The 44,174-nt window shown below is 32.6% G+C and carries 37 protein-coding genes; 5 read left to right on the top strand and 32 right to left on the bottom strand.

All coding sequences use genetic code 11. The features are described 5' to 3' along the window. Window positions 1–1,710: HYR domain-containing protein (locus tag RMO53_RS06475; protein WP_310379120.1), on the top strand; the 1,710-nt coding region annotated here is incomplete at its 5' end. A gap of 459 nt (window positions 1,711–2,169) precedes the next feature. Here the strand turns inward: RMO53_RS06475 and RMO53_RS06470 are convergent. The 6 genes from RMO53_RS06470 to RMO53_RS06445 form a co-directional block, all read right to left on the bottom strand. Continuing rightward, entirely contained in the window at window positions 2,170–3,495 is a 1,326-nt protein-coding gene (locus RMO53_RS06470; RefSeq protein ID WP_310379119.1) for an ammonium transporter, read from the bottom strand. Between the two features lie 169 nt (window positions 3,496–3,664). Further along, window positions 3,665–4,693 (bottom strand): aminotransferase class I/II-fold pyridoxal phosphate-dependent enzyme, encoded by a 1,029-nt coding sequence (locus tag RMO53_RS06465; RefSeq protein WP_310379118.1) that lies wholly within the window; start codon window positions 4,691–4,693, stop codon window positions 3,665–3,667. Between the two features lie 3 nt (window positions 4,694–4,696). Continuing rightward, window positions 4,697–5,710, bottom strand: a complete 1,014-nt coding sequence (locus RMO53_RS06460; RefSeq protein ID WP_310379117.1) for a dipeptide epimerase — start codon at window positions 5,708–5,710, stop codon at window positions 4,697–4,699. 7 nt (window positions 5,711–5,717) lie between these two features. Then, complete coding sequence (locus tag RMO53_RS06455; protein WP_310379116.1) at window positions 5,718–7,019, bottom strand: amidohydrolase family protein; 1,302 nt, start codon at window positions 7,017–7,019, stop codon at window positions 5,718–5,720. Between the two features lie 146 nt (window positions 7,020–7,165). Further along, window positions 7,166–8,467, bottom strand: coding sequence for an amidohydrolase family protein (locus RMO53_RS06450; protein ID WP_310379115.1), 1,302 nt, complete (start codon window positions 8,465–8,467; stop codon window positions 7,166–7,168). 2 nt (window positions 8,468–8,469) lie between these two features. Next, complete coding sequence (locus tag RMO53_RS06445; RefSeq protein ID WP_310379113.1) at window positions 8,470–11,466, bottom strand: amidohydrolase family protein; 2,997 nt, start codon at window positions 11,464–11,466, stop codon at window positions 8,470–8,472. A 199-nt stretch (window positions 11,467–11,665) separates the two neighbouring features. On the opposite strand from RMO53_RS06445, the gene RMO53_RS06440 reads away from it, so the two are divergent. Continuing rightward, window positions 11,666–12,655: a Gfo/Idh/MocA family oxidoreductase gene (locus tag RMO53_RS06440; RefSeq protein ID WP_310379111.1), complete on the top strand. Its 990-nt coding sequence runs from the start codon at window positions 11,666–11,668 to the stop codon at window positions 12,653–12,655. Between the two features lie 240 nt (window positions 12,656–12,895). Beyond that, a complete protein-coding gene (locus RMO53_RS06435) occupies window positions 12,896–14,431 on the top strand; it encodes a YifB family Mg chelatase-like AAA ATPase (protein ID WP_310379109.1) in 1,536 nt (511 codons plus the stop codon). Window positions 14,432–14,578: 147 nt separating this feature from the next. Here RMO53_RS06435 and RMO53_RS06430 read toward each other — a convergent pair whose 3' ends face one another. From RMO53_RS06430 to RMO53_RS06345, 18 genes are all read right to left on the bottom strand, one after another. Beyond that, the gene (locus tag RMO53_RS06430) at window positions 14,579–15,868 is read right to left on the bottom strand and encodes a DEAD/DEAH box helicase (RefSeq protein ID WP_310379108.1); all 1,290 of its coding nucleotides are present in this window, start codon (window positions 15,866–15,868) and stop codon (window positions 14,579–14,581) included. 231 nt (window positions 15,869–16,099) lie between these two features. Beyond that, the gene (locus RMO53_RS06425) at window positions 16,100–17,860 is read right to left on the bottom strand and encodes a hypothetical protein (protein ID WP_310379107.1); all 1,761 of its coding nucleotides are present in this window, start codon (window positions 17,858–17,860) and stop codon (window positions 16,100–16,102) included. Window positions 17,861–18,087: 227 nt separating this feature from the next. Next, window positions 18,088–19,470, bottom strand: coding sequence for an alginate export family protein (locus tag RMO53_RS06420; RefSeq protein ID WP_310379106.1), 1,383 nt, complete (start codon window positions 19,468–19,470; stop codon window positions 18,088–18,090). After that, window positions 19,467–20,240, bottom strand: a complete 774-nt coding sequence (locus RMO53_RS06415; protein ID WP_310379103.1) for a hypothetical protein — start codon at window positions 20,238–20,240, stop codon at window positions 19,467–19,469. The genes RMO53_RS06420 and RMO53_RS06415 overlap by 4 nt, the downstream gene beginning before the upstream one ends. Window positions 20,241–20,308: 68 nt before the next feature. Next, the gene (locus RMO53_RS06410; protein WP_310379102.1) at window positions 20,309–21,538 is read right to left on the bottom strand and encodes a hypothetical protein; all 1,230 of its coding nucleotides are present in this window, start codon (window positions 21,536–21,538) and stop codon (window positions 20,309–20,311) included. Window positions 21,539–21,606: 68 nt separating this feature from the next. Beyond that, window positions 21,607–22,185 (bottom strand): Crp/Fnr family transcriptional regulator, encoded by a 579-nt coding sequence (locus RMO53_RS06405; RefSeq protein WP_310379100.1) that lies wholly within the window; start codon window positions 22,183–22,185, stop codon window positions 21,607–21,609. A gap of 517 nt (window positions 22,186–22,702) precedes the next feature. Next, window positions 22,703–23,026, bottom strand: coding sequence for a type II toxin-antitoxin system PemK/MazF family toxin (locus RMO53_RS06400; protein WP_310379098.1), 324 nt, complete (start codon window positions 23,024–23,026; stop codon window positions 22,703–22,705). Next, the gene (locus tag RMO53_RS06395) at window positions 23,017–23,262 is read right to left on the bottom strand and encodes an AbrB/MazE/SpoVT family DNA-binding domain-containing protein (protein ID WP_310379096.1); all 246 of its coding nucleotides are present in this window, start codon (window positions 23,260–23,262) and stop codon (window positions 23,017–23,019) included. The genes RMO53_RS06400 and RMO53_RS06395 overlap by 10 nt, the downstream gene beginning before the upstream one ends. A gap of 230 nt (window positions 23,263–23,492) precedes the next feature. Then, window positions 23,493–24,179 carry a hypothetical protein gene (locus tag RMO53_RS06390; RefSeq protein ID WP_310379093.1) on the bottom strand — a complete coding sequence of 229 codons (687 nt, stop codon included), beginning with the start codon at window positions 24,177–24,179 and terminating at the stop codon, window positions 23,493–23,495. Window positions 24,180–24,517: 338 nt separating this feature from the next. Continuing rightward, the gene (locus tag RMO53_RS06385; RefSeq protein WP_310379091.1) at window positions 24,518–24,787 is read right to left on the bottom strand and encodes a hypothetical protein; all 270 of its coding nucleotides are present in this window, start codon (window positions 24,785–24,787) and stop codon (window positions 24,518–24,520) included. Window positions 24,788–24,860: 73 nt separating this feature from the next. Next, entirely contained in the window at window positions 24,861–25,721 is an 861-nt protein-coding gene (locus RMO53_RS06380; RefSeq protein WP_310379089.1) for a neutral zinc metallopeptidase, read from the bottom strand. Window positions 25,722–25,751: 30 nt separating this feature from the next. Beyond that, entirely contained in the window at window positions 25,752–29,447 is a 3,696-nt protein-coding gene (locus tag RMO53_RS06375; RefSeq protein WP_310379088.1) for a PAS domain-containing protein, read from the bottom strand. Between the two features lie 74 nt (window positions 29,448–29,521). Beyond that, complete coding sequence (locus RMO53_RS06370; protein WP_310379087.1) at window positions 29,522–30,301, bottom strand: hypothetical protein; 780 nt, start codon at window positions 30,299–30,301, stop codon at window positions 29,522–29,524. A 58-nt stretch (window positions 30,302–30,359) separates the two neighbouring features. Next, on the bottom strand, window positions 30,360–31,688 hold the full coding sequence (locus RMO53_RS06365; protein WP_310379085.1) for an aldehyde dehydrogenase: 1,329 nt from the start codon (window positions 31,686–31,688) through the stop codon (window positions 30,360–30,362). A 31-nt stretch (window positions 31,689–31,719) separates the two neighbouring features. Beyond that, window positions 31,720–32,421 (bottom strand): RluA family pseudouridine synthase, encoded by a 702-nt coding sequence (locus RMO53_RS06360; protein ID WP_310379083.1) that lies wholly within the window; start codon window positions 32,419–32,421, stop codon window positions 31,720–31,722. Further along, window positions 32,421–32,915 (bottom strand): GNAT family N-acetyltransferase, encoded by a 495-nt coding sequence (locus tag RMO53_RS06355; protein WP_310379081.1) that lies wholly within the window; start codon window positions 32,913–32,915, stop codon window positions 32,421–32,423. Before RMO53_RS06355 ends, RMO53_RS06360 begins: the two co-directional genes overlap by 1 nt. A 4-nt stretch (window positions 32,916–32,919) precedes the next feature. Further along, window positions 32,920–33,738 (bottom strand): 3-methyl-2-oxobutanoate hydroxymethyltransferase, encoded by an 819-nt coding sequence (gene panB / locus RMO53_RS06350; RefSeq protein ID WP_310379080.1) that lies wholly within the window; start codon window positions 33,736–33,738, stop codon window positions 32,920–32,922. Window positions 33,739–33,917: 179 nt separating this feature from the next. Then, entirely contained in the window at window positions 33,918–36,386 is a 2,469-nt protein-coding gene (locus tag RMO53_RS06345) for a glycoside hydrolase family 3 C-terminal domain-containing protein (protein ID WP_310379078.1), read from the bottom strand. A gap of 160 nt (window positions 36,387–36,546) precedes the next feature. Between RMO53_RS06345 and RMO53_RS06340 the strand changes: the two genes are divergently transcribed. Further along, window positions 36,547–37,293 (top strand): NrtR DNA-binding winged helix domain-containing protein, encoded by a 747-nt coding sequence (locus tag RMO53_RS06340; protein WP_310379076.1) that lies wholly within the window; start codon window positions 36,547–36,549, stop codon window positions 37,291–37,293. A gap of 2 nt (window positions 37,294–37,295) precedes the next feature. On the opposite strand, the gene RMO53_RS06335 is transcribed toward RMO53_RS06340, so the two are convergent. The 4 genes from RMO53_RS06335 to RMO53_RS06320 all read right to left on the bottom strand — a co-directional run bounded on the left by RMO53_RS06335 (window position 37,296) and on the right by RMO53_RS06320 (window position 41,495). Next, window positions 37,296–37,667 (bottom strand): DUF2809 domain-containing protein, encoded by a 372-nt coding sequence (locus RMO53_RS06335; protein ID WP_310379075.1) that lies wholly within the window; start codon window positions 37,665–37,667, stop codon window positions 37,296–37,298. A 5-nt stretch (window positions 37,668–37,672) separates the two neighbouring features. Continuing rightward, window positions 37,673–39,100: an L-serine ammonia-lyase gene (locus tag RMO53_RS06330; protein ID WP_310379073.1), complete on the bottom strand. Its 1,428-nt coding sequence runs from the start codon at window positions 39,098–39,100 to the stop codon at window positions 37,673–37,675. A 135-nt stretch (window positions 39,101–39,235) separates the two neighbouring features. Then, window positions 39,236–40,009 carry a sulfite exporter TauE/SafE family protein gene (locus tag RMO53_RS06325; RefSeq protein WP_310379070.1) on the bottom strand — a complete coding sequence of 258 codons (774 nt, stop codon included), beginning with the start codon at window positions 40,007–40,009 and terminating at the stop codon, window positions 39,236–39,238. A 232-nt stretch (window positions 40,010–40,241) separates the two neighbouring features. Next, on the bottom strand, window positions 40,242–41,495 hold the full coding sequence (locus tag RMO53_RS06320; RefSeq protein ID WP_310379068.1) for an MFS transporter: 1,254 nt from the start codon (window positions 41,493–41,495) through the stop codon (window positions 40,242–40,244). A gap of 242 nt (window positions 41,496–41,737) precedes the next feature. On the opposite strand from RMO53_RS06320, the gene yaaA reads away from it, so the two are divergent. Further along, window positions 41,738–42,496 (top strand): peroxide stress protein YaaA, encoded by a 759-nt coding sequence (gene yaaA, locus RMO53_RS06315; RefSeq protein ID WP_310379067.1) that lies wholly within the window; start codon window positions 41,738–41,740, stop codon window positions 42,494–42,496. 116 nt (window positions 42,497–42,612) lie between these two features. On the opposite strand, the gene RMO53_RS06310 is transcribed toward yaaA, so the two are convergent. The 4 genes from RMO53_RS06310 to RMO53_RS06295 form a co-directional block, all read right to left on the bottom strand. Continuing rightward, window positions 42,613–42,912, bottom strand: coding sequence for a type II toxin-antitoxin system RelE/ParE family toxin (locus RMO53_RS06310; RefSeq protein ID WP_310379065.1), 300 nt, complete (start codon window positions 42,910–42,912; stop codon window positions 42,613–42,615). Continuing rightward, on the bottom strand, window positions 42,905–43,153 hold the full coding sequence (locus tag RMO53_RS06305; RefSeq protein WP_310379063.1) for a type II toxin-antitoxin system ParD family antitoxin: 249 nt from the start codon (window positions 43,151–43,153) through the stop codon (window positions 42,905–42,907). Before RMO53_RS06305 ends, RMO53_RS06310 begins: the two co-directional genes overlap by 8 nt. 313 nt (window positions 43,154–43,466) lie before the next feature. Beyond that, window positions 43,467–43,724: a Txe/YoeB family addiction module toxin gene (locus tag RMO53_RS06300; RefSeq protein WP_310379061.1), complete on the bottom strand. Its 258-nt coding sequence runs from the start codon at window positions 43,722–43,724 to the stop codon at window positions 43,467–43,469. Between the two features lies 1 nt (window position 43,725). After that, complete coding sequence (locus RMO53_RS06295; protein WP_310379059.1) at window positions 43,726–43,980, bottom strand: type II toxin-antitoxin system Phd/YefM family antitoxin; 255 nt, start codon at window positions 43,978–43,980, stop codon at window positions 43,726–43,728. Window positions 43,981–44,174 lie beyond the last annotated feature (194 nt).

Genomic DNA, 44,174 nt, shown 5'->3' with positions numbered 1-44,174 from the left:
CCAGCAGCTGCAACACCATCAGCAATTGATAATTGTGATGGAAATCCTTCGATTGCATTAGTTGAAACCAGTACTCAAACCGTATCAGGTTTAGGACATTATAACTATACTATTACAAGAATTTGGACAGCTACAGATGTTACAGCAAACACTAGTAGTGGAACACAAGTAATCACCGTAAGTGATACAACAGCACCAGTTGCCGATGCTTCTAGTTTAGCATCAGCTACAGGACAATGTACAGCCACAATAGATTCTGCACCAACAGCTACCGACAATTGTAACGGAACTATCGTGGGAACAACAACTAATCCTTTAACAAGAAGTTCACAAGGTACATCTACTGTAACTTGGACATTTACCGATGTTGTAGGAAACTCCAGCACACAAACCCAAGATATAGTTGTAATTGATACAACAGCACCAGTTGCTAACATTACTTCATTACCAACAGTTACAGGTGAATGTTCAGCATCAGTAACAGCTCCAACCGCTACTGACAATTGCGCAGGTGTGATTTCAGCTACAACTGCGAATCCAACTACTTATACTGCACAAGGAACTTATACAGTTACTTGGACTTATAATGACGGTAATGGAAATACAAGTTCTCAAAATCAGACAGTAATTGTAAAAGACATAACAGTTCCTACGATTGTTTGCCCTTCAAACATTGTGTTATCAGCATGTCAATCAACAGCAACTTGGGCAACACCAACAGGTAGCGACAATTGTTCAGGATTTTCAGTTATGCGAACAGGACCAGCTTCTGGTTCGACCTTTGCAAATGGTACTACAACTACAATTACTTACACTGTTACAGATGTAGGTGGAAATACAGCGAGTTGTTCTTTTACAGTAACAAGACAAGCTGCACTAGCTTTAGCAGTTACAAATAGCAACCCACAATTGTATTATGGATACACATTAGATCAATCAACAACTATCAAAGGAACACCTTCTGGAGGAGTTGGACCTTATAAAGTAGTCATTACGATGAACAGAGTTCTTGCTTGCAATGTACTCAATAGTGCTGGTGATGAAACTTGGACAGCAAGTGCTGGAGGTTCTTCAACTGGTAACACTTGTCCAGGATCTGGACCTGGTACAACACCAGTATCAACACATTTAACGGTGCCGGTTGGTGGTTTTTATTCCGTTACTTCAATTTTGTTAGCCAATGCTACATTTACAGTAACAGTTACTGACGCTAATGGTTGTGTGGTTTCTGGAACTACAAATGTGTATTCAGAAGACGCACGTTGTTTTGCAGGAAACTCAGCTATAGTTAAAGTTAAAATTTGTCATAAAACAGGAAATAGCAAAGATCCATGTCACGAATTGTGTGTTTCAGAATCCGCAGTAGCGGCGCATATTGCACATGGCGATTATATTGGAGCTTGTTTGGCAAATTGTACTGATCCAGTAGTTCATACAAAACATATTGAGGTTGAAGAAGCTGCTAAAGTATTTAAAGTTATAGGATATCCTAATCCTTCTAAAAATCAATTTACGGTTGAAGTGTTAAGTGATAGCAACGATAAAGTGGAAGTGGCTGTTTATGACATGTTGGCCAGATTGATAAGAAGATTTGAAAGTGATAGCAAGTCATCACCAATTCGATTTGGAGAGGATTTACCATCAGGAGAATACTTAACCGTTGTTAAACAAGGAGAAAATATAAAAGTACTCAACTTGATAAAACAATAAATAGACTTTGAGTTTTAATAGAAAACCCCATTCGTTTAATTGAATGGGGTTTTTGCTTTGATAATTATACGAATAATTACATTCTATATAATGAGCTTAATATTCTATTTGAATCTAAAGATTGCAACTTAAATGAATTAGAAATATATAAGTATAAACCCGTTGGGTGTAATTCAATTTATAATTTTTAAACACAGAATCTATGTGTTTAAATTTTTATATTTTTTAATAATTGAGTTTTCTATTAATTACATCCAAAGTATAAGTATAATTCTTTTTTGTCATAAAAGAAGTCATGATTTGATAATAGTTCTCGACTGCGCTCGAACTGACCATATGACTTTTTTATATGTCAAATGGTATTATCCGATTTCTATATTATGAATTCATTAATTATTGTATAAAAAAGCACTCTAAAAACCAATTTTTAGAGTGCTTAAATATTTTATTATTAATGGGTTATAGGAATTCTCCGTGTTGAGAAATGTCTAAACCTAACTCTTCTTTTTCTTCACTTACTCTTAATGGTGTAATTTTATTAACAATAAAGAATAAAGCATATGAAGCAGAAAATGCAAATATTGATACTAGCACTAATGCTTTTAATTGAATTAAAAACAAAGTAGCATCACCAAAGATTAAACCTTGATTATCGCCTACAATTGCATTCACAGATTTTGAAGCAAATACACCAGTTAAAAGCATACCTACCATACCGCCAACACCGTGACAAGCAAATACGTCAAGAGCATCGTCGATTTTTCCTTTAGGAAAACTGCTTACAACAAGATTACTTACAATACTTGCGATAAAACCAATAGCAAGTGCATGTGGTATACTTACAAATCCAGCAGCAGGTGTAATCGCTACCAATCCTACGACAGCTCCAATACAAGCTCCCATTGCCGATAGTTTGTGTCCAAGTATTTTATCCAAAAACACCCATCCCATTGCGGCGGCAGCAGCAGCTACAGTAGTTGTTCCTAATGCTTGAGCTGCAAGTCCACTCGCTCCAACTGCAGAACCTGCATTGAAACCAAACCATCCGAACCATAATAATCCAGTTCCTAATAATACATAAGTAATACGTGCAGGATTTGATTTTTCTGATTTTCTTTTTCCTAAAAACATAGCTCCTGCTAATGCAGCCCAACCTGCGCTCATGTGAACAACAGTTCCTCCAGCAAAATCTAAAACTCCTGCTTTAAAGAAATATCCATCGGGATGCCAAGTCATGTGACATAATGGAGCGTAAACAAATATGATGAATAATACCATAAATAATAAGTAAGCCCAGAAACGAACACGTTCTGCGAAAGCACCTGTAATTAAGGCTGGTGTAATTATTGCAAATTTCGCTTGAAATAAAGCAAATAAAATAAACGGAATTGTTGGCGCTAATTCCCAAGCTGTACTTGAATTTACACCTTGAAAAAATAAGTTTGCCGACGGATCACCAATGAATCCTCCTATTGAAGGTCCAAAACACAATCCAAATCCAACAACAACCCACAGTACAGTTACAATTACCATAGCCATAAAGCTTTGTAATACAGTACTAATTACATTCTTTTTGCCGACCATTCCGCCATAAAAAAATCCAAGCCCAGGAGTCATTAATAATACAAGTCCAGTCGCAACTAGCATCCAAGCTGAATCTCCTGTATCTAATTTTAATGGAACAACATGTTCTCCCAATACAGTTGATTCTGGAAATAAATAAATTGAAAAAATGGATAATACTAGAATTGTGATCAATATCACACTTAAAATAATCTTTCGCATAGTTTTAGTTTTTAGTTTTAAATTTCGATAAAAGTATAAAATCATTTTAAATACATAAAAAATTTAGGGTGTAAAGTAAAATTTTTATCAAATTTGTATTTTACACCCTAAATTTTTATGGGTATGTGATAAAACTAAACTAAAATTTACAATTAATTAATGCTCTTTTTTAAAAATTGGAATTCAAAAGCCATATTAATTTTTTTAAATCGTCATTTGTATGATTGGCAGTTATTACAATACGGTTGAGTTTGCCCGATGCAGTAGGATATTTGAAACTGGTAGTTATTATTTTATTTTCAAATAGTTTTTTTGAAAATACTTCATTGTCAAAATAGATTACTGGATAATCTGGGTTAAAGGTAAATCCATCTCTGTCGATAAAATGCTTATTTAAATAATCTAAGTTGTGCTGTAATTTCTTTTTTTGCAATTGATACAATTCTTGTGCGTTGATTAAGGTTTCCAGAAATGCAGGATTCATACCGGAAGCACCTATAAAAGTTGATTCACTTTTAATTGCATTTATAAAGTTAAGATCGCCTGCAATAATACCTCCCGAAATCCCAAAAGCTTTTCCTAATGAAGCAGTAACAATTATTTTGCGAATATTTTGAATGTTTATAGTTGAAAGTATTCCTGCTCCATTTTCACCCATAATACCTATACTATGAGACTCATCGATAACAAGTGTGATTGCAACTTTATTAGGAATTTGAAGTAAAACATTTAAATTTATAGGCTGAACTTGCAATGCTGAAATTGAATCTGCGACTACCGCAATTGCAGAAATATCTGGATTGAATATTTTAGCATTTATCTTTCCGTCAACTATAATGGGTAGGCTAGAGGCACACATCAACGCGGGATGCGTATCTGGAAAATGAAAAATAGCATCAGTTGCTTTAGAAAGATGTTCTAATACAAATTTTCCAGCAAGCATTCCAGACGATACCGCTACTGCGGATTGGGTTCCAATTTTTTTTGCCAATAATTTTTCGGCAGTTTCGTAAATAGAAAGTGTAACATTAGCGTTGCGAGAACTTCCATAGTTTGTTCCCCATTTTTTAATACTTTCAAATAATATATTTTGAAATTCTTTATTTGTTGTTATTCCCAAATAATTTGTACCACCAAAATATAAATATTCAACACCATCAATGAGTATAATTCTATCTGGAAAATTTTCAACAGTCATCACTTATGAGTTTAGCGTAACTCCAGTTCCATTTAATTTCGAATAGCTTATTATTCCGTTATTAATTGTTACACCGGTTGCAATATCTCTGGATAATAGTAATGCACCATCCATGTCCACAAAATCAAGTTCTGGTAGTAAATGTGCAATCGCTGATATTCCAACAGTAGATTCGGTCATGCAACCTACCATGGTTTTCATCCCTAATTTTTTTGCTTGTGCAATCATTCTTCGAGCTGATGTTAGTCCACCACATTTCACCAATTTTACATTTACACCATGAAAATGATTGTGGCATTTAGCAACATCTTCTTCGATAATGCAACTTTCATCGGCAATAATAGGCAAAACCGATTGTTTAAAAACTGCTGCATGACCTTCCCAATTATCCGCTTTTAAGGGTTGTTCTAAAAATTCAACATCAAGTTTTTTTAGTTCAATTGCATTATTTATGGTTTCAGAAACAGTCCAACCACAATTGGCATCAATTCTAAAAACGGCATTGGTATGTTTACGTAACTCGGTTATAATAGCAATATCTTGATTTGTACCCAATTTGATTTTATATATTGGCCACGGCATTTCTTTCATTTTTGAAACCATTTTATCGATGGTATCAATACCAATAGTATAATCGGTTTTTGGGTTTTTAATAGTATTATAACCCCAAAATTCATACAGTTTTTTACCTTTTTTGCGTGCATACAAATCATTATAAGCCATGTCTAATGCGCAAAGTGCAAACATATCGTTGCCTAATAATTTATGAGCATTGTGCCAAAAAACTTCTGGAGTTTCGTTTGTAATACTTTCTATATAAGGTATAATAGTTTCCAAATTATTTTTCATGGTCTCCACCGTAACTTTATAATATGGATTTGAAGTTGCTTCACCATAACCAGAATAACCATCACTTTGCAATTCAATAATTAGAGTGGGTTGTACCTTATACGATTCTCTTGAGATCGTAAAAGTATGTTTCAACTCAAGGTCAAACGTTCTAATTATAATTTTCATTGAATATTTATTTTTGATTAAACTTTGCTTTGTATTTTGCAAAAAGCTTAGTTTGATGGTTGTCTAAATTTAGTATTCTACCTTGAATAAAAGCCTGACTTATTTTGTTAGTTCTCATGTCCAAAGCATCGCCTTCGGAAATAAATAAAGTGGCATCTTTACCTTGTTCTAGTGTGCCGCATTGACTATCAATTCCTAATATTTTTGCCGTATTTGAAGTAATCAATTGTAGTGCTTGTTCTTTATCTAATCCATATGCTGCACAGGTTCCAGCTTGAAAAGGAAGGTTTATGGTATTCATTCGTTCTTTATCTCCACTGTTTTCTAAACCCACAAGTATGCCTTTTTCCGTTAGTAGTTTTGCCATTTTATAGGGTAAATTTACATCTTCATCATTGTATTCGGGCATGTCATGCACTCTTTTTAATAAAACACTAATGTTATTTTTTTGTAATAAATCAATTGTTTTGTAGGCTTCATAACCACCAACAATTACGACTTTTTTAACTCCAAAATTATTTGATAAATGTACAGCATCGACTATTTGTTTTTCGTTATTGGCATGAATATATAAAGTTTGACTTCCATCAAAAAGTCCTTTCATGGCATCAAAAATTAAATTTTTTTTAATTGGAGCATCTGCTAAATACGCTTTTGAATTTGCAAAGAAAAGTGAGATTTTGTCAATTTGATTGAGGTATTCTTTATTTACATTTAGATAACCTGGTTCAAATTTAGAGCCAGTTCTTCGATAAATACGAGGAAAGTCCATGTGAATTCCATCATTTTCTTTAATCAATGCATCTTGCCAGTTCCAAGCATCAAGTTGAACTATTGATGAAGTTCCAGATATTGTTCCGTCACGAGGTGTGATTTGGGCTAGTAATACTCCGCTAATTGGCATAGTTTCAACTACTTTAGAATCTGCCATGTAAGCAATAATACTTCTAATATGTGGATTCATTTCACCTATTTCACTTTCATCGTCAGAGGCTTTTACGGCGTCAACTTCGACTAATCCAAGAGTAGAATTTGGAGCAATAAATCCTGGATATACATGTTTTCCGCTGGCATCAATCGTAATGTCAAACTTGTTTTTGGTGACATCGATTGAGTTGGCCTGAGTTACTATTGTAATTTTTCCATCTCTAAAACCAATGGCACTTTTTTCAATCACTTTTCCGTTGCCTAAATGAGCTACAGCATTTAGAATCAAAATTGATTTTGCCTGTTTATTTCCGGGAATGTGTTGAGCGATCGTGATTGAAGAAACGAAAAATGTTAATAATAGAATGTAAATGTTTTTCATTTGAAATTGGAATAATATTATTAATTGTAAAAAAGAGCCTAACTAACCTGTGAAATTATATGTAATGTATAAAAAACAAAGCATGTCAGTAAATTTTGACATGCTCTGTATAATTTAAAAAATCAATTTTTCAGCCTGTCAAAATTTTATTTTTGATTGTATTTCTCCTTGTATTTTGTATTGAGTTTAGTTTGGTGTGTTTCCAAACTTATAGCTCTTCCTTGAATGAAAGCATGAGTCAATTTATTTGTTCTCATATCCAAAGCATCACCTTCAGAAATGAATAGTGTTGCATCTTTACCTTGTTCTAACGTACCACATTGACTATCAATTCCTAATATTTTTGCTGTATTTGAAGTAATCAATTGCAATGCTTGTTCTTTGTCTAGACCAAACGCGGCACAAGTTCCAGCTAGAAAGGGTAAATTTCTGGTTTGCATACGTTCCATGTCACCGCTATTTTCTAATCCTACAAGAATGCCTTTATCGATTAATATTTTTGCCATTTTATAAGGTAAATTAACATCTTGATCGTCGCTTTGGGGCATATTATGAACTCGTTTTAATAATACACTGATGTTGTTTTTTTGCAATAAATCAGCAGTTTTATAAGCCTCAAATCCACCAACAATTACTATTTTTTTAACTCCATTTGCTTTGCTGAAATTTACAGCATCAATAATTTGTTTTTCCTCATTAGCATGAATAAATAATGTTTGTGTACCATTAAAAATTCCTTTCATGGATTCAAGAATTAAATTTCTCTCATTTGATGGAGTAGTAGTGTAAGCATTTGCATTTGCAAAAAACGAACTCAACTCATCCACTTGTTTTTGATATTGCTTATTTGCTTCAAGTCCTCCTGGTTCTGCCCACCAACCTGTTCTTGTTATGGTAGATGGAAAGTTAATGTGAATTCCGTCATTTTCTTTTATTACTGCATCTTGCCAATGCCAAGCATCGAGTTGAACTATTGATGAAGTTCCAGATATCTTTCCACCACGTGGTGTGATTTGAGCCATCAAAATTCCATTTGGACGAACGGCTTCAATTACTTTTGAATCGGCTGTGTAGGCTATTATACTTCTAACATGTGGATTCATTTCTCCAATTTCACCCTCATCATCAGAGGCTTTTACTGCATCAATTTCAACTAATCCTAAACTAGAATTTGGCATTATAAAACCAGGGTAAATATGTTTTCCAGTAGCATCAATAGTACTGTCAAAAGCACCATTAGCAAGTTTAATTAATCTTGCATCTGCCACTAATGTTATTTTACCATCTTTGAAACCTATTGCGCTATTTTCTATTACTTTTCCGTTGCCTAAATGCGCTGTAGCATTTAGAATTAGGATAGATTGAGTTTGCTTATTTGCGGGTATTTGTTGTGCATTAGTATTTATAGTTAAACTAAAAATTACTAATAATATAAATATATTTCTCATTTTTATTGTTCTAAAGTATCACAGTGATATTCTTTTTTCTCTTTTTTCTTTGGCTCTTGAGTACTCATTCCTTTGTTTTTTTCTTGAAGCATTTGTCCAATCAATTCACTTCTTTCTTTAGTAACAGCAGCTCTTTGCAACTCATCTTTTTGAATATCAAAATAAACAACACCTTCTATTAGTGTTTTTTCAACTTTTGCATAAATAGAAAGGGGATTGTTGTTCCACAGCACTATGTCTGCATCTTTTCCTACTTTGATGCTTCCTACTTTGTCATCGATATGTAATAATTTTGCAGGATTTAAAGTAACAAATTTCCAAGCTTCTTCTTCTGATATATTTCCGTATTTCACTGCTTTTGCTGCTTCTTGATTTAATCTTCTTGACATTTCGGCATCATCAGAATTATAAGCAACTACAACTCCTTGATTGTGCATAATTGCTCCATTGTAAGGAATTGCATCATTTACTTCAAATTTATATGCCCACCAATCTGAAAATGTAGAGGCACCAACACCATGTTCTTTCATTTTGTCGGCTACTTTATAACCTTCTAAAATGTGGGTGTAAGTGTTTACTCTAAAATTAAATTTTTCGGCAACATTCATTAACATCAAAATTTCAGATTGTACATAAGAATGACACGTAATAAAACGCTCTTTATTCAAAATTTCAAGTAATGTTTGCATTTCTAAATCTATTCTTGGTGCTTTATTTTTGTCTTTTTTAGCATTCGAATTATACGCTTTCCAAACCGTTTCGTATTCTTTGGCACGTTGAAAATAATCAGTAAATACTTGCTCAACTCCCATTCTTGATTGTGGAAAACGTATTGGGTTTATATTTCCCCAATTGGATTGTTTTACATTTTCACCCAATGCAAATTTTATGAATTTGGGCTGATTTTTGTACAACATTTCTTCTGGAGCTTGTCCCCATTTCCATTTTACTATGGCTGATCGACCACCAATTGGGTTTGCCGAACCGTGTAATAATTGTGAAGTGGTAACTCCGCCGGCCAAATCTCTGTAAATATTAATGTCTTCGGAATTGACAACATCTTCAATTGTAACTTCGGCACTCGAGTTGTGACCGCCTTCATTCACACCATTAGATATGGCAATATGTGAATGTTCATCAATAATTCCGCTGGTTAAGTGTTTTCCTTTTGCATCAACTAGTGCAGCTGTTGGATCTGAAAGGTTTTTTCCAATCGCGGCAACCTTACCGTTTTTGACTAAAACGTCAGTTTCTTCAAGGATTCCCTCTTTTTCATTGGTCCAAACCGTTGCGTTTTTAAACAATAAAGTTTGTTGTGCTGGTTTTTGATTGTTTCCAAAAGCAATATTTGGATACGTTACCGGCATTACTGAATTTGGTTTTTCTGCCTTTGCACTGTCTTTCACAATAATAAATGGCGAAGTTTTTATAGCTGACCATTTTACTTCATTTCCGTTTGCTAATACAGCTTTACCGCTAATATTTTGTGAATTTTCAATAAATGCATTTAGTCTTGTGAAACTAACATTAATGGTGTCTTTAGATTTAACCAATGCGGTTATCCAATTGTTAGCAATGGTAATTTTTGAATTTACTTTTTTTGCATTAGCAGTTGTAATTTCTGATTTTAGGTCTGCTATTTCACCTATAATTTTCCATTTATAGTTGTCTGAATCAATGGTTAAATCATAGTTTCCACGAATATCAATTGCAGACATATCATTGACTACAAATTTGTTTCCTTGAACCCAGTTTTCGTACAATACTGTTTTTTCCTCAAATATTTCACCTGATGTGATTACAAAATTGGCATAACTTCCTGCTTTTAAACTTCCAATTTCGTTCTCTTTTCCTAATATCGAAGCAGGAATAGTCGTTAGTGATTCTAATGCTTTGGTTTTATCAAATCCAAATTTTATAGCTTTCAAAAGATTAGCTCTAAAGTCTTCTACTTTTTTTAATTTATCAGTAGTTAAAGCAAAAACCACATTGTTAGCCGATAAAACCTTTAAGTTTGTTGGCGCTTGATTCCAAAAACGCATATCGCTCAAATCAATTTGATCTGCTAAAAAGGAATTAGAAACATCATACGCTTCGGGAAAATTTATTGGAATAATGAATTTTGAATTGGTGTTTTTGATTTCCTCAATTCTTTCGAACTCATTTCCAGCACCTTTAATTACATAATTTAATCCAAATTCTTTTCCAATTTTTGATGCTCTTAAACTGTTTAATTTGTCTTCGGCTGTAAATATTTGAACTAATTTTTCATTATTGATTAAAGCTTCTAATGATAAATCTTTGGTTTTTGAGTTTCCATTTTTATACCAGTTCATATCTAAATAGGTTTGACGAAGCAAAGCCATCATTCCCATTAATGAACTTGGATAAGACTGATTTGTAGTGGCACTTCTGGTAAAACCAAAGTGATTGGAAATTTTATTAGATATTAATCGAGCTGATTTATCATTATTATTTAATGCGACTAAAACTCCAGTTCCACGTGCAATACCATCCTGAACGTGAGTTCCCACAACACCAAAACCTGCTTTTAAAAAATCATCGGCTCTGGTTTGATCGTAATTAAAATTTTGATACCCGTTAACTTCTGAACGAATGTTTTCATTCCAATAAAAACCTACTCGCTTGGTGTCGTATAGTTGCCCTCTTTCTCCAGTGCCACTATTTTTAGGTTTGTCAATACCAAAACTGGTGTAAATGTCAATAAACGAGGGGTAAACTGATTTTCCTTCCAAGTTAATTGTGGTACAATTTTTGGGCAAAGAAATGGTATTTCCAACATTTATTACTTTTCCGTTTTGAATCAGTAATGTCCCTTTTTCTATTATTTGAGTTGGGGTTACATAAATTTTTGCATTGGTAAAAGCAGTAAAATTGTTGATTTTGTTTTGAACACTTTCATTGTTAGGAAAATATTCTTGGGCGTTAATTTTTGGCATAAAAATCACCAAAAGCAGTAAGAGAAAAATTCTTTTCATAGTGGATTAATTATTTTTTTTAAAAGTATTGATAATATAACACTTTCGTATTGTATTGTTGAATTTTAACATTTTTTTTTGAACTTTTAAGTGAATAAAAGTGAATTAATTTGTAACTAAATTTTTAATCTGTCTAGTAATGAATTGTTTTCTATATTTATAAATAATATGTTTAGAAATTCATTTCATTAAATAATTTATGATTCGAAGTAAAAAAATCAGATGGGGAATTATTGGTTTAGGCAACATTGCGCATCAATTTGCTCAAGATTTAGCACTTGTAGAGGATGCAGTCTTAACTGCTGTTGCCTCTAGAAATCTCGAAAAAGCAGAAATTTTTTCAAACAGCAATAATTGTACAAAATTTTACGGTAGTTATGATGCTATTTTTAAAGATGATTCCGTAGACATAATTTACATTGCCACACCACATGATTCTCACGCTGAGTTGACTATAAAAGCCTTGCAAAATAATAAACATGTACTTTGCGAAAAACCATTGGCACTAAATTATAAGGATGCTTTGCAAATGATTGAAGCTTCAAAGCAAAATAATAAGTTTTTTATGGAAGCTTTTTGGACCCGATTCAATCCATCGCTGCAAGAAGCGTTGCATAAAATTAAAAATGGTGAAATAGGTGAAGTCAAATACATTAATGCCGATTTTGCTTTTGCTCTAGAAAATTTAGAGGGAAACCGTATGACCGACCTAAAATTGGGTGGAGGAACTCTTATGGATATTGGCGTTTATCCGTTGTTTTTAGTTTATTTAATATTAGGAATTCCAATCGAAGTTGCAGCCAAAGCCAATTTTCATAATTCTGGTGCCGATTTGCAAACTGCTATTATTTTGCAATACGACAATGCACAAGCCCTATTGCATTCTAGTTTTATGTCTTCCTCAAATATGAGAGCAACTATAAGCGGAACCAAAGGCAGGATTAATCTAAATTCAAAATGGTTTAAGGCACAATCCTATACATTGGTAGTAAATGATAAAAAATCAAAACACAAATTGCCAACAAAAGGAAAAGGATATACCTATGAAATCGATGAATGTCATAAATGCATCAACGAAGGTAAAGTGGAGAGCAGTCTGTGGTCACACCAAAATAGTTTGGATTTAATCAAAATAGTTGATGAAGTAAAAAACCAAATAGGGTTGGAGTTCCCGTCTGATAAAGGGTAATATTATGGTCTATAAAATAGAAGTAAATTTTGAAGCCACCGATTAGAATGATTTTCATAGATTTTTAACACCAACATTTTTAGAAAATCTTTTTAATCATTATATTCTGTGGCAAAACAGTTAGAATTTAAGAAGCTTTTTATACTAAAGCCAAGAAAATCTGGCTATTTAACAAGATGATTACTATTTTAATTTCTTTGATGTTACTTTTTGTTTTACTTTTAAACAAAACTATTTTATATGCTAGTTAAAGTTTTTGGAAGCGCTGTTTTTGGAGTCGAAGCCACCACGATTACCGTCGAAGTAAATATTGATAAAGGAATTGGGTACCACTTAGTTGGTTTGCCTGACAACGCCATAAAAGAAAGTAGTTATCGCATTGCGGCAGCTCTCAAAAATAATGGCTATTCTATGCCTGGCAAAAAAATTACGATCAATATGGCTCCAGCCGATTTGCGAAAAGAAGGTTCGGCTTATGATTTAACTTTGGCGATTGGTATTCTAGTGGCTTCCGCCCAAATTAAAGCCGACGAAATCGACAAGTACATTATAATGGGAGAATTGTCTCTCGATGGTGGTTTGCAACCCATTCGTGGAGCTTTGCCTATTGCTATAAAAGCCAAAGAAGAAGGTTTTAAAGGTTTTTTTCTTCCAATGCAAAACGTGAAAGAAGCTGCAATTGTAGCTGGTTTAGACGTTTATGGAGTTGAAAATATTCAGGAAGTAATTGATTTTCTGGAAGGGAAAGGAACATTAGAACCCACAGTTATCGATACTAGAGCTGAATTTTATAAAACATTAGATTTTCCAGAATTCGACTTTAGTGATGTTAAAGGACAGGAATCTATAAAAAGATGTATGGAAATTGCCGCTGCTGGCGGACACAACATTATTCTCATTGGTCCGCCAGGAGCAGGAAAAACGATGCTTGCAAAACGGTTACCCAGTATTTTACCGCCAATGACTTTGCGAGAAGCACTCGAAACTACTAAAATTCATAGTGTTGCTGGGAAATTAAAAGAAGCAGGATTAATGAATCAACGACCGTTTCGAAGTCCGCATCATACGATTTCGAATGTGGCACTTGTTGGAGGAGGAAGTTATCCGCAACCAGGCGAAATTTCGATGGCGCATAATGGTGTTTTGTTTCTGGACGAATTACCAGAATTCAAACGTGATGTACTCGAAGTCATGCGCCAACCGCTGGAGGATCGAGAAGTAACGATTTCCAGAGCCAAGTTTACAGTGACGTATCCGTCATCGTTTATGTTGGTGGCGAGTATGAACCCAAGTCCGAGTGGTTTTTTTAATGATCCTGATTCTCCTCAAACTTCTTCGCCACACGAAATGCAACGCTATTTGAGCAAAATTTCTGGACCTTTATTGGACAGGATAGATATTCATATCGAAGTTACCCCAGTTCCTTTCGAAAAACTCTCCGAAGACCAAAAAGCGGAAAGCAGTGTCGAAATTCGCAAACGCGTAACTGCAGCGCGTGAAATCCAGACCGAACGTTTTGTGCAAATGGAAAATATTCATTACAATGCCCAAATGAATACCAAACACATAAGGGAATATTGTGCGCTTGATGATGTTTCGAAGCAATTGTTGAAAACCGCAATGGAACGCCTGAATCTTTCGGCTAGAGCTTACGACAGAATCCTAAAAGTAGCCCGAACAATAGCAGATTTAGAAGCCGCTCCAAAAGTTATTTCCTCGCATATTGCTGAAGCGATTCAGTATAGAAGTTTGGATCGTGATGGTTGGTTGGGGTAGTTTCAGACTATCTCCTTCGCAATCCCGAATACTCGGGATTGCGAAGCGTGTTTCTTAAAAAACAAAAATATTTTGCTTCAAAAAAAATAAAACTCTCGTGTTTAGTTCTAGAGTTGTCAACTTTTAAAAAGTTGACAACTCTTTGATTTATCTATTAGAACGTCTGTCATTATTTTGTTGGGGACGTCTTGGGCCAAAGCTATTGTTAATGCTACGGTTTGTAGTATCTGTTTTGGGTTGTCGAGGTGTTGAATTGCGTTGCACTCTTCCTTGACCTTGTTTTATTGGTTCCGTTGAAGCATTAGGATCTGGCTCAAAACCTTTTATGTTTTCTTTTGGCAATTTCAAACCTACCAATTTTTCTATATCGCGCAAGAAAACAGTTTCATCTGGACTAAAGAGCGAAATGGCTTCTCCACTTGCTCCTGCACGGCCTGTTCTACCAATTCGGTGTACGTAATCTTCGGGAATATTAGGCAATTCAAAATTAACAACGTGTGGTAATAATGGAATATCTAATCCCCGAGCTGCAATATCTGTGGCGACCAAAGCGGTTAGGCTTCCGTTTTTGAAACTGGCTAAGGCTTTTGTTCGTGCGCCTTGCCCTTTATTTCCGTGAATGGCTGCTGCTTTGATGCCAGCACTAATCATACTTTCGGTTAGTTTGTTGGCACCTTGCTTGGTTCTGGTAAAAACTAAAATCTGTTTCCAGTTGCCTTCCGTAATTAGTTTGATGATCAATTCGGTTTTTTTCTCTTTGGCACAAGGATAAACTTTTTGGATAATGGCCTCAACAGTAGTGTTTTCGGGTGTAGCTTCGACCTGAACGGGATGGTGTAAAATGCCCATTGCCAATGTTTTGATATCTCTTGAAAAAGTGGCAGAGAACATTAAATTTTGTCTTTTTGATGGTAATACTTTTAGGATACGTTCAATATCACGCAAAAAACCCATATCTAACATTCGGTCTGCTTCATCCAAAACCAAAATCTCCACTTTTGAAAGTGTTACCAAACCTTGATTTTGCAAATCGATTAATCGGCCAGGAGTTGCCACTAAAATATCAATACCTTGACGCAATTGCGCCACTTGTGGATTTTGGTTTACGCCACCAAAAATTACGGCGCTACGTATATCTATAAACTCACTATATTCTTTTATATTGGCTAATATTTGAGCTGCTAGTTCCCGTGTTGGCGTTAATATTAAGGCACGAATGGGTCTTTGACTTAGGTGTTTTCCTTGCGATAATATTTGCAATATGGGTAAAGTGAAACCTGCTGTTTTCCCTGTTCCTGTTTGGGCAGATGCTAACACGTCTTTACCTTCTAAAATGGGTGGAATTGCTTTTTTTTGTATTGGAGATGGTGTTGAATATCCTTTTTTACTGATGGCTTTTAATAAAGCATCCGATAATCCTAGTGAGTTGAATGACATAAATGGTGTTTTTGAAGTACACAAATAGTTGTACTTCTTTAATTTGGCGCAAATGTACTGCTAATTTTATGGATAGAGTGTTTGACTTTGATTAAATAAAATGTTTTACCAATTGTTATTAAATTTCAAATCTGACATCAATTACTAACTTAACTCTTTACAATTTGCTCCTAAATAATATTAAAAATGATAAACAATTAATGAAGATTAGTTACTAACAAAATGCATTATTTAATTTTTTGTTTTTAATTTTAATTTTTCAACAAGTTCGCCAATGCTTCCTGTTTTGGTATTTTTGAACGCTAAATCTGTATATAAAGTAGCACAAGTGGCACTGGATTCTTTCAATTTTCGCCATTCTTTCCATAATTCATCATACCGAGAAAGTGCTGAATTTACTATGGCATCATTCATAGTTCCAGAAACGGTTGCATTAGTATCTTCAATCATTAATATCCACATTTGTTCAATTAATTCGTATTTTATTCTGCCATAAGTACTTGATACTCTTATTGCTTCTTGAGTTACAGTATCACTAACTGTCAACTGATTTGATAGCGCTTCTATTTGTCTCCAAATTGCAGATGCTTCTGTTTTTTCGGCAAGGACTTTATGCTGTTTTTTCTCTTTTACGATTTGATTTAACACATTTTTGTTATCTGCTACAGAGAAAAAATCATCTCTCGACCACCATTTATTATTTATTGTAAAACTATTGCATTGTCCTTTTCTTACTCCTTCGATACTTAATAATGCAAGCTGGCGGAAAATATCAGCTTGCATTCCTGTTAAATTATATTTTGCTGCAAATTCATAAAAAATTTCTTCTTCGGAACGTTTTGGGTTTTGAGCCCAACGAGATACTACATAAGTGTTTAAATCGGTCCATATTTCGTTAGTGGTAAATGGTCCTTGCCAACCGCCGCCATTTGACCATGTATTTACACCACAAAGCAAATTGGAATTTATAATATCTTTTACACCACGAGGATTTGATGGGTTATTTAAATTTCCTGTAAAACGACCCTCTTTAATTTCAAATTTTGTTTCTGGCCAACCGTTTATTACGCCAAAGGCAGAATAATAAGGATGTGCTCCTTTTCCGTAAGCCTCCATACGTGACTGAGATTCTATAATTTGACGGTGTTTTCCGATGCCTATTGTGGGATTGAAAGGAGTCATTCGCAAAAAATCATCTTGTTGGTATTTGATAGAGAAAATTAAATTTTGATGTGGCTCGATAGCATTGGTTACTGATAAATAGTATTCAGGATTGGTATGAAAATTATAACCAAAATCCCAAGTTCTGTAAAATAGTTTTTTGTTTCGTTTTACACATATTTCCTCACGTAAAATATTGATAAAAAGTATATGATCATTGATTCCTTCCCGTCCTTTCCTAATTGGACTACCACCTTTATGAAAAGGAGTATCGAACAAATAAGTTTCACCAAAACGGAGTACTATACCATTTAATTGAGGAAACCTATCAAATATACCAGCAATTTGTGCACGCAATAATCGCTGAGTTGTTTTTCGTTGAATATCAGGTATCATTGACTCTCCTTTTCCACCTATTACTGAGCTTCCTCCTTTTTCAAATCTTTTTATTGAGTCTCCGTACTTTTCCCAAATTGCATTAGGAAAAACAATAAAATCGGTAAAAGGATATACATCGATACCTTCTTTTCTGAAGTCAGCAAGTTTTATATCCACTTGTGCAGCTTTTGTTACTATCCATTTGTTGGCTTCACTATTTTTAGGTATTATTCCTTTTTCAAAATTGTTATAATTAATTAGACAATTGATATACCAGTGTGGCGTAGTAGCTGTAAACCCTTCTGATTTAAGAAATTTTGGGTCGTTATATTTGGTGTCATATGGTTTTTCGCCTGGATTATTATGAACCATATCCATGATAAACTCTAATGATTGTCCTTGTAACATAAACGGAAAACAAATCACAAGAATTAATAAATAATTTCTTTTCATTTTTTTAAAATTATATTTTTGTGTTATCGATTTTAATAGGACAAATTTATGAATCTAGAGGTTACAATTATAATATTAAAAAATCTATTAAACCTTTATTTGTTAAATTTAATTAAAAAAATACGGTTTTGAAATAGAGATAAGTTTTCTGAATTTTTTTTTAAACTTTTAGTACTTATAAAAATCAGAATAATTCAATTTATTTTAAATGTAATTTTCATACACCTTTATAACCCTAACCAAAGTGTCATTCCGTTATAAAAAGTATTGTTAGAATCGCCTGTTTCTTTTACAAAATCGCCAGCTACAAAATAGAAAGTTTCGTTAGTGAGTTTTAAATATCTATTGATTTCATATTCTAGTTTTATTCCGCTTTGCCAACCAATCCAAAGTGTTTTACTATTGTTTGAAGTTCGTATTAAGGCTTTTGAGCCCGCATATAAACCATCGTTTAGTTGTGCTCGCCAATAAAAATCTGTTTCGGCGGTTGCACTAAATTTTTCTGTAAATTTAAATTTTAGCGATGGATGTATATCAAATATATTCATTGCCGCTACTTGTGTTATTAAACCAAAATAGGCTGGATTGTTAAAATAGGGATTGAATGTGCCTAATTTATTGTCGCCTAGATTTTTATCACCCGAAATATAATCTAATTTTAAACCAAAATCAGGTTTAAATTTTGATTTGATTAAGTTGTAATGCCAATCTCCTTCTATAGAAAATGCACTTATGGTTTTTGTGCCAAATGCACCAAATTGGTAATTGAATTCCGTATTGTATTTAAAATTTTTTCCTATGTTTCCAAATCGTCTAAAACCTATTGTATGCCTTGTTTCAGGGTTTATTCCATCGTTGTATTTTACTAATTTTGCATCAAATCCAATATAATACACGGAAGTATTTCCTAAATTTTTTTTAGTGTTTACCGTCAATTCTAAACCCCAAGTATAAGGAGCATCGTTTGATTTATTATCAAAAAAACCAACAGGAACTTTTACTTCTCTGCCATAAAATAAATTCGTATTGTAGCCTTTTCCATCAATCATAATCCTAGCCATATCAAAACTTCTACGGCTGTTAGGACCATCTCTAAATGCCATTAAACGACCCGAACCCAATATTAATTCTTGCCTTCCGGCTCTTATTTTTAAGGTTGATTTATTAATAAAAATTATAAATTCTGTGAAGGCTTGGTGCAAATCTAATTTATCAGATTGGACATAAACTGGTTTGGCAAGTGATACCAAACCGTGTGTTAATTGTCCAAAAACACGGATATGTTTGCCCAAATGCAAATCAGTGTGAAACATGATTCTTTGAGAATAAAAATTTTCATCATCAGTTTTATTTTCATTCCAGTTTTTGTTTTTGGTAAGTTCCCAACGAGGTCTATATTCTCCACCCAAGCTCAAATAAATATATTTTTCTTTGTTGATAGGTATCGCTTTTAATTGAGTGAAAAATGAAGCATTTCGAAGCGTGTCGTTTTTAATCAAAATCATATAATTTTCATCTGCTCTTAATGATTTTATAGATGGTAATTCTTGTGCTTTTATATAAAATGAAAAGGATATAAGGTTGAATATAAGGAGTGTTTTTTTTATCATTCTATTTTAAAATTTATTTTTAATACCTTATTTTCTTGATTTAAATCTAACGGGCTATGGTCAAAAATTTGATTCATTGAATTAGCGACAATGTCTTCTAAATGCGGATGTATAATAATTGTATAATTGCCTTTTCGCCAATTCATATTTGGCTTAAAAACCCATTTTTGTTCTTTATTTTTTAATGAAATTTCGCCATGGATTTCTTTTTTATTATGTACTATCTTGATATAGGTTTGTGCCGAAATATGGTCAATTTTATCGTTTAAATTAATGGTAATAGTCTCTTTGGTTTTACTTTTGGGTAACAATAAATTCCAAGTTTTGATATCTGGAGCAAGATTATCTTCTTTTACGGCTATAAATGTTTTGGTAAAACTTTTTTTTAATTTTTTGTCATTAAAATCGAGCAGTAAACTATCAATTGTTAAGGTGTATTTTTTGCCAATATCAAAAGCTCTGCCCATTTTATTATTAGCATAAAGGCCAAGTTTTACTCTGCCTGGATCTATAATTAATGTTATTTTTGTACGGTCTTTGTTCCATAATTCATATTGATTTTCAAAGAAAACACCAGTACTATTCTCTCCTTCTTCGTTTGTTAATTGTATGTGTTTTAAAATATCCATTTCTTGTATGGGAGCAGAAAATTGAATATAAAACCGAAGAATATTTACAGGAATTGAGTCTGAAGTGGGATAAATTGCAGTAACATGTGGGTTTTGTGAAAAAACCTTTATTGAAAAAATAAGTACTATAACTATTTTCATCATCAATAATATAAACTCTCCTGAACACAATTTTTAGGGTAAAGGAGAGTGTAAGAAAAAAAATATTCCTATTGTTTTATGAATTTAGTTTTACCCAAGTCTTGAATCATCATATTTTGAAATCCCTTCATTTGTAATTGTTGTCCTTCATATTTATAACCGGGTTGGTCGTATTCTGATACAAATTCATCTAATCTCAAATACATATTCTTTAAGAACGATATCAACTCTAAGCTTCCTGTTTCATCATTTCTTCTTAGTGTGGCAATATGATAATCGTCTTGGTCGTCCATTTGCAAAAGTCCAGTCATAGGCAAATTATTTATAGGTGTTCCAGCATGCTCTACCATGCCTACATAATTTATGCTATTTTCCGAAATGCTTTTAGCAATTTCAGTACTATTAATAAACTGTGCAGTACGGTTTCTATTAGATAAAATAATGCCCTCATAAGGTTTTTTATCAAAACCTTCGGATTGAAATTTGATAATGTCCACTGGAGTATTGCCATATCCTAATTCGGCAATGGTTTTGCCTATAATATGGGCACCATCTATAATTTCTTTTACAGGAATTAATACCAAAGGCGTACAAGTATAAGCAGCCAAAATGTACTCTTCGTTGTTTAAGGTTACAAATTGCAAAGTTTGAATAGGAGCTCTGGTTTCGTTTTGACCGTGTACAGCATGAAATATTTCAACTGAAGAAGTCGTTACTTTTGCATTTGTAAAAGGATATTCTACAATTCGTAGAGCTGATGAAAATTCAGCATTACTCATTCCGCTGATATATACTTTGCCGTTGTGAAAATCAATATCAGTAAAGGTCATGGATCTTAAGGAAGTTTTATCCCAAATTTTTAAATCGCTAGTTGGTGCATCACTGATTGTTGTTTCTGAATGTTTTGTAGTAGCTAAATTAAAATTTCGGATTTTACCTTCTTGATTTACTATAATGATTCTAGAAACATATCCAGCTTTTGTTTTAGTATCAAAAGCAATATAGGCTTCCTTTGAGTTTGGATTAATGGCCATATCTCTAATGATAAAATCCATCAAACCCACTTTTGTAAAAGCAGCAATTTTGCTACTTAAATCATGGATGTTGTATGCTTTTTGGGCTTCGGGATTAGTGTCTAAAGCTACAGTATATGCATACAATGTAGCTGATTTACTGTCACCAACAAATAAAGTTTTGGCATCGCCAAATTTTATGACAGTAACAGATTGTGGAGTAGTGGCAAATGCCAAACTAGTTGTAAGCAGTAAGCCTGCTATTGCTATAGATTTGATTTTCATAGTTTTATAATTTTAAATTATTACTATACAAAGTTAGTTTAGCGTAACCTATCAACCAATGACCTAGATTAAGAGTTTGTGTTTTTTTTCATTCGACTAAAAAACTCTGGTGTTACACCAAGATAAAGAGCAATTTGTTTTTGGGGTAATAAATGTTTTATTGTTACATATTTTTTGTTGAAAATGGCATATCGTTCGTTTGCCGACAATCCCATGCCTTCCATTACTCTATTTTGAGTTTCTACATAAGCGTTTTCTGCTAAAATGCGAAAGATTCGTTCAAATTTTGGTATTTTGAGGTATAAATTATTCAAATCCGATTTGGAGATTTGAATCACTTCTGTATTTTCTATTGCTTGTATAAAAAGGACTCCAGGTTTTTGTGAAATGATGCTGTATAAATCACCTATCCAATAATCGTGTGAAGCAAAATTGAGAATATGCTCAAACCCATTTTTATCAATATTAAAAATCCTGCAACATCCTGAATTGATAAAGGTTATTTGTTTACAAATTGTACCTTCTTGCGTGATGTATTGTTTATTTTTATATGTTTTTTCTTTTAATAAAGATACAAAATAGGTTTCTTCTTCTTTTGTAAGTTTGATGTGTTTGGAAACATTTTGCAAAATGAGTTTTGTGTTCATATTGGTTTAATGTGTTAATTTTAAGAAGTATACATACGATTTATTAACTGTATAAGGTTTTAGAAAGGTAGTAAAGATATCTGAAAATTTGCGTTTTTATTAAGCCAATTGCACCAACAATAGTAGCAAGTGTTTGCGATAATTTTTTTAGATATTTATATTTTTATAAACTTCTTTCCCAATTGTTACGCTCATTTTAAGTATAGCTGTAAAGTCGGAAATTTTATTACGTTCTCTTTTTTCATTTTTATTTATTTTTTTCAATGTTTTTAATATCTCTAATGTTTATTATCATTGAAAATAGTAACAGTATACTTGTTATAATTCCCCAATAACTTTCGTTTTTCAAATTGCTAAAATCTAAGTTATAAATATCAATTAGTAATAGAATTGATATTACAATTAATAGTAGGTATGCTAATTTTAATTTATTCATTTTTTTTCTTTTGGTTCTTATTCAGTCAAAGACTGATGAATGCATCCGCAAAGTCGGAGCCTTTGCGAGGCGGAGTACATTTTAGTCTACAAATGTTTCTTTAATTATTTCTTTACACATTTTTATTTCTTTTAAATTCAATTTTCCAAAAACTTTTACAATTCTTGATTTATCAATTGTTCTTATTTGGTCAATAATAATCATTCCACTTCTTCCGTCATTTTTAACTGCAACTCTTGTAGGATATTCTTTAGTATTTGTTGTCATTGGACAAATAACAATTGTTTTGAGGTATTTATTCATTTCGTTTGGCGAAACAATAACACAAAGGCTAGTTTTCTGAATTTCACTTCCCAAAGTTGGATCAAGATTTACTAAAATTATAGAATATTGTATTAATTCCATTCATCAAAATTTTCTTCATTAAACACGTCATTCATCAATAATTCATCATCGTTTTCAGAATTCATTTTCTTAAATGCAATTTCCCAATTTTTCCTCGGAGTTTCTATTGGTTTTAAAATAATTTGTCCCGTTTCTAATATCAGTTCAACTTTGTCTTTAATGTTATATTTTTCCAAAATTGTTTTACTCAATCGTAAACCTTTTGAATTCCCTATTTTGATTATTGCAGTTTCCATAAATTTAAAGTTTTAAATGTTATTACAAAGTAAATACATATTTTTTAAGTATGAAAATTTTAATTGATTATTTTTTGTTGTATTACTGCTGTTAACGGTTTTGGCTTGTAGCAGCTACGAATGAACTAGGACTAAACTTTCAAACGCAAACTAAAAATTAAATTTATGACCAAGTTTCCAAGTACAAAGCAATCTCGCAATTACGACTAAACTGCTTTTGCCAGATAGCATTATTTTAATTTTAATACTAGATTGCCGTTTTCTATATTTTTGGCATTTTCAGGTGGTGATTGCCAGTTTTCAGTATTTATTACAAATTTAAATTCGTTGTAATCTTTTAATTTTGATTTTGAAAGTTTAAGTTCGTAATAATCGCCTTTTGTATTAGTCATTTTGTAATCCAAGTCTTTTGGATTCCAACCATTAAAACTTCCTGCTATTGTAATTATTTCAATTTCGTTTTTATTTACGCTTTTTGGTAACACAAACTCAAAAATAACATTTTCCTTTTCTATTCTGTAACCATATCTAACCAGCTTTAATCCTTTTTTTACATCTTCTACTTTTGTGAATTTAAAAGTTTTAAGAAATTTTATATCTTTATTTGGCGCATATCCTGATTTTAATAAAAATGATCTTGCCTTTTCATCAGTACTTACATCCATTTCGATGATCTCTTTAATTGCAAGTTTTTTATCAATTGAATTATCATAATACGCTTTGCATATTTTGTAACCAATAAAGTAACCTAAGTCTTTCATTTGCGTTCCGTTCAAACTTCTACCTTTTTTACCATAAAGCCAATCAAAAAATTTTCCTTTCTCATTTGATTTAATAAACCTTTTGAATTCTGTCCAAATATCTTTTTCATTTTTATATCCAAAATCTATGTAACCATTAGGAAATGTCTCGCTCAATTTTTTTTGATTTATTATTTCGGCAATAAAATCGCAAGCTCCTTCATTCAGGCAATGGGCTAATAATGCGTTATTTGACCTGTTTTGAAGCGTATGAACAAATTCGTGAATACAACATAAACACCCCAATCTGATTTTTCATTTGCGTATAATTCACTACCTACAAAAACATTATTGTCAACTGGTCGTCCTCCAAACATACCTAGACCTACAAAGAAGTATACATTTCCATCTTTGAAATTTGGATATAGTTCTTTAAAATACTTAAACTTTGAATCTAAAATACTTGCTTGTGAAGGAAGGCTTGACAGATAAGGTCTTAGCCTTATCAGGTTTTCTTATGCATTTTGCATTAAGTCTGCCCAATCTTTGGCTGTTGCTTTTTTACCGCCATCTACAGAATTGTCTTTTGCATACTTTATTCCCAAACTACCATTGTCTAAATTTAGTTTTTGAACAAATTCTATCTGTTTTTGTTTGTCATTTGTTGCTTGAACGCTATCGAAAGCTTGAAAAAAATTTTCAATATCTTTTGTGTAAATAGTTGTTTGCCCTACTGATTTTGTTGTTGCAATAAGGGATAAAATAATTAAAAATTTTAGTTTCATTTTTCTTTTTTTTCTCTGAATGCTCTGTTTTTAGGGGTTTTTTATGCTTTCTGCCAACTTGTTGCTATAATTCCTAGTCCACTTCCGAGAATGTATCTCCTTTATTAATATCTCCTGATTTAAAACCACGATTGAACCAATACATTCTTTGCTCAGATGTTCCGTGCGTGAAGGAATCGGGTACGACTTGTCCTTGCATTTTTTTCTGGATGGCATCATCTCCAACTGCATTAGCTGCACTCAAAGCTTCTTCGATATCGCCTGGTTCTAGCATGGCGTTTTTGTTTTCATTGTAATGTGTCCAAAGTCCGGCATAAAAATCAGCTTGTAATTCTAGCGCTACAGATAGTTTATTCCCTTCGGTTTCACTACGGTTTTCTTGCAGTTGACGTACCTTTGCCGATGTACCTAAAATGGTTTGAATGTGATGACCATATTCGTGTGCTAGAACATAAGCTATGGCAAAATCTCCGCCTTCGGCTCCAAATTTTGTTCTTAATTCTTCGAAGAAAGTCATGTCCATATAGATTACTTTATCTCCGGGACAATAAAACGGACCAGACGCTGAACTTGCACCACCACAAGCGGTTTGAACTTGCCCGCTGAACAAAACTAGTTTTGGAGCTTCGAAAGTAAGGTTGTTTTCTTCAAAGATTTTTGTCCAGATATCTTCGTTATCAGCAAGTAGGGTTTTGACAAATTCTCCTTCTTGTTCTTCCTCTGGAGTTAAAGCTCTAGACTCGGTTTGTGTGGTTTGCTGCTGATTGAATTGTTCTAAAATAGGTGTCAACATTTGTGCATTTTCGCCACCAAAAGTGTTTAATAATAGGATAACGATTCCTAAAACTCCACCACCCAAAACTGCTTTTCCACCTCCAGACATTCCGCGGCGGTCTTCCATGTTGTCACTTTGACGTCTTCCTATCCATTTCATAATTTTATTTTTTTAGATTTAATTTAAATTTTAATGAGTCCACTTTAGAATTACTTCTTCAATGACACCATTTATTATGGGTTTTGAAACATAGTCATTCATTCCGGCTTTTATGCATTTATCTCTTTCCTCTTTTTCGGTTCCTGCGGTTATAGCTATTATCGGAATATTTTCTCCTAATTGTAGTTTCCGTATTGCTTTTGTGGCTTCGTATCCATTCATTATTGGCATTTGAATGTCTATAAATATAATATCTGGATTTATGCTTTCGAACTGTAAAACGGCTTCTTGACCGTTTAAAATTTCAAAAATTGTTGCGTTCATAAAAACCTTTTTTATTATGGTTTTCAATAATAACATATTGATTTTGTTATCCTCAACAATCATTACCGTTATTTTTTTTGCGCTGTTGTTTGTTTTTGAGACGCTAATTTCATGGTCAGAACTTGTATTATTTGGTCTGATTTCTTTGATATTTAGATTACTCGTTTTTATATCTAAATCAAAATAAAACGTACTTCCAATATTTAATTTACTTTTGAGTTGCAATTTGCTTCCCATGAGTCCTAATAATTGGTTCGAAATGGTTAGTCCTAAACCAGTTCCTCCAAATTTTCGGGTTGTAGAACTGTCTTCTTGTGAAAATGCCTTAAAAATTTTCTTCTGATTTTTTTCGAGAATTCCAATACCAGTATCAATTACTTCAAAACGAATCGCGGTTTCTGATTCATTTATAATATTGATTACAGAAACATTTAATTTTATAGTTCCTTTCTCGGTAAATTTTACTGCATTTGATAACAGGTTAATCAAAATTTGTTTGAAACGTACAAAATCGGTCCAAATAAATTGGGGTACATCTTTATCTATGATAAGTTGTAGATTGATGTTTTTTTGTTTGGTTTCGTAAATAATTAAATCTATGATTGGATTTAATGCTTCTTTGATTTCAAATTTCTCAATATACAAATCGAGTTTTCCTGCCTCTATTTTCGAAAAATCTAAGATGTCATTGATTAATTCGAGTAATGAATGTGCTGATTGATTTACGGTTGTTATGTATTTTTTCTGTTCGTTTTCAAGATCTGTTTTCATTAGAATGTCGCTAAACCCAATGATGCCATTAAGTGGTGTTCTAATCTCGTGGCTCATATTTGCAAGAAATTCAGATTTTGCTTTGTTTGCAGCTTCGGCAACTTCTTTTTCTTTAATGGCTTTTTCGTTTTCTATTTTTTGAGTAATATCAAAATAAATTCCACCTATATAATCTATTTGGTTGTCTTTCATGATGACATTACCAAATTCTTCTACCCAAATATATTCGCCGTTTTTTCTTCTCAATCTGTAGGTAGAATGTATTGCATTGCCATTAATCAAATTGTTTTTTTGGACTTTTATTATTTCATCTTTTTCATCAGGATGAATTAATGTTAAATAGGACAGTTTATTTTCGAGAAAATCTTCTTTAGGATATCCTGTTAAGTTTTCGATTTCATCATTTAAGAAAATTTTAGTGGAACCTTCATCAAATTTAGAGAGGTATACAACTCCAGGAATTGTGTTCGCTAGTAATCTAAACTTTTCTTCGCTTTCCTGAATTATAGTTTCGTTAATGTTTCTTTCTACTGATGATGATACAATTTTAGCTAATGATTTTAGGATTCTAATTTCATCCATTGACCACTCACGTTCTGAGGTTGTGTCGCTAAAGGTTAAAAATCCAAACAAGTCATTTTTCACGAACAGGGGTAAAAATAACACGGATTTAATTCCTAAATCGCTAAGGAATTTTCTAATAGTTTGATCTTCGATTTTTGAAACAACTGAACAATAAAATTTGTTTAATTGTCCACTTTCATATATGAACGGAAAATCTTCTGGTGTGAGGTTTAGTAGTTTTTCTTCAATTTCTACAAAACCATTTTCTGATGCAAGCCATCTGTATTTTTGGTGAAATTTTTTTGTTTGTGGTTCTTTTTCAAAAAAAGCTAGTCTATCAATATTAATGACATTACCAATTTCGCCTAAAATACTTTTAAAAATATCATCTGTATTTTTATGGAGCGAAAACTTCTCCATATTTTGGGTGATTACAGCAAGCATATCGCTTTTATAGGCTAATTTTTTTTCGGCATCTATTCTCATTTCGTTTTCTAATGCGATTGAAATTAAATCACCAATTGAGCGAGCAAAACTTGCATCTTCATTGTCCCAATGCACAGCGTTATTTAGGGATTCTAAACTAATAACTCCAGCTAATTCACCGTTTAAAAAAACAGGAGTGTCTAATAATGATACAATGTTATATTCTTGATAATAGTCACGACATGAAAAATTAATTATTGGGTCGTTAAAGACATCACTTGTAAGGACTTGATTTCCTTTGCTAATAGATGAAAAATAGAGTTCACACTCTGTTTTTTTAATACTGTATTTCTTGTCGTATTTTTTGGTTTGTTCGTTGTATTGTTTTTCACAATTCAATGAATCTTGATCATAACTCCAGTAGCTTACTTTGTTAATATAGATACTGTTAGTTACTGCTTTTGTTATATTTTCTAATTTTGTATTAAAGTCATCTTGGTTGGAGTAACTTTTTGAAGTAAAATAATTTAAAATCGCGGTGTATTTATTTATTTTTTCAATTCTATTTTGTTTGTCAATTTCAATATTTTGAATTGCGGTTATGTCTTGACCAATTCCAAGAAAAAGATCATCAGAGAATTTTTTATCTTTCCATTGGATGTATTTAAAATCTCCATTTTTACATTTTAATTTTCTAATATGAAAATTATCTTCTTCATAATTTTTATGATAACTTCCTTTATTAAATTGAAAATCGTCTGTGAGTTTCCAAAATTCAAATCCCAAAACTTCCTCTGGTGTATAGCCTAAAATATCGCTAACGGTATTGCTACAAAAAGTAACCTTGCCTTTTCGATTTGTTGTAATTGTTAGAAAATTTCCTTTATTTACAATTTCGTTTGCGAATCTAAATTTATCTTCGGAAATTATAATTTTTGAATGCCTCATATAATGAAGCATCATGCTCATTAAATAAGTATAGACATAAATTATAAATGCATTTGTTTTTATGTTACCATCAATAAATAGGATAATAAATAAAATGAATACAAATACTGAAAACATCCAGTATTGTTTAATGGTCCTGAAAACGGTAGGTGCAAAAAAGATTGCAAAAAGCATTTCAATATTTGTAATGAGTTCAAAAGGAAAATGGATTAGTTTATGTAATTCAAAAAAGAAAATTAGGAAATAAGTTGAGATAAACATTTTTCTAAAATACTTTTGAATAGTACTATTTTTAGATCCTAAATAATAGATAATTATTAAAAATATCCCAATACATAGACATTCGATAAATTCAGAAATCAACCGAATTTTAAAGATTTCTAAAATCAATTCTTTTATGGGAAAAGCTATTGCAATAAAAAGTAAATAGACATTATACTGCCTTGCATTATTTTTATCTCTAAAATATTTCGAAATATTGTCGTCTTTGAAATTGGCGTATTTCTGGTCTATATCGATTACTATATTTATTATTATAACCACAACAATCAATATGAACCACCATCTAAAATAAAATGGGGTTTCATAATTAAAAGCGTTCGAGTTTCTCGTTACGATTTGTGCGGTTTGACTATTTGCTATAAAAGTAATTAGAAGCACACAAAGAGTTAATATCTTATTTTTAAGGCGCATGTAATTAATTTAAATGTTCAATAAGTAAAAATAGTAAAATGAATTCTGTAAAAAAATTAAATAATTTTTTTGCACTATGCTTCGATTACAGACTCATTTTCTGGTTCGATTCCGATTATGGCATTGTAAATACAATAATGCATAGAATACATAAACGGGATTGTAAAAATAACTCCAATACAACACCCAATGAATCCAACCATTGAAGCAATAATACCTACTATTAATAATGCTACAAGCACAAGTGGTTGTTTTAAAACTAGTATTGAACTCGATTTTATTGCATCAAAGGCATTTAATTTTCCAAATACAATCAACGGAATTGTCATGAAAGTTACAAAACTTACAGGTACTGTAATTAGTAAACCAACAAATTTGTATCCATAATAATCTAGCAATATAGATGAACCTGACGTGATAATTGTAATGAGTAATGTAGCTAAAACAATATCTTTAAAATAAGGTGCCTTATAATAGGTAAAAATAGTCGAAACATTAAATTCTTCCCCTTTTTCTGCACAATCAGCCATTTTAAGAAAACCTGCAGTAAAAGGACTTAATAAAGCAGTAAAGACTATAATTCCTAGTATATATTTGATTAAAAAAGATATAGAAAAATTTTGTGGCTCGAACATTTCGGGTTTCATGTTTTTTCCGATTGAATCCATATCAACTGTTAAAAACACACCAATTGCGGCTAAGATTACAAACAGTATCGAAAACACAAGAAGCATTAAGCCCGCATATAGAGCAATTTTTTTATAATTTTGGAACGCATGTTCAAATACATTTGCAAAATCAAGTGGATACCCATTAGTTTTAATTTCTTCTATTCTCTCTAGTGTAGTTTTCATAGTTTTTGGTTTTGGTAATAATTATTGGTTTATAATATTTTAGTGAAATTGTATTAGTTTAAAGCCATTTTAAAAGTTTCTTAATTGATGCTAATTTATCCTTATAAGGTGCATATCTCATAGGTAAATCCAACCAATTTGCTTTTTTGACGATGCCTTTTTTATGCGAAAAAGTATCAAAACTTAACCTGCCATGATAAGCACCAATACCGCTGTGACCTACACCACCAAAAGGCAATCTACTGTTCGAAAAATGTACGACTGTATCATTAATACAACCGCCACCAAACGAATAGTTTTGAATAATTTTTTGAGCAAACTTTTTATTATCAGTGAATACATATAAGGCTAATGGTTTTTCAAAACTATTAATTACAGTAGCAATATCTGTTTCATTTTCATAGGTAAGAATGGGTAATAATGGTCCAAATATTTCTGTTTTCATTACTAAACTTTCTAGTGAATCTTCGGCAATAAGAGTAGGAGCAATGTAACAACTTGCTGCATCGCTTTGTCCACCAAAAATTACTTTTTGAGGGTCAATCATAGTAACTAATCGTTGCCAGTTTTTTGGGTTGATAATTCTTGCATAATCAGGTGATTGCTCCGGATTTTCTCCATAAGCTTTACTAATTTCCTCTTTTAAATAATTTACAAAATGACTTTTCATGTCCTTTTGAATCAAAATGTAATCTGGTGCAATACACGTTTGGCCTGCATTTATAAATTTACCCCAAACGATTCTTTTGGCAGAGAGTTTTAGATTGGCGGTTTCATCAATTATACAAGGGCTTTTTCCTCCAAGTTCGAGAGTCACTGGAGTTAGATTTTCGGCAGCAGCTTTCGCAACAATTTTTCCAACTGCTATGCTTCCGGTAAAAAAAATATAATCCCAACGTTGTTCTAGCAATTTTTGAGTGACATCAACTCCGCCTTCTACAACTTCTACATGATTTATATGAAATGTTTTTTGAATAATTTCAGCAATTATTTTAGACGTATTTGGCGTGAGTTCCGAGGGTTTTAAAACTACCTGATTACCAGCAGCTACTGCGGCTATTAAAGGACTAAAGGCTAACTGAAAAGGATAATTCCAAGGTGCAATTATTAATACTTTTCCGTACGGTTCCGTGTAAATATAATCTGTAGAAGGAAAGTTGAGTATTGATGGCATTACCCTTTTTGGCTTTGCCCATTTGGCAATATGATTTATGGTATATTTTAATTCAGAAATAACATAGTTTGTCTCCGTAAGCACGGCTTCAAAATCTGGTTTTTTGAAATCTTCGTATAAAGCTTGAATAATTTCATTTTCATGATTAATAACACTATTCAATAATTTTATTAAAGTTTCTTTTCTAAAATTGATATTTTCTTTATATTCCATAATGTGTAATAAAAATTTAAAGATACATTTTTTATACTACAATTGCATTCCAAATCACATCATTTGGAACAGGTGCAATAAGTATCATGTTTTCTTGTGAAACGGGATGGACAAAAACTAATTTTCTGGCATGAAGATGAATTCCACCATCTGGATTACTGCGATCAAAACCGTATTTTAAATCGCCTTTTATGGGTGATCCAATTGCTTGTAATTGCGCTCGAATTTGATGGTGACGACCCGTGTGAAGATTTATTTCTAAAGCAAAATAATTGTTAAGTTCAGCAATAATTTTATAATCTAAAGACGCTAATTTACTATCGGGAACTTCTTTTAAGTGTGCTTTTGAGGTATTATTTTTCTCGTTTCTTTTCAAGAAATGTACGAGCTTGTCTTCTGGTTTTGATGGTTTGTTTTTGACAATTGCCCAATACGTTTTTTTGGTATCTCGATTGCTAAATAATTCATTCATTCGAGTTAATGCTTTGCTTGTTCTCGCAAAAACTATTATCCCGGTTGTTGGTCTGTCTAAGCGGTGAACCACGCCCAGAAAAACTTCGCCGGGTTTGTTGTACTTGTCTTTGATGTATTCTTTTACGACTTCGGATAGTGGTTTGTCTCCAGTTTTATCTCCTTGAACAATGTCGCCAACACGCTTATTGATTATGATAAGATGATTGTCTTCGTGTAGAATTTGGAGATTGAACTTGGTAGAAATGATTTTTGTACTCACTAGATTTGTTTTAAATATACCGAAAGTATTTCGCCATTATTTTCGATTTTGTCTCTAAAATTAAATCCAAGTTTTTCGAGAAGCTGTATGGATTTATTGTTTTCAGGAATTGTGGTGGCTAAAATAGTTTGTTGCGTTTTGTCTAATTTTAGTTGCTCTAAAACAATATTTGTAGCTTCATACGCATAACCATTTTTACCGAATTCTGGTAAAAAAGCAAACCCTAAATCATGAAAATCGAGAGAGTCTCTTTTTATGAAAGTTATAATTCCAATAGCAGTATTTTGGTCTTTAAGTGTTACAACCCAATACTTGATATTTTGAATGTTTATTATTTTTTCAATATAATTTTTGGCTTCTTTATCAGAGTGAATTTGCCTGTCGCCAATAAACTGAATCCAACCTTTTGTGTTTACTAACGCTTTTATAAAACTATAATCTTTAAGAGTTACACGTTGTAAAATTAGTCGATTTGATTCTAAATTTAGTTCCATTAAACTAATATTGCTCGTTCGAATTCGGAAAATCTTTTGATTTTATGTCAGTAACATATTGTCCAATTGCGGCAGTCATTTGCTCATACAAATTCAGATAGCGTCTTAAAAAACGGGGACTAAATTCATTGTTCATTCCTAACATGTCGTGAATAACAAGTACTTGTCCGTCAACTCCACCACCAGCACCAATCCCAATTACAGGAATCGAAATGCTTTGTGCCACTTTCTCGGCGAGATGGGCTGGAACTTTTTCGATAACGATGGCAAAACAGCCTAATTTTTCGAGTAGTTTTGCATCTTCCATTAATTTTTCCGCTTCTTCTTCTTCTTTGGCTCGAACGGTATAAGTTCCAAATTTATATATGGATTGTGGGGTTAAACCCAAATGTCCCATGACTGGAATTCCCGCATTTAGTATTTTTTTGATAGAATCTCTAATTTCTTTGCCACCTTCCATTTTTACAGCATGACCGCCACTTTCTTTCATAATTCTGATGGCAGAACGAAGCGCTTCTTTCGCATCGGATTGATAACTTCCAAACGGCAAATCAACAACGACTAAAGCTCTTTCGATGGCTCGAACTACTGATGAGGCGTGATAAATCATTTGGTCTAATGTGATTGGTAGTGTGGTTTCGTGTCCCGCCATAACATTAGAAGCAGAATCACCCACAAGGATTACATCAATTCCTGCAGAATCAACAATTTTTGCCATAGAAAAATCATAAGCAGTCAGCATGGAGATTTTTTCTCCATTGGCTTTCATATCAAAGAGTGATTTGGTAGTAATTCGTTTATAATCTTTTTTGGCTACTGACATTGATTTTTTATTTTAGAATGTAAAAGTAATAAAATGATTAGTTTTTAAACAAAAAAAATGGATTCAATAGTTATTGAATCCATTTTATACTTAATTCTCAAAACACAAAGATTTTTGAAAAATATTTTGCACCTCTATTTTTTTTCTAAAACCTAAGTTTTAGAAGTTTGTGTTTTATATTACTGTTTCAAATCCGTAAAAGTCACATCAGCGGCAAAGGATGAATTCGTTTTTTCTACTACTAATTCATTCGCTAAAGTGAAATTCGCGGTTTGCTTGATGTTTAATGATGATGTTCCAAGAGCTACTTTGTATGAACCAGAATCAGCAATCCAAGCGTTTCTTGAAGTTACAAATGAAGCTAATTGCTTAGGGTTTAATGTTAATGTAATGGTTTGACTTTCTCCGGGTTTTAAAACTTTTGTTTTTGCAAAAGCTTTAAGTTCGGAACTTGGTTTGTCAATAGATTTTGTTGGTGCAGTTAAGTACAATTCCGCTACTTCTTTTCCAGCAACATTGCCCGTATTTTTTACAGTTACAGTTACGGTCATTTTATTAGTAAACGTTTTTGAACTTAATTTTAAATCAGTAAATTCAAAAGTCGAGTAGGATAATCCGTAACCAAATTCGTAAGCCGGTTTTACATTGAAGGTATTAAAATAGCGGTATCCAACATAAACGCCTTCTTCATAAGTTACACTTGTAGGATTCTCGGCTGGTGTTCCAATCCAGTTTTTTGAAGATGAATTGTCATCAAAATTCACTGGAAAAGTCATTGTTAATTTTCCAGAAGGATTCACTACACCAGAAATAACATCCGCAACAGAATTTCCACCTTCTTGTCCTGGCTGCCATGGAAGTAGAATTGCATCTACTTTGTCTCTCCAACTTGCGGTTTCAATGACACCACCAATATTTAGTATGACTACTACTTTTTTTCCTTTTGCGTGAAATGCTTCGGCTACTTTATTGATTAACGAAACTTCATCAGCAGCCAGATTAAAATCTTCATCGACAACTCTATCTCCGGCTTCACCTGCATTTCTTCCTACTGTAATTAATGCAATTTCTGCAGATTTAGCTTTTGTTTCAATAAATGATTTGCTTAATTGTAACTCGGGTAATCTTTTAGGAATGGCTAATAATCCACCTTCTCTTTGTCGGCGTTCCATTTCTTTTTCTTTCTGTCCTTCGGTATAGGGTTTGTAGGCACTTTCTAATTCTTTATCAATTGTAAAACCAGCGTTAGTTAAACCATCAATTAGCGAAATAGAATACGCTTCGTTTACATCGCCACTTCCTGTTCCTCCTGAAAGGAAATCATAAGAGGTAACACCAAAAACTGCTATTGACGAGGATTTTGAGGTAAATGGTAAGGTATTGTTATTATTTTTTAAAAGGATAGTTCCTTCTGACGCTGCTTGTCTGGTTATTGTTGAATGAGTCTTTAAATCGGGTTTGTTAGAATATATATAGTTGCTCATTGCGGGTGATTTTAATACTAATTCTAATATTTTACTTACATTTTTATCTATGCTATCTTTTGATAATTTCCCACTTTTCATGTTGTCTAAAATAGCTTGTTTTTGAGCGGGTAATCCAGGCATAAGCAAATCATTACCAGCGGTTAATTGGTCCGTTACATTACTAACAGCATTTGGCGAAAATGGCGCTCTAAAACTATTATATCCACCAAACCAATCGGTCATTACTAAACCTTTAAAACCCCATTCGTCTCGTAAAACGGTGGTTAATAAATCGTTTCTTTCAGAAGTGTATTTTCCGTTAAGTAAATTGTAGGACGACATGATGGTCCATGGTTGCGATTCTTTTACTGCAATTTCAAAACCGCGCAAATAAATTTCACGCAAAGCTCTCTCGCTAACATGAGCATTAATCCCCATTCGGTTCCTTTCTTGATTGTTTACAGCAAAATGTTTTATTGATGTTCCAACGCCATTTGCTTCGATTCCATTGACCATTGCAGCAGCAATTTTCCCTGTCAAAAATGGATCTTCCGAGTAGTATTCAAAGTTTCGTCCACATAATGGGTTTCTATGAATATTCATTCCTGGACCTAATAAAACATCAACCCCATATTCTTTTACTTCGTTGCCCATTGCATTTCCTACACTAGTAATCAGTTCAGTATTCCAAGTTGATGCTAATGCTGTACCTACAGGAAATGCAGTTGCATAATAGGTTTTAGTTTCATTGTCTCTCGTTGGATTAATTCGTAATCCGGCTGGACCATCAGAAACAACAACGGTTGGAATTCCTAATCTTTTTATTTCAAAAGTTCCACCTGCTGCACCTGGAACTTTGCCCAAATCTGCTCCAGGATTGAACGTAAAAGTTGTAGTGTTAAAACCAGGCATTCCTATACCAATCAATAAACTTGCTTTTTCCTCATTGGTTAGTTGTTTTAGCAAATCTTGAATCCTGCTAGATATTGGCAAACGATAATCTTCATAAATATCAAGTTTTCCATTATTGTTTAAATCTTGAAATGTAAATCCATTTAGAGTTATTTCTTGTTTCCTATTTGAATTTGTTTCCGTTGGAACTTTTTTCCAAGAAATACCCGAACTAATCACAACTGCGAGCAGTGTTACTTTCGCAATTTTTGTAAAAGAATAATTTTTCATAATGTTTATTTAGTTAATAATTTATTTCATTGCTTCAATATGAAGCAATATTAATTATAATTTTTATATTTGCAAAATAAAAAATCATAATTTTTTGGTTATCAGAAATAAAAAGTAAAAATCATAATGAATAGTGTATTTTCGCAATGAAATTTAGATCATGGAACTTAAAAAAATATTAGAAGAAAAATCTGCCGAAGCCTGGGATATTTATATTCCTAATTTATCTATTGACTGTGTTATTTTTGGGTTTCACGACGGGAATTTAAAAGTATTACTTACTAAGTTTAAGGACAAAAACCTCTGGGCATTACCTGGTGGTTATGTTTTGAAAACTGAAAATTTACTCCAAGCAGCCAATAGAATCTTGTATAATAGAACTGGAGCCGAAAATATTTTTTTACAACAATTTAGAGTTTTTGGCGATTTGAATCGTTCCGAAGGTTTTTTTGAGGAATATCCAGAGGCACTTTGGCACAAACAGCGATTTATATCCATTGGATTTTATGCGCTTGTCAATTATTCTCAAGTTAATTTAGTTGTTGATGATCTTTCTGAAGCTTGTGAATGGAAATCTATTGATGAATTGCCCGATTTAATGATGGATCACAAAAGTATTTTTGAAAGAGCATTAAAAACACTTCGGGAACAATTGAACTACCAACCCATAGGTTATAGTTTGTTGTCAGAAAAATTCACCATGCCAGAGCTTCAAAAATTATATGAAATTATACTAGATAAAAAATTAAATAGAGGTAACTTTTACAGAAAAATATTGCGGTATGATATTCTTGAAAAACTGGACGAAAGTAGAAAAGGTGGTGCACACAAGGCTCCAGATTTGTATAAATTTGATTTCGATAAATATCAAGTTGCTTTAGAAACAGGTTTGAGCGAAGGTTGGTAAAATTATTTTTTATTAATTAAAAAGACATCTGCTAAAAATGCAAAAACTACACCTAGCGTATAATACACCAAATCACTCCAAAGAAATCCTTGCCCAAAAACATAATGCCCTAGAGTAGTTTTACGAATCGAAACCATCCATTCTGCAGTATAAAGTTGTAAGAATTCAATTGAAAAGCAAAGGAGTAAAGCTAGAATTATACTATTTCTGAAACTACTATTTATAAAAACAAATCGGATTCCAAAATAGACCATTATTGCATATAGAATGTCACCAAAAAACAATGGGACACCATGTATCCTTCTGGACAAAACACCTAATATGATAACAGTAAAAATTAAAAGGAAGTAGTTAATACGTGTATTTTTTTTCATAATTATTAACAATCTGCCATATTTACAGCAATTGCTAATCCGCCTTCTGAGGTTTCTTTGTATTTGTTGTTCATGTCTTTTGCAGTTTGCCACATGGTATCAATAACTTTGTCTAAAGGAACTTTTGCGTTTTTGGCATCAGTTGCCATTGCTAATTCTGCTGCATTGATTGCTTTTATTGCACCCATAGTATTTCTTTCTATACACGGAATTTGGACTAAACCACCAATTGGATCACAGGTTAAACCCAAATGATGTTCCATTGCGATTTCTGCCGCCATCAATACTTGGTCCGAAGTTCCGCCCATGACTTCGCATAATGCAGCGGCAGCCATAGCGGATGAAACTCCAATTTCTGCCTGACAACCACCCATTGCTGCAGAAATTGTGGAACCTTTTTTGAAAATGCTACCAATTTCGCCAGCAACCATCAAAAATTGTTTTATTTCTTTTTCACCAGCTTCGTGGTTTTCTATAACCAAATAATACATTAAAACAGCTGGAATTACTCCTGCACTTCCGTTAGTTGGCGCAGTAACGACGCGACCTAAAGCAGCATTGACTTCGTTTACCGCTAATGCAAAACAGGAAACCCATTTTAAGATTTGTCGAAATTTAACTTCTGTTTTTCGGATTTCTTCGAGCCATTCTTGCGGGTTTGAATAATTGGCTAAGCCAATAAGATTTTGATGTAAGTCAAATGCTCTTCGGCGGACATTTAATCCACCAGGAAGTATGCCTTCGGAATGACAACCAATGTACATACATTCCAGCATAGTGTGCCAAATCCGCATTAATTCATTGTGAATTTCCGCTTCAGAACGCATGGATTTTTCGTTTTCATAAACAATTTCTGAAATAAGTTTATTTTCTGAAACAGTATAATTTAGAAGTTCTTCGGCGTTTTGAATCGGAAACGGAAAAGCGCATTTTATAGCTAATTTTTTCTTGGCATTAACTCTTTCTTCCACCACAACAAATCCACCACCTATAGAGTAATAAGTAGAAATATGTTCAGTACCATCATTTAAAAAGGCTGTGAATTTTAGACCATTGGCGTGAAAAGGCAAGAAGTTTTTATTAAAAACAATATCTTGTAAAAAGTAAAATGGAATCGTAATTTCGTTACCAAGTAAGATTTCGTTTTTATCTTCGATAATTTTAATAATTCCGGCTATATTTTGAACCGGAATGTATTCAGGATCTTGACCTGATAACCCTAGCATTATGGCTAAATCAGTTGCGTGACCTTTGCCAGTCAAAGAAAGTGAACCGTACAAATCCACTTTGACCCGAACGGTTTTCAACAAAAAATTTTGATTTCGTAATTCTGAAAGAAAACGTTCAGCTGCACGCCAAGGTCCAAGAGTATGTGAACTTGATGGTCCAACTCCTATTTTTAACATATCAAATACCGAAATACATTCTTCCATAATAGTAATTTATTAGGACAAATATAGCAGAATGAATATGTAAAAAAGAATTTATAGTGCTAAAAATTATGAATTTGATAAAATAATTATCGAATCAAAAGTTTTCAGTTAGCATTATTAAACGAATCTTAAGAATTAAATAATCCCCATTATTAATAGCACTGCAAAAACAATCAGTAAGATTGCCACAAGATTTTGAATGTTTTTTATAGTTACTTTCTTGATTAATTTATTCCCAAAATACGCTCCAGTAAATGCAGAAAGGGTTGCTAATGTTAACAATTTATAATCTAATTGATTGTGAAAATTCTTTGTGTCAGTTATATAAATACTCAATCTTGAAATATCTATCATACAAGCGATTACAACTCCAGTTGCGATAAATGAGGACGCAGACAAATTAGCTCGAATCAAGAAAGCGGCTCTCAATGCACCTTGATTTCCTGAAAGACCACCAAAAAAACCACTTAATATTCCGCCAAGCGGAAGGTATTTTTTATTAAACTGAAGATGAGATAATTTCGGAATTATTTCAAAAAGCGAAAAAAACAATAAAAGCAATCCAACAATCAATTTTGTAGGCATGATTTCAAAAGTAGCATTATCTATTTTATAGACAAATAACGGTTGCATTTCGGTCAATAATGAAAGAATATAAGCCCCAAGAAAGGCAAATAGAATAGCAGGAATTCCAAAACGGAAAACCACATTTAAATTTGCATTTTTGCCTAACAAAATTAGTTTGAAAATGTTGTTCAAAAAATGAACAATCGCAGTTAGCATAATGGCAGTTTCTATTGGAAAAAATAATCCAAAAACAGGAACAAGCAATGTTCCCAATCCAAAACCGGAGAACAAGGTCAATCCTGAACCCAGCAATGCTGCAAGACAAATAATGAAGTATTCCATAAATTAAAAACAGTTATCCCATTGGGTGTAATTCATTTTTTTTATTTTTTAACTACATAGAAACATAGATTTTGTGAATTTTAACAAGGCGTTTCACTCTATTGCAGTAAATCATAGCTTTGTGAAGCCAAGTATTGGCCTATCTATCTCTTTTTTCTATGTTTCTATGTGGTAAAGTTTTAAGTTTTTTTAATAATTTGAGAATTTTATTAATTGCACCCAATGGGTTAATTTAATTATTTTCTTCAGAGAAATTCAAATCGGTATGAAAAGTTTCTTTAAGTTTCCAAAGAGCAGCAAACGAAATAATATAAAGCAATACGCCAATAATCATTCCGGCTTTTAGAATATCACCATCGAAAATTTGGTCTCTAAAAAACACATAACCCAACAGCACGATAGGAAATGATCCTCGAACAAAATTAGGCGCAGTAGTTGTAACTGTTGCTCGAATATTGGTACCAAATTGCTCTGCTGCAATAGTTACAAAAATAACCCAATAACCACCAGACAAACCTATAAACAAACAAATTCCGTAGAAAGTTGCAGGAGAAACACCATAAGCATTGAGAAAAACAAAAACCATAACGAGATTAAAAATTAAAAATAATCGCATGACTTTTTTCCTGCTTTGTAGCCACTGACTCAATAAACCACTGGCAACATCGCCAAAAACTAATCCGCCATAATACCAAGCAATGGCTTGACCAGCTTCGATAGTTTCAGCATTTTGTACACCCAATGCTTTTGCAAATTCAGGGGAAAAAGTAATTAAAATACCCACGATAAACCACAGCGGAATTCCCATAAGAATGCATTGCATGTATTTGATAAAACGTTTTTTATTGGTAAACAAAGACAGAAAATCGCCTTTTTTTTCATCGCTTTCTTTCACTTTTTTAAACATTCCCGACTCATGAACACTTATTCTCAAAAACAATAATAGAATTCCTAAAACGCCACCAGCATAATAACACAAACGCCAATCTTGAAAAATTTTATAGACTAAATAGGCTGCAACAGCACCAGAAACCCCAACCGAAGCGACTATCATTGTGCCGTAACCACGTTTTTCTTTGGGCAAACTTTCGGCAACGAGAGTAATTCCTGCGCCTAATTCTCCCGCAAGTCCAATTCCTGCAATCAATCTCCAAAAAGCATATCCATCAACTGTAGTAACCATTCCGTTGGCAATATTCGCTACAGAATAAATTAATATCGACCCAAATAACACGGAAATCCGCCCTTTTTTATCGCCTAAAACTCCCCAGAGAATTCCCCCAACAAGCATTCCTAACATTTGCATACTGATCAAAAATTCCCCCTGATTGCGAATGGCATCACCTGTAATTCCTAAATCTTTTAGGCTATCCGTTCTGACAATCCCAAAAAGCAATAAGTCATAAATATCAACAAAATAGCCAAGTGCAGCCACAATTACTGCGGTATTTAGAATTTTAGTGTTTTGATGTGGAGTTGTCGTCATTGGGTTATTTTTAATCTCTTTGGTTAAATTTCTCAGGGTTTAGCTTCGATTTGTTTGTTTTTGCCACAGATTCTATTGATTTTTTTTGAAAATTTTTGAAATCCGAGTTAACTTCAATGGTACTTCGTAAACTCTGCCTCGAGTTAATTGAATTCATATTTCAAAAATAGTATAAATATTACTTACAACAACTTTGATTTTCGGTTTTTCAATTTGTACTTTTGAATAATTAAAAAAAGAAAATGAAAATCGTTATCTCGCCAGCCAAATCCTTAAATTTTGATAAGGAATTGCCAACTGCACACTATTCTGAACCATTGTTTGTGGGAGAATCAAAAAAAGTGCATCGTATTTTAAAAAAATTAAAACCTGCAGAACTTTCCGGTTTAATGGATATTTCAGATAAGTTGGCTGATTTGAATTGGCAACGCAACCAGCATTGGAAAACTCCTTTTACTACAGAGAATGCACGTCCAGCTATTTTTACTTTTGATGGCGAAGTCTATGTAGGATTGGATGCTTATACTATTCCAATCGAAAAATTAGAAAAGGTACAAGATAAATTGCGCATTTTATCAGGATTGTATGGCATCATGAAACCATTGGATTTAATGCAAGCCTACCGATTGGAAATGGGGACAAAATTGCAAGTTGGCGAAAGCGACAATTTATATAAATTTTGGAAAACTACCTTAACCAAAGCATTGAATAAAGAACTCAAAAAAGGAGAGTTATTTATCAATTTAGCCAGTAATGAATATTTTTCGGTGATCGATGTCAAAGCATTGAAAGTTCCTGTAATTACTCCAGAATTTAAGGATTACAAAGATGGAAAACTTAAAATGATAAGTTTTTTTGCCAAAAAAGCCAGAGGAATGATGGTGCGTTATATTATTGATACCAATGCAGAAACGTTGGAAGATTTAAAAGGATTCAACTATGAAGGGTATCAATTTGATGCCAATTTATCCAAAGGGAATCATTTGGTTTTTACGAGGTAATTTTTACTTATCTAAATATTTCCAACAAATTCATAATGCTTTCAACAGCGCTCCGCAATCCCGAAATTTCAGGATTGCGGAGCCAGTATTAAGTCTAAACGGCTGTTAACTTTTTTTTATTCTTGAATTCTGTTTTTTAAATCCATTCTCGAATGTAAGAATCTGACTATTTCAATTTCTTTTTCATTTATGGTTCTGTAAAATACGATATGTTCCCCTGATTTATAACCATAAATTTCTAAATCAATTTCTATATAATTTCTTCCTAAATTCTGCTTTTCGGATAATTTTTGGCAATCTTCAAGCAATTCATAATAATATTTGTCGGCTTGATTTTCAGACCAAACTTCATAAGTATAATCCCAAATTTTCGATAAATCATCAACGGCTTTATTGGATAGAAAATATTTAGACATTTCTTTTTCCAGCTTTTAATGATTCAAGATGGTCTTTTGGATTAAAATTTTCGGCGATTCCACTTTCGATTCCTTCTTTAATTGCGTTTTTCAGAATAATTACTTTATTTTCTTCACTTTCTAATAAACGTAAACCTGCGCGAATGACTTCACTTGCGTTTTTGAATCTACCTTCTGAAACGCTGTTGTCGACAAAACTTTCAAAATAATCACCTAAAGAAACTGATGTATTTCGTCCCATAATTTTATTTTTCTATAAAGTTACCAAATTTAGGTAACTTTCAAAGTAAATTTTAGTTTTTTTTTACTTTCTTTTTTCTGAAAAATAACAGTCAATGGTTTGTCGCTATCGCGGGTTTGCTATTAAATTAAACCGCTCCGCAATCCCGAAATTTCTGGATTGCGGAGCGGTTATGTCCATTATTCGGATTTGTCACCCGAGCTATAGCGAACAGGCGAAGCAAACCTTCCAAATACAAAACCAACTTTCCTCCCGATACTTTGGGAAAGCCAATTGCCCTAATCCGGTGTATTAGCTGTTAGCGGTAGTAATATTAGTCGTAATGATGTCTACATTTCAAAATTTGAATTTCATCATCGATAAACCTATAAATTAATCTATGTTCATCATCAATTCTTCTTGACCAAAATCCTGCATACTTGTGTTTCAATGGTTCTGACTTTCCTATTCCTTCAAAAGGATTTCTTGAAATATCTTTGAGTAGGTCATTTATTTTTTTAACTTTCTTCTTGTCAATTTTTTGCCAATACAAATAATCTTCCCAAGATTCATCGACAAATACATATTTCATTTTATTCCTCAATTAAGGCTTTAGAAAATGATTTACCACTCTTAAATTTATCAATAGCAGCATCTAACCTTCTTTCGTTAGTTCTGTTTGATAATTCATAATTTGTTGCAATTAGTGAATTATATTCTTCAAGTGAAATAACAACAATCCCTGAATCTTTTCCACGATTTATAATTAGAGTTTCAAAGTTTATTGCTACTCTATCAAAGTAAGATTTAATATCTTTTCTGAAATCTGAAATATTTGCTACTACCATAATTATTATAATTTGTACAAATGTATGTACAATATTTTGATTTTATGCAATTAGGGAGAATTCAAAAACCTAACGCAACAAATGATAAATTTTATCTTTGTTGAATTATGAAAAAAATACACAAAAGATTATCCTATAAAGAGAGGATTGTAATTGAAACTTTACTCCAGCAAGGTAAGAGCAAAAATCACATC

It is taken from the genome of Flavobacterium sp. (genome assembly GCF_031409475.1).
GTDB lineage: Bacteria > Bacteroidota > Bacteroidia > Flavobacteriales > Flavobacteriaceae > Flavobacterium.
The sequence above is the reverse complement of the archived record's forward strand: the minus strand, read 5'-3'. Positions and strand labels throughout refer to the sequence as shown.

Coding starts and splice junctions, on each gene's coding strand:
- RMO53_RS06460 (WP_310379117.1), bottom strand. CDS start 5,710: ATGAAAATTATAATTAGAACGTTTGACCTTGAGTTGAAACATACTTTT.
- RMO53_RS06340 (WP_310379076.1), top strand. CDS start 36,547: ATGGAACTTAAAAAAATATTAGAAGAAAAATCTGCCGAAGCCTGGGAT.
- RMO53_RS06300 (WP_310379061.1), bottom strand. CDS start 43,724: ATGAAATATGTATTTGTCGATGAATCTTGGGAAGATTATTTGTATTGG.
- RMO53_RS06335 (WP_310379075.1), bottom strand. CDS start 37,667: ATGAAAAAAAATACACGTATTAACTACTTCCTTTTAATTTTTACTGTT.
- RMO53_RS06305 (WP_310379063.1), bottom strand. CDS start 43,153: ATGGGACGAAATACATCAGTTTCTTTAGGTGATTATTTTGAAAGTTTT.
- RMO53_RS06385 (WP_310379091.1), bottom strand. CDS start 24,787: ATGAAACTAAAATTTTTAATTATTTTATCCCTTATTGCAACAACAAAA.
- RMO53_RS06465 (WP_310379118.1), bottom strand. CDS start 4,693: ATGACTGTTGAAAATTTTCCAGATAGAATTATACTCATTGATGGTGTT.
- RMO53_RS06420 (WP_310379106.1), bottom strand. CDS start 19,470: ATGATAAAAAAAACACTCCTTATATTCAACCTTATATCCTTTTCATTT.
- RMO53_RS06345 (WP_310379078.1), bottom strand. CDS start 36,386: ATGAAAAATTATTCTTTTACAAAAATTGCGAAAGTAACACTGCTCGCA.
- RMO53_RS06415 (WP_310379103.1), bottom strand. CDS start 20,240: ATGAAAATAGTTATAGTACTTATTTTTTCAATAAAGGTTTTTTCACAA.
- RMO53_RS06425 (WP_310379107.1), bottom strand. CDS start 17,860: ATGAAAAGAAATTATTTATTAATTCTTGTGATTTGTTTTCCGTTTATG.
- RMO53_RS06435 (WP_310379109.1), top strand. CDS start 12,896: ATGCTAGTTAAAGTTTTTGGAAGCGCTGTTTTTGGAGTCGAAGCCACC.
- RMO53_RS06320 (WP_310379068.1), bottom strand. CDS start 41,495: ATGACGACAACTCCACATCAAAACACTAAAATTCTAAATACCGCAGTA.
- RMO53_RS06445 (WP_310379113.1), bottom strand. CDS start 11,466: ATGAAAAGAATTTTTCTCTTACTGCTTTTGGTGATTTTTATGCCAAAA.
- RMO53_RS06310 (WP_310379065.1), bottom strand. CDS start 42,912: ATGTCTAAATATTTTCTATCCAATAAAGCCGTTGATGATTTATCGAAA.
- RMO53_RS06325 (WP_310379070.1), bottom strand. CDS start 40,009: ATGGAATACTTCATTATTTGTCTTGCAGCATTGCTGGGTTCAGGATTG.
- RMO53_RS06450 (WP_310379115.1), bottom strand. CDS start 8,467: ATGAGAAATATATTTATATTATTAGTAATTTTTAGTTTAACTATAAAT.
- RMO53_RS06440 (WP_310379111.1), top strand. CDS start 11,666: ATGATTCGAAGTAAAAAAATCAGATGGGGAATTATTGGTTTAGGCAAC.
- yaaA (WP_310379067.1), top strand. CDS start 41,738: ATGAAAATCGTTATCTCGCCAGCCAAATCCTTAAATTTTGATAAGGAA.
- RMO53_RS06375 (WP_310379088.1), bottom strand. CDS start 29,447: ATGCGCCTTAAAAATAAGATATTAACTCTTTGTGTGCTTCTAATTACT.
- RMO53_RS06370 (WP_310379087.1), bottom strand. CDS start 30,301: ATGAAAACTACACTAGAGAGAATAGAAGAAATTAAAACTAATGGGTAT.
- RMO53_RS06410 (WP_310379102.1), bottom strand. CDS start 21,538: ATGAAAATCAAATCTATAGCAATAGCAGGCTTACTGCTTACAACTAGT.
- RMO53_RS06405 (WP_310379100.1), bottom strand. CDS start 22,185: ATGAACACAAAACTCATTTTGCAAAATGTTTCCAAACACATCAAACTT.
- RMO53_RS06455 (WP_310379116.1), bottom strand. CDS start 7,019: ATGAAAAACATTTACATTCTATTATTAACATTTTTCGTTTCTTCAATC.
- RMO53_RS06380 (WP_310379089.1), bottom strand. CDS start 25,721: ATGAAATGGATAGGAAGACGTCAAAGTGACAACATGGAAGACCGCCGC.
- RMO53_RS06365 (WP_310379085.1), bottom strand. CDS start 31,688: ATGGAATATAAAGAAAATATCAATTTTAGAAAAGAAACTTTAATAAAA.
- panB (WP_310379080.1), bottom strand. CDS start 33,738: ATGTCAGTAGCCAAAAAAGATTATAAACGAATTACTACCAAATCACTC.
- RMO53_RS06470 (WP_310379119.1), bottom strand. CDS start 3,495: ATGCGAAAGATTATTTTAAGTGTGATATTGATCACAATTCTAGTATTA.
- RMO53_RS06400 (WP_310379098.1), bottom strand. CDS start 23,026: ATGGAATTAATACAATATTCTATAATTTTAGTAAATCTTGATCCAACT.
- RMO53_RS06330 (WP_310379073.1), bottom strand. CDS start 39,100: ATGGAAGAATGTATTTCGGTATTTGATATGTTAAAAATAGGAGTTGGA.
- RMO53_RS06355 (WP_310379081.1), bottom strand. CDS start 32,915: ATGGAACTAAATTTAGAATCAAATCGACTAATTTTACAACGTGTAACT.
- RMO53_RS06395 (WP_310379096.1), bottom strand. CDS start 23,262: ATGGAAACTGCAATAATCAAAATAGGGAATTCAAAAGGTTTACGATTG.
- RMO53_RS06430 (WP_310379108.1), bottom strand. CDS start 15,868: ATGTCATTCAACTCACTAGGATTATCGGATGCTTTATTAAAAGCCATC.
- RMO53_RS06295 (WP_310379059.1), bottom strand. CDS start 43,980: ATGGTAGTAGCAAATATTTCAGATTTCAGAAAAGATATTAAATCTTAC.